Below are 57,283 nucleotides of genomic sequence, written 5' to 3' on the forward strand. Positions count from 1 at the left end.
CCAGGCTCGTGCTGTGGATAACTTCATGGTCCAGATCTTCCGGCAAATCCGGGCATTTTGTGGATAAGGCTGGGGATAAGCCTGTTGAAAACCCTGTGGATACTTTTGTGGATAGTTTTTTCGGCGTGGGCAACTGGGCAACGTAGGTGCCGTCGCCAACGCGGCTCTCGATAAATCCCTCTGCATACAGCTGGTCATAGGCACGTACCACACTGTTGCGAGAAATCGACAACGCCGCCGCCAGGTCACGGGTGGCGGGCAACCGCGTGCCGCTGACCAGCCGCCCGTCCAACACGCGCTGGCGCAGGGCGTCATACAGCTGGCGCGTTAAACCCAGGCGGCGATCCAGCTCAATCCCAGCGGGGTTGAATGACAGCGGCGGCGTGATGCACGACATATTGGACCTATGAAATTGGCGCCAGTTGGCTCTTACAACAGACCAATAGCCTGCCTAGGATGCAGGCATTCGCCAAGGATTATTTCCATGTACACACCCCGCGCCTTTGCCCTCGACGATTTGCCCGAACTGCAGCAACTGATCCAGCACACTCGCCTGGCGCAGTTGGTGACTTTTGGCGAGCAGGGCCTGCAAGCCAGTCACCTGCCGCTGCTGCTCAACCCCGATCAAGGCCCGAACGGTACGCTTTACGGGCACATGGCCAAGGCCAACCCCCAATGGCGCGACCTGCAAAATGGCAGCGAAGCCCTGGTGATCTTTGCCGGCGCCGACGCCTACATCAGCCCGGCGTTTTACCCGGCCAAGGCCGAGCACGGCAAAGTGGTGCCCACCTGGAATTACATCGCCGTGCATGCGTACGGCAAGGCCGAGGTATTTGCCGATGCCGAGCGCTTGCTGGCGGTGGTCACGGCGCTGACCGACCGCCACGAAGGCAACCGCGCCCAGCCCTGGAGCGTCAGCGATGCCCCCGCCGACTACATTGACGGCATGCTCAAGGCCATCGTCGGCTTCGCCCTGCCCATCGAGCGCCTGATCGGCAAACGCAAACTCAGCCAGAACCGCAGCCAGGCCGATATCAACGGCGTACGCGAGGGCTTGGCCGCCAGCATTGATGTGCGCGATCAGACGCTCGCGCGCTTTATCCCTCAAGGAGGCACAGAATGAGCCAGATCGATATCCGCCCCGTCACCGCCGCCGACCATGCCGCCTGGCTACCGCTGTGGCAGGCGTACTTGAGGTTCTACGAAACCCAATTGCCCGACGCCGTCAGCCAAAGCACCTGGCAGCGCCTGATCGATGCCAGTGAGCCGACCCATTCCGCCCTGGCCTGGCAGGACGGCAAGGCGGTGGGTATGGTCAACTTCATCTACCACCGCTCCAACTGGAGCATTGAAAATTCCTGCTACCTGCAGGACCTGCTGGTGGAGCCGGCCCAACGCGGCAGCGGCGTGGGTCGCAAGCTGATCGAGTTTGTCTACGCCACCGCCAAGGCTGACGGTTGCTGCAAGGTCCACTGGTTGACCCACGAGACCAACGCCACCGCGATTCAACTCTACGAACGCATTGCCGAACGTCCTGGCTTTATCCAATTTCGCAAAGGTCTTTAAGGAGCCCCGCATGCCTATCTCACCCGCCGACTGGAAAGGCGTTCCCGCGCCCACCGTCCAAGTGCTCGAAGGGCGTTTCATCCGCCTGGAAAAACTCGACCCCGCGCGCCATGGCGATGGCCTGTTCCGGGCCCTTGAAGGCCCGGGCGCCGATCCGAAGCTCTGGGACTACTTGCCTTACGGCCCCTTCCCCGAGCGCGCCGCGTTTGATGCCTGGCTCACCAACCATGCCCAGCACAGCGACCCGTATTTCTTCAGCGTGATCGACCGCCAGAGCGGCGAGGTGCAAGGCATCCTCAGCCTGATGTCCATCGTCCCGGCCCAGGGCCGCATCGAAATCGGCCACGTGACCTTCGGCGCACCGATGCAACGCTCGCCCAAAAGCACCGAGGCGGTGTACCTGCTGGCCAAATACGCTTTCGAGCAGGGCTACCGTCGCCTGGAATGGAAGTGCAACAACGCCAATGCCCGTTCCAAATACGCGGCGCAGCGCTTGGGCTTCAGCTTTGAAGGCGTGTTCCGCCAGCACATGGTGGTCAAGGGACAGAACCGCGATACGGCGTGGTATTCGATCCTGGATTCGGAATGGCCAACCCTTGGAGCGGGGTTTGAAGCGTGGCTGTCCGAGGCGAACCAGCATGGTTCTGGCCAACTGAAAACACTGGCCGAGTGCCGGGCCTGATTCTCAGCCACAACGCAAAACCATTGTGGGAGCGGGCTTGCTCGCTCCCACAGTTGATCTGCAGCGGGCCCACTGCTGTCATCTCAGCGACACATTCCTGCAACCACCCTTCGCTATACAGGTCGACTCGTTTCCATAACAAGGTCGTCCGCCATGCCCCCGTCGCCCCACCGCCTCGCACTCGCCATCACGTTATTGGCCAGCGGCCTTGCTGAAGCGGCGCCTGCGCCGACCAAAACCGTGCAGATCGACACGCCCACCACCACGGGGCAAACCCTGACCGGCAGTGATTCGTTGACCACCACAGCGGCGGGCAGCCTCACCACCTCCGGCGTGGCCGTCACGCTCAAGGACGGCACCAGCGGCGCGGGCGTGGTGATCACCAACGCGGGCAAGCTGGTCTCCAGCGGCGGGCGCGCTATCGACAGTTCGGGCACGCTCACCGGGGCGCGCAACTACAGCGTCTACAACCTCGCGGGCGGTGTGATCCAGGGCGCCAATGACGCGCTGCGCATCAACAGCAATTTTGCCAGCGGCAGTTTGTTGATCGACAACAGCGGCACCATTCGCTCGGCCACCGGCCAAGGGCTGGACCTGGATGCGGTCCGCAGCGCCAACGTGACAACCACGATCATCAACCGCGCCGGTGGGTTGATTCGTGGCGATGCCAGTGACGGCATGAAGACCGGCGCCAACGCGAACATTACCAACTACGGCGAGATCTCGACCGGCGACACGTTCTCGCGCGATGACAAATTCGACGGCGTCGATATCGACTCCGCCACCGGTGTGACGGTGACCAACTACGGCCTGATTTCCGGCGGTCGCCATGGCATCACCACCGACCTGGGTGCGTCGCTGACCAACTACGGCACGGTGATTGGCCGCAACGGCTCGGGCTTTGGCTCCGACGGCGACGGCACGGTGATCAACCACGGCACCATCACCGGCGCGTTCTCCGGTTTGCAGCCGGATGGCGACGGCGATGGCGTGGACATCGACAAAATCGCGCATATCGAAAACTACGGCATCATCCAGGGCATCGGTGCCGGCGGTGTCGACAAAAATGGTTTTGCCAACGGCAGCGAAGGCATCGCCCTGGGCGGCGGCTATGTGTACAACGCCAAAGGTGCGCGGGTCAGCGGCGCCAACAACGCGATCCTGGTGGACGACGGTAGCGACGGCCCGGGCGTTGCCGCGACCACCCTGGAAAACCACGGCGTCATTGAGGGTCTGAATGGCTTTGGCGTGAAGTTTGTCGGCAACTTTGCCGACACCGTGATCAACGGCGGCACCATCAGCGGCAGCAATGGCCTGGCTCTGGATCTGGGCGGCGGCGATGACACGCTGGTGTTGCTCAATGGCAGCCGCTTTGTCGGCCTGGTGGATGGCGGCGCCGGCTACGACCGACTGAGCCTGGATGATGCTGCAGGCGGCAGTTTCGGTGACAGCCGCAACGTCGAATGGCTGGCCGTGAAACAAGGCACCTGGACCCTCACCGGCAGCGGCGATTTCAGCGACGGCGGCGAGATTTACAGCGGTGCCAAACTGATCAACCAGGGCGGCATTGCCGGTAACGTGACAGTCGATGCCGGCGGTATTTACGCCGGGGGTGGCTCGGTGGGCAGCCTGGTGGTCAACGGCACGCTGCAAACCAATACCGCGCTGGGCACCGCCACCATCGCCCGCGACTTGACCATGGGCAGCGGCGCGACCCTGGCCTATGGCGTGAATGCCGATGGCAGCAGCGCGCCGCTCAAGGTCGGCGGCACGGCCAACCTCAATGGCGCGACGCTGGCAATCAACCCTGCCAGCGGCACGTACCCATGGCAGAGCCATTACACCGTGCTGCAAGCCGGCAGCATCACGGGTCAATTCGGTACCGTCACCAGCGACTATGCATTCCTCACGCCGAGCCTGGATTACAGCCCGACTCAAGTCGGCCTCACGTACACCCGTAACGACATTGCTTTCAATCAGTTCGCCAGTACCGGCAACGGCGCCAGCGCGGCCAACAGCCTGGCAGGCCTGGGCACTCACAATCCGCTGTATAACGCCTTGCTCTCCACCACCACCGCCACGGCAGGTGCAGCCATCGAGCAATTGGCCGGCAGCAGCACTGCCAACCTCACGGGCGCCACCCTCGGCGCCAGCGCCCAAGTAGGCAACAGCATGCTTGCGGCGATGCATCAATTGGGCGGCGGCGCGGGCTTGATGGTCGGGCTTGATCAGCGCGACACCCCAGTGCTCGCCGCCAGCGGCGTACCCAGTGAGGCGCGCAACCTCAATGACCCGAACGCGCGCGGTCGCCTGTGGCTGCAGGGCATCGGCAGCTACGGCAAGCTCGATGGCGAGCACGGCAGCAACGGCCTGACCCAACGCACCAAAGGCACGGTGCTGGGGGCCGATTGGGCCCTCGACAGCGACTGGCGCGTGGGTTTGCTGGGCGGTTATTCGAAGACCGACCTGGACACCTCCGGCGTGGACGGCAACGTCGACAGCTGGCACGCCGGCGTCTATGCCATGCGCCAGAGTGGGCCTCTGGCCTTGCGCCTGGGCGCGGCTTACAGCGGGCACCAGGGCGATAGCAAGCGCACGGTGGCCTTCAACGGTTTCAACGACCGCCCCAAAGGCGACTATGACGCCAACAGCCAGCAGGCCTTTGCCGAACTCGGTTATGCCATGGGCAGCGGCCACCTGAGTGCCGAGCCATTCGCCAACCTCGGCTACCAGCGCTACCAGCGTGACAGCTACAACGAAAAAGGCGGCGCCGCCGCGCTGCATGTCGACGGTCAGATCCAGGACAATTTCAGCAGCACATTCGGTTTGCGCCTGGCGCACCTCAGCCAACTGGACAACGGCATCAGCCTCACGCCCCGTGTCAGCGCCGGCTGGAAGCACACCTACGGCGATGTCGACAGCAGCACGCGTCAGGCTTTCCTGGCCGGCGGCACGGCGTTCAATGTCGAAGGCAGCGCCCTGGACCGCAACAGCCTGCTACTCGAAGCCGGGCTGGACGTCGGCTTGTCGGCGCGCCACAGCCTGGGCCTGGGCTACACCGGCGAGATGGGCAGCAACAGCCGCAATCACGCGTTGGTCGGCCAATGGCAGATGAGTTTTTAATCGCTCAGCACTAAAGACAACTCCCGCGAATCAGGGGTCGGTAGCCTGACAGTTATCGCCCCGTCATCTCGCTAAATTCCCGGCCTCTTATTCCATGAGGCTGGATTTACATGTCACTTGCACAAAAACAGTTCGCTATAGCCCTTACCCTCATGCTGGTGGTCACTGCTGCTCCGTTTGCACAAGCGCAGAGGAACCTGGAGCACGACAGCGGCTGGCTTAACGAGATCCCTCTGGGCGATCAGCCCGCCGTGCACGACCGCGCGCCTCCCGCGCCTGGCGATGAGTTCTACTTCGTCGAGCATGCCACCACCCATAACGGTAAACAGGCGGCGATCATGCTCGATTACGCCATTGATCAACTGTTGGAGTCTGGCGCGCTGGGCAAGCGGGAACAGGATGCACTTGAGCACCTGGGCAGTTACCTGGGCAGCCTGGCGCCAGGCAACGTCGGCGCGGTGCTTGAGCAATTGGCGGGCAGCCAGCATGCCAACCTGGGCACCGCCACCCAAGACAGGCTGAAACAGCTGAACGCCAACCTGCTGTCGGCGATCCGCGAGCTGAGCGGCCAGACACGCGAAGGCGCTCGGGTGTGGCTCAACGGCCTGGGCAACAGCGGCGAGCTCGACGACCAGCGCGGCAGCGCCGGTTTGCAGCAACGCACACAAGGCCTGATGGTCGGCGCCGACTGGTCGGCGAACCCCGCCTGGCGCGTCGGCGTCATGGGTGCCAAGTCAGGCAGCAACCTGAACGCCAAACGTTTCAAGGCCGAACTGCAAAGCTGGCACCTGGGCGCCTATGCCCTGCGCCAGGACGGCCCGCTGGCACTGCGCCTGGGGGCGATTTACAGCCACCACGACGGGCGAAATAAACGCAGCGTCGACGTCGATTTCCTCAACTTGCGCAACCAACTCAAGGGCAAGTACAGCGCTCAGAGCCAGAACGCATTCGTCGAGTTGGGCTATCAGCTGGGCGGTGCCGCAATCAGCATCGAACCCTTTGCCGGTCTCGGTTGGCAGCGCTATCACCGCGACAGCTTCACGGAAAAAGGTGGCGTGACGGCCCTGAACGTCGGCGAACAAACCCAACAGAACCTGGGCAGCACCTTCGGCCTGCGCCTGTCGAGCCTGTATGCCCTGGGCAATCAGATGAGCCTCACGCCCCACTTGAGTACACGCTGGCAGCACCTCTATGGCGACGTCAGCAGCACGGTTCGCCAATCTTCGGCATGGGATAAACGCGATGATTTCGACAGCGGCTTCACCCTAAAAGGCACCGCCCTGGATCGCAACAGCCTGGGCCTGCGCGCCGGTCTCGACCTTGCACTGTCGGCCCAACACACGCTGGGCCTGACCTACACCGCTGACGTTGGCAGCAACAGCCGCAATCAGGGGTTGATGGGCCAATGGGCCATGGGCTTTTGACCCACACTTTATTTCAGACGAAAAAAAAGGGGGGCACCTGCCCCCCCGAGGATTAAGCGGTCGTCTTGAAGGCTGTTATTCAGCCTTCGATTTCAATCAGGATTTCGCCAGGGTTGACCCGGTCGCCCTTGGCCACATGAACGGCGCAAACTTTGCCGGCAATCGCGGCCTGCACTTCGGTTTCCATCTTCATGGCTTCGGTAATCAGCACGGCCTGGCCAGCCTTGACCACGTCGCCTTCCTTGACCAGCACGTCGACGATATTGCCCGGCATTGCCGTGCTGACATGGCCCGGCTCGGTCGCGTGCTTGCGCTTGCTGCCGCCGCTGCTGACGAACTCGTTGAGCGGTTCGAACACCACTTCTTCGGGCATGCCGTCGATGGACAGGTAGAAGTGGCGCTTGCCTTCGGCCTTGACGCCAACCCCGGTGATGTCGACGCGGTAGCTTTCACCGTGCACGTCGATCACGAACTCGGTCGGCACGCCTTCGCCACCGGCGCGCGCTACGCCGCCGGCCTCAGGAATCGGCAACAGCACTTCCGGGCTCAAGGTGCCGGCGTCACGCTCCTCAAGGAACTTGCGCCCGATGTCCGGGAACATCGCATAGGTCAGCACGTCTTCTTCGGACTTGGCCAACGTGCCGATTTCGCCGCGCAGCTTGGTCATTTCCGGCTTGAGCAGGTCAGCCGGGCGGTGGTCGATCACCTCTTCGCTGCCGATGGCCTGGCGGCGCAGTTTTTCATTCACGGTGCCTGGCGCCTTGCCGTAGCCGCCTTGCAGGTAGAGCTTCACTTCATTGGTGATGGTTTTGTAGCGCTCGCCAGCCAGCACGTTGAAGAACGCCTGGGTGCCAACGATCTGCGAGGTCGGGGTAACCAGCGGCGGGAAACCGAGGTCTTCACGCACGCGCGGGATTTCGGCCAGCACTTCACTCATGCGGTTGAGCGCGCCCTGCTCTTTCAACTGGTTGGCCAGGTTGGAAATCATCCCGCCCGGCACCTGGTTGACTTGCACGCGGGTGTCGACCGCCGTGAATTCGCTTTCGAACTGGTGGTATTTCTTACGCACGGCGTAGAAATACAGACCGATTTCCTGCAGCAGCTCCAGGTCGAGGCCGGTGTCGAACTCGCTGCCTTTGAGGGCGGCAACCATCGACTCGGTACCTGGGTGGCTGGTGCCCCAGGCGAAGCTGGAGATGGCGGTGTCGATGTGGTCGGCACCGTTTTCGATGGCCTTGAGTTGGCACATCGCGGCCAAACCCGCCGTGTCGTGAGAGTGGATAAAGATCGGCAGGCTCTGCTCGGCTTTGAGCGCCTTGACCAGCTCGCCCGTGGCGTACGGCGTCAGCAGGCCGGCCATGTCTTTGATGGCGACCGAGTCGCAGCCCATGGCTTCCATCTGCTTGGCCTGGGCCACAAACGCGTCAATGGTGTGCACCGGGCTGGTGGTGTAGGCGATGGTGCCTTGGGCATGTTTGCCGGCGGCTTTCACCGCTTCGATGGCCACGCGCAGGTTACGCACGTCGTTCATGGCGTCGAAGATGCGGAACACGTCGATGCCATTCACGGCCGCCTTGGCGACGAAGGCTTTGACCACGTCGTCGCTGTAGTGGCGGTAGCCCAGCAGGTTCTGGCCGCGCAACAGCATTTGCAGGCGCGTGTTGGGCAATGCGGCGCGCAGTTTGCGCAGGCGCTCCCACGGGTCTTCTTTGAGGAAACGTACACAGGCGTCGAAGGTCGCGCCGCCCCAGACTTCCAGCGACCAGTAGCCGACTTTGTCGAGCTTGTCGCAGATCGGCAGCATGTCGTCGGTGCGCATGCGGGTCGCCAGCAACGATTGGTGGGCGTCGCGCAGGATGGTGTCGGTTACGAAGATCTTTTTAGTCATTGGAATATTCCTCACAGGCCTGCGTGGGCGGCGATGGCGGCGGCGATGGCCAGGGCCAGCTCTTCGGGTTTGCGCTTGATCGAGTAGTTGGTCAGCTCAGGATGGCTTTCCACAAAACTGGTGTTGAACTGGCCGCTGCGGAATTCCGGGTTACGCAGGATTTCCTGGTAATAAGCGGCGGTGGTCTTCACGCCTTGCAGGCGCATGTCGTCCAGGGCACGCAGGCCGCGGTCCATGGCTTCTTCCCAGGTCAACGCCCACACCACCAGCTTCAGGCACATGGAGTCGTAGAACGGCGGGATGGTGTAGCCGGTGTAGATCGCCGTGTCGGTACGCACGCCGGGGCCGCCGGGCGCGTAGTAACGGGTGATCTTGCCGAAGCTGGGCAAGAAGTTGTTTTTCGGGTCTTCGGCGTTGATGCGGAACTGCAACGCGAAACCACGGTGCTGGATGTCTTCCTGTTTTACCGACAGCGGCAGGCCCGAGGCGATGCGGATCTGCTCACGCACGATGTCGATGCCGGTGATTTCCTCGGTGATGGTGTGTTCCACCTGCACGCGGGTGTTCATCTCCATGAAGTACACCTCGCCCTCGGCGAGCAGGAACTCCACGGTGCCGGCGTTCTCGTAACCCACGGCCTTGGCTGCGCGCACCGACAGGTCGCCGATGTAGGCGCGCTGTTCCGGGGTCAGCTGCGGACTTGGAGCGATTTCGATGAGCTTCTGGTTGCGGCGCTGGATTGAGCAATCACGCTCGAACAGGTGCACCACGTTGCCAAAGCTGTCACCGAGGATCTGCGCTTCGATGTGCTTGGGATTGACGATGCATTTTTCCAGGAACACTTCCGCCGAACCGAAGGCCTTGGTGGCTTCGGAAATTACGCGAGGGAAGGCTTGTTCGAGTTCTTCGCGGCTGTTGCAGCGACGGATACCACGCCCGCCGCCACCGGAGGTGGCCTTGAGCATCACCGGGTAACCAATGCGGTCACCTTCGGTGAGGGCTTCGGCGATGTCGGCAACGTTGCCTTCGGTGCCGGGCGTCACGGGTACGCCGGCCTTGATCATGCTGCGGCGCGCTTCGGTCTTGTCGCCCATGCGGCGAATCACTTCGGCCGATGGGCCGATGAATTTGATCCCGCGTTCGGCGCAGATGTCTGCCAGTTCGGCGTTTTCCGACAGGAAACCGTAGCCGGGGTGCAGCGCATCACAGCCGGTTTCCACGGCCAGGTTCACCAGCTTGCGCGGGTTCAGGTAGCCGGCCAGAGGCTCGGCACCAATGCTGTGGGCTTCGTCGGCACGTTTGACGTGCAACGCATGGCGGTCGGCGTCCGAGTAAACCGCGACCGAGCGAATGCCCATCTCGGCGCAGGCACGCACGATTCGTACGGCAATCTCACCACGGTTGGCGATCAGGATCTTTTTTATCACTTGGAAATTCCCTTGAGCCGATTGCTGCGTCTTCAACCCGCTGAGTCCGGGTCGGCGCGTGACCAAATGTTTCATGACAGTCGCGAGACACACACTAGGCGCAACGGAGGATTAACAAAAATCAATAATTATTGGGTTGTGTATAAGTAAACACTTATAGTTGGCCGAACGGCCTGGGGCGAGAGGATTCAAATAATGCGTAAGTCATTGATGCGTATGACATTACGCCAGTTGCAGATTTTCAACGAAGTCTGTGATTTGCGCTCCTACAGCCGTGCCGCCGAGGAAATGTCCCTCACACAACCGGCCGTAAGCCTACAAATTCGTCAGCTGGAAGAGCTGATCGGCCAGCCGCTGTTCGATTACGTCGGCAAAAAGCTCTACATGACCGAGGCCGCCGAAGCCTTGCAACGCGCCAGCCGGGATATTTTCGGGCGCCTGGAAAACCTCGATATGCAGCTGTCGGACATGCAGGGCTCGCTGCAGGGCCAGCTGAAGCTGGCGATCGAATCCAGTGCCAAATACTTCGTGCCGCACCTGTTTGCCGCCTTCAAGCGCCAGCACCCCGAGGTGCAGTTGCACCTGACGGTGGTCAATCGCGCTCAAGTGATTCGAAGGCTTTCAGACAACCGTGATGACTTGGTGATCATGTCCATGGTGCCGCAGGACATGGGCCTGGAATTTCTGCCGTTTCTGAACAACCCGATTGTCGCCGTGGCGCCGCTCGACCACCCCTTGAGCCTTCAAGGCCCGCTGCGCCTGCAGGACCTGGAACCGTACACGCTGCTGGTGCGCGAGCCGGGTTCCGGCACGCGACTGGCCTGCGAGGAGTACTTCAAGGAAAAACGCGTGCACTTCACCCAAACAGTGGAAGTGGCCTCGGCCGAGGCGCAGCGTGAATGCGTGAGCGCGGGGTTGGGCGTGGCGCTGCTGACGCGCCACGCGATCAACCTGGAACTGGCCACCGGCGGGCTCAAGGAGCTGCCGGTGGAAGAACTGCCGCTGTACCGCAGTTGGTGCCTGGTGCAGGCCAAGGCCAAGCGCCTGTCACCGGTGGCCCATGCGTTCCTGGGCTTTATCCGCAGCGAGCGGGTGCAGATCAGCGCGTTGGCTGAGCGTTTCGCTGGGCAGCCGCGGGTGCCTGCCAGTGGAGTTCAGGGTAGTCCGTGATGCTCTGGAGCAATTGGCGCTCTTCGCAACGGTCTTCGATTGCGCGACGAAACGCCATGCGGCGCTGGTCTTCTTGCTGACGACGGGTTTTGACGGTGCTGCTGTCTTCGTATTGCCGGGCCATGTTGAGTCTCCCAATGCGAGTACGGGGAGTTCAGGATGGGCGCGGCGGATGACGGTTTGGCGGCGTGGGGGTTACAGGACGATGAATATTCCGGAATTGAAGGAGATTCCCTGTGGGAGCTGGCGTGCCTGCGATGCAGGCACCGCGGTTTTTCAGTTAAACCGAGGTGACGCTATCACGGGCAAGCCAGCTCCCACATTTTGACCGGGTGCGACCTTGAATCAGTCGTCGAGGGCTTTGACCGATTTTGGCGAGAGACGCAGGCTGCGCAAGCTGCGCTTCACGCTCTTGAGGTGGTTGACCAGGCTCGGGCCGCGCGCCATGGCCACGCCCATCGCCAGCACGTCAATCACCACCAGGTGGGCGATGCGCGAGGTCAGCGGGGTGTAGATTTCGGTGTCTTCGTGCACGTCGATCGCCAGGTTGACCGTCGACAGCTCTGCCAATGGCGTCTGGCTTGGGCACAGCGTGATCAGCGTCGCGCCGCTTTCACGCACCAGGTTGGCGGTGATCAGCAAGTCTTTGGAGCGACCGGACTGGGAGATGCAGATCGCCACGTCCGTCGGCTTCAGCGTGACCGCCGACATCGCCTGCATGTGCGGATCGCTGTAAGCCGCTGCAGTGAGCAGCAGGCGGAAGAATTTGTGCTGGGCGTCTGCAGCAACGGCGCCCGACGCACCGAAGCCGTAAAATTCGACGCGCTGGGCCTGGGACATTGCGGTCACGGCCTTCTGCAACTCCACCGGGTCGAGTTTTTCTCGCACTTCCATCAGGGTGTGCAAGGTGGTGTCGAAGATTTTCAGGCTGTAGTCGGCGACGGAATCGTCTTCGTGAATCGCAAATTGCCCAAAGCTCGCACCCGCCGCCAGGCTCTGGGCCAGCTTGAGTTTCAAGTCCTGAAACCCGGAGCAACCGATGGCGCGGCAAAAACGCACGATGGTCGGCTCACTGATACCCACGCTGTGGGCCAGGTCGGCCATGGAACTGTGCATCACGGCCGCAGGGTCAAGCAGCACGTGATCGGCAACCTTGAGTTCCGATTTGCGTAACAGGTGGCGCGACTGGGCGATATGTTGCAACAGGTTCAAAGGGCAGGACTCTTGTTATTGGCAGGCGCCAGGGATGTAGCAAGCTTGTAGTTATACTACAAGAATTGCCGTTTTGCCCGTCCGATGCATCACTAAATCGCCCTGATGCCCTTTGAATCAGCGGGCAGCCGCCGTGTAGCCACACAGGCGGGCTGGCCGTCTTTAAGGAAAGTCTGCATTTTTGCGTAACAAATCTGCCAGCCCCTCGGCCTCCACCGGCCGACTGATCAGATAGCCCTGCACCTCGTCACAGCGCTCCCCTCTCAGGAAATCCAGCTGCTGCTGATCTTCCACGCCTTCGGCCACCACCTTGAGCGCCAGCCCATGGGCCATGGCGATGATTGCGCGCGTAATCGCAGCGTCCTCACGGCCCTGGCCCAGGCCGCGAATAAACGTCTGATCGATCTTCACGTAATCCACGGGAATACGCTTGAGGTAGCTGAGGGACGAGTAGCCGGTGCCAAAGTCGTCAATGGCCAACTTCACGCCCAGGTCGCGCAGTTGCTGGAAGGTGGCAATGATGTGCTCGACGCTGTCGAGCAACTGGCTCTCGGTCAGCTCCAATTCGAGGTATTGCGGGTCAAGGCCGGTTTCTTCGAGCACCTGGCGCACCAGGCTGACCAACTTGCCCTGGCGCAACTGGTGCACGGAAAGGTTCACCGACACCCGAATCGGCGCCAACCCCTGGCGCTGCCATTCACACGCCTGCCAACAGGCTTGGCGCAAGACAAATTCGCCCAGCGGCACGATCAGGCCTGTTTCTTCGGCCAGACCAATAAAGTCCCCCGGCGGCACCATGCCCCACTGCGGATGCTCCCAGCGAATCAGCGCCTCGGCGGCGTTCAGCTTGCCGGTGGCCAGGCACAGTTTCGGTTGATAGAACACCGTGAGCTGGCGTTCGTCGATGGCCTTGCGCAAGTGGTTCTCCAGCTGCAAACGCTCAAGCGTGCTGGCTTGCAGGCTGTCGGTGTAGAACTGGAAGTTATTGCCGCCCAGGTGCTTGGCATGTTGCATGGCCATGTTCGACTGACTGACCAACGCGGAAATTTCCCGCGCATTGTCCGGCAGCAGGCTGACACCCATTGAAGCGCTGACCACCAGCTCATGCCCGTCTACCGTCACTGGCACCCGCAGCTTTGCCAGCAGCCGCGTGGCCACTCGCGCCAGGCTCGACAGGTTGCCGTAGGCGTCGAACAGCACGGCGAACTCATCGCCGGACAGACGCGCAATGGTGTCAGCCTCGGGCAACGCGTTGATCAGACGACGCGCCATTTTCTGTAACAGCTGGTCGGCGACTTCATGGCCCAGGCTGTCGTTCAGCAACTTGAAGCGGTCCAGGTTGATATGCAGCAACGCCAGGCTACGCCCGCCCTGACGCACACGCGCATGGGCTTCGCGCAGTCGCTCGCGGAACAGCGAACGGTTGGCCAGGCCCGTCAACTCGTCATAGTGCGTGAGGTAGCGCATGCGCTCCTCAGACTCACGCCGCGCCGACAGATCAGCGAAGAAGCCCACAATATGGCTGACATTTCCGCGAACATCGCGCACCACGTTCAGTTGCAGCCATTGGGGGTACAGTTCGCCATTCTTGCGTGTTTCGACCAGCTCGCCCTGCCAGGTACCGTGGCTGAGCAGGGCCTGGCGAATCACCGGAAAGTGACGACGGGCGTCGCGGCTGCTGGGCAGTTCCACGACGTTGCGGCCGAGCATGTCGTCGATTTCAAAGCCGGTGACACGGCTGAAAGCCTGGTTGACGGCGATCAGCGCATAGTTCGGGTCAAGAATCACAATGCCTTCGCTGGCCGCCTCGAACACGGTCGAGGCCAGCCGCTGCTGTTCTTCCAGGGCCTTGCCGGCGCTGATGTCGCGGCGGGTGCCAAGCATGCGCGTTACCCGCCCACTGGGCGAGCGCTCCACGGCGCGGCCGCGGTCTTCGATCCAGACCCAGTGACCGTCGCCGTGGCGCACGCGGTATTCAACCTGATAGTCCTCGGTACGGCCTTTGAGATGCTCCACCAGTGCGCGCTTGAGCAGCGGCAAGTCGTCGGGGTGTAGCCGCGGCTTGAGGTGGCTGAGCATTGCCGTGACGTATTCAGGTTCAAGGCCGAACAACTCTTTGAGCTGAGTGTGATGGACTTCGTCGGTTTGCAGGTTCCAGTCCCACAGCCCCAGTTCGCTGGCCTGCAGCGCCATGGCCAGGCGCGCTTCACTTTTGTTCAGGGCCAGGCTGGCGGCGTCCAGTTCCTGGTTGCGTTGCGCCACGCGGTCTTGCAGACCGATCTGGGCCTCGCGCAGGTCCTGTTCGACCTGGCGGCGCTGCTCTACTTCGCGCACCAGCTCCTGATTCAACTGCTCGCTGCGCTGCTGCGCCTGCTGTAAATGCTCGATCAGCGCCTGGTTCTGAAAGCGTCGCAGCAGGCCACGCTGGATCAGGCGGTTGACCTGCCACGCCACCAGGCTCAAAGAACCCAGCAGGATCAGGCCAAGCACGCCCCAACCTTGCTGCTGCGCCGTGCCGTTCCAAAACAGATAGAGGATGGCCGGCACCAGACACGGCACGGCAAAGGACAGGAATGCGGGCAGGCTCACCGCGTAGGCGACGCTGGCCGACAGCGTTGCCGCACCGATCAGGCCGAACACCCAGGCCTGCTGCATGAAGCTGTCCGCCGGCACCAGCGCGATGGCAGCGGTGGCTAACGTCAGGCCACTGACCGCCGAGCCGAGCATGAACATGCGCCGCCAGATCGGTTGGGCCTGGCGGCTGGGCATGGCCGAGTCAAACGCGGCGACTTGGATCACGCGCAAGGCCACCAGGGCGAGCAGCCAGACCAGCCACACGCTGTCCAACAGATATTGCTTGGGGTTCCACAGCAACCAGGCGCAGACCAGGCCATTCACCAACATCAATAAAGTCGGCAGCAATGAGCCCTGGTACAGCAGGCGAGTGCGTTCGACCGCCATCTCGGTTGCGTAACGTTTACGAATGATCTGCGCAGGCGCCGCCGAGGGGCCGAACAGGTCAGGACTGAGAGTCATAGGCAGTGTTCTTATAATGGTGAGCCCGAAACGTGCACGGAGCATACACAAGCAAACGCTTGGGCCAAACTGCTCCAAGTCATAAAAACCGCACGATAATCCGCCGCAAAACTCGGAGCCAGACAGCTTGAGCGAGGTGCTGCGCGGGCTGTGGCCTATGACCGACCGGTCATCAGCCCCGCCAGAATGTTTGTCCGGCTCCAAACACGCCCGACGTTTTCGAGTGACCACCCGGCATTGGGATTTGCCCCACTCCCCCGGGCACCCTAGAATGCGCCGATGCGCGATGATCTCTCCCTTTTGCTGAACTCCCTCAACGATGCCCAACGCCAGGCCGTAGCAGCCCCCGTTGGCCGTCAGTTGGTCCTGGCCGGTGCTGGCTCCGGTAAAACCCGAGTGCTGGTGCACCGTATCGCCTGGTTGATCCAGGTTGAAAACGCGTCCCCGCATTCCATCCTGTCGGTGACCTTCACCAACAAGGCGGCTGCCGAGATGCGCCACCGCATCGAGCAGTTGATGGGTATCAGCCCGGCCGGCATGTGGGTGGGCACCTTCCACGGCCTGGCGCACCGCTTGTTGCGGGCGCATTGGCAGGAAGCGGGGCTGAGCCAGACCTTCCAGATCCTCGACAGCGATGACCAGCAGCGCCTGGTCAAGCGCGTGATCCGCGAGCTGGGCCTGGACGAACAGCGCTGGCCCGCGCGTCAGGCGCAATGGTTTATCAACGGCCAGAAAGACGAAGGCCTGCGCCCGCAACATATCCAGGCCAGTGGCGATTTGTTCCTGGCCACCATGCGCAGCATTTATGAAGCCTACGAGGCCGCCTGCGTGCGTGCCGGCGTGATCGACTTCTCCGAGCTGCTGCTGCGCGCCCTCGACCTGTGGCGCGACAACCCAGGCTTGCTGGCGCATTACCAGAAGCGCTTCCGCCATATCCTGGTGGACGAGTTCCAGGACACCAACGCCGTGCAGTACGCCTGGTTGCGCTTGCTGGCCAAAGGTGGCGACAGCCTGATGGTGGTGGGCGATGACGACCAGTCGATCTACGGCTGGCGTGGCGCGAAAATCGAGAACATCTACCAGTACTCCGACGACTTCCCGGACGCGATCACTATCCGTCTGGAGCAGAATTACCGCTCCACCGCCGGCATCCTCAAGGCTGCCAACGCACTGATCGCCAATAACACCGGGCGCATGGGCAAAGAGCTGTGGACCGACGGCGGCGAAGGCGAAGCGATCAACCTGTACGCCGCGTTCAACGAGCACGATGAAGCGCGTTATGTGGTGGAAACCATCGAAAGCGCGCTGAAAACCGGGCTGGCGCGTAACGATATCGCCATCTTGTACCGCTCCAACGCCCAATCGCGGGTATTGGAAGAAGCCCTGCTGCGCGAACGTATTCCGTACCGCATCTATGGCGGCCAACGCTTCTTCGAGCGTGCGGAAATCAAGAACGCCATGGCGTACCTGCGCTTGCTGGAAGGCCGTGGCAACGATGCGGCGCTGGAGCGGGTGATCAATGTTCCGGCACGTGGCATCGGCGAGAAAACCGTCGAGGCCATCCGCGACCACGCACGCCACGCCGATGTGTCGATGTGGGAAGCCATGCGCTTGCTGATCGCCAATAAAGGCCTGACCGGCCGCGCTGCCGGTGCCTTGGGTGTGTTCGTTGAGCTGATCGAGAACCTGGCCGCCAAATGCGCGGAAATGCCGCTGCATTTGATGACCCAGACCGTGATTGAGCAATCGGGCCTGATCGCCTATCACGAAGCGGAAAAAGGCGAGAAGGGCCAGGCGCGGGTAGAAAACCTTGAAGAACTGGTCAGCGCCGCCCGCGCGTTCGAAAACACCGATGACGATGAAGAGCTGACGCCGCTTGCCGCCTTCCTCGGGCATGCGTCGCTGGAAGCCGGTGATACCCAGGCCGATGAGCATGAAGACAGCATCCAGCTGATGACCTTGCACAGCGCCAAGGGCCTGGAGTTCCCGTATGTGTTCCTGGTGGGCATGGAAGAAGGCCTGTTCCCGCACAAGATGAGCCTGGAAGAGCCCGGCCGCCTTGAGGAAGAGCGCCGCCTGGCTTACGTGGGCATCACCCGTGCCATGCAGAATCTGGTGATGACCTACGCCGAAACCCGACGCCTGTACGGCAGCGAGACCTACAACAAGGTGTCGCGCTTCGTACGTGAGGTGCCGAAGGGACTGATCCAGGAAGTGCGCCTGTCCAACAGCGTCAGCCGCCCGTTCGGCGGCGGCCAGCAGCAAAACTCCTGCACCCTGTTTGCCGGCTCCGAGATTCCGGAAACCCAGTTCAGCCTTGGCCAGCAGGTCAGGCATTCGGTGTTCGGCGAAGGTGTGATCCTCAACTTTGAAGGCGCGGGTGCCCAGGCGCGGGTGCAGGTGAATTTCGCCGAAGGCAGCAAGTGGCTGATGATGGGCTACGCCAAGCTCGAAGCGATCTGAAACACTGCATGCTCACTGTCAGGCGCCCGGCTAGCCGGGCGCCTGCAATGTGAAGAATCGTGCCCCTCCCTTGTTTTTCGCCCGCTCGGGCCAATATCTGTAACTAGTCCTACAGACCCTTCGGAATTGGTCTTACGTAAAAGCCCGAAACATTATGCCGCTAGCCACTGTCACGACACCTGTGCAACATGGCGCGCGTGCAATCCACAAATGGGAATTCCCTTTATGAAACGTTTTCTTAGCATCGCCATGGCGTTGTGCATCGGCCTGACGATGAGCCTCGACGCCAACGCCAAGCGCTTCGGTGGCGGCAAAAGCATGGGCTCGGCACCGACTCACCAGACCAGCCAAATGGCTCCTTCCGCCGGTGCCGGCGGTGCTGCGGCAACTGCAGGTGCAGCCGGTGCTGCTGGCGCGGCTGCCAAGGCCGGCGGTGCTTCGCGCTGGTTAGGCCCTCTGGCCGGTATCGCCGCCGGTGGCCTGCTTGCGTCCATGTTCATGGGCGGCGGCTTCCAGGGCATGCAGATCTTCGACATCCTGATCATGGCGGTCATCGCCTTCCTGATCTTCCGCTTCATCGCCGCCCGTCGCCGCAAGCAGCAGGAGCACATGGCTCCAGCCGGCGCGCCGATGCAGCGTGAAGTATTCGAGCAAAAACCAGCCATGGGTTCGATCTTCGGTGGTTCGGGTGCACCTGCTGCCGCCCGTCCGGTAATCAATGCACCGGCCTGGTTCAACGAAGAGCGTTTCGTCGAAGCGGCCCGCAGCCACTTCCAGTCCCTGCAACAGCACTGGGACGCCAACGAAATGGACAAGATCTCCGAGTTCGTGACCCCACAACTGCTTGAGTTCCTCAAGCGCGAACGTGCCGACCTGGGCGACGGTTTCCAGTCGACCTACATCGACGACCTGCGCGTACAACTGGAAGGTGTGGATGATCGCGCCGACAAGACCATCGCCACCTTGACCTTCAGCGGCGTGTCGAAGACTTCGCGTTTCGACCAGGGCGAAGTGTTCAGCGAAAGCTGGAACATGGAACGCGCCCAGGGCGACAACCAGCCTTGGCTGGTCGCCGGTATCCGCCAGAACGGCTGATAACCGCACGCTTGAGCACCTGGTAATAAAAACCCCGGACATGTTCCGGGGTTTTCTATTTCGCGGTTGCACTTATAGCGAGCTACTGTATAAAACGCCCTATTAACCGCGCCAACTAGCAAGAGGATCCCGGCCGTGGAAGAAATCATCGAACAATTGCGTGAAGCCAACGAACCGGTCCCGGTTCCTCTGGAACTGCCTGACGAAGACCAAATTGTGGAAATCGAAGAACAACTGTTCATCGACATCCCGTTTGTCTTCCGCGAATTCCTGCTCACCGTCAGCGACGTGGTGTATGGCAGCCTGGAGCCGGTGACGGTTACCGACCCGCAGTCCCACACCTACCTGCCGGACGTGGCCGCCAACGCCTGGGATGCCGGTGTTGACCGCAGCATGATCCCGATCTGCCAGGACGGTGACGACTACTACTGCGTCGAAGAAGACGGCACCGTGGTGCTGTGGTCCGGCGAAGAAGAACTGGTTACCGAAGAAACCTGGGAATCGGTGTGGCACTGGGCGCGGGACGTCTGGCTGGAAAGCTGATTCCGCAAAGCTTCTGTGGCAAGGGCGCTTGCTCGCGCTGGGCTGCGAAGCGGCCCCAACCAGGGCGACGCGTTCTTTCAGATGTTGCAATGTGGCGGTTTTAGGGCTGCTGCGCAGCCCAACGCGAGCAAGCTCGCTCGCCACAAGAATGCGCCACTCGGCTTAGTGCTCCGGCGTGTCCTTGTGGTTATCCAGGGTCTCCAGCAAGGCAACCTGCATCCGCGTATGCACGCGGATGAACCACCGCCAGAGCACCGCCGCCACCGCTGCCGCCACCACGGCGATCAGCACCAGCAACTTGTTGGTTGGCAAGATACTGGCCGACAAGGCTGCCAGCAGCAGGAAAATCACCAGCAGCGACAGGATGGGGATCAGTTCGGCGATCACTCGTCGTACGCGCTGGGTATGCCTTCCGGCCATTTCCGGCTTGACGCTCATCTCTGCCAGCAACATCGACAGCGCCTTGAGCTTGCGATACGCCGCAATCAAAAACGGCAGCGACAACAGCAACGCCCCGCCCCAGATCAACGCCTTCTGCCAGCTTGGTTCGCTGATCCAGCCCTCCAGATACCCACCGATGCGCGCCGCAAAAAAGCTGCCGGCAAAAAAGATCGCCACCACCAACGCCAGGTTTACCCCCACTTGCAGGATGATCTTGCGAATCATCGACGCCAGCATTGCGCCCTCGCCCTGAGGCTGGATGCTGCGCAACCATTCGCCATACATACCGAACACCCGGCTCATGCGCTTGGGCATCACCGCCGCAATCTTCAACGATAACGGGTCGGCGCCGCGAATCAGGTACGGCGTGAGCAGCGTGGTGATCGCCGACACCGCCACGGCCACCGGGTAGAGGAAGTCGCTGGTCACCTGCAAGGTCATCCCCAATGCGGCGATGATGAAGGAAAACTCCCCAATCTGTGACAGCCCCATGCCTACGCGCAGCGAGGTGCGGCCGTCGTTGCCGGCGATAAACGCCCCCAGGCCACAAGACAACATTTTGCCCAGCACCACCGCCACGGTGATGACCGCGATAGGCCAGGCGTATTGCAGCAGGATCTGTGGGTCGATCATCAAGCCAATCGCGACAAAGAAGATCGCGCTGAACATGTCGCGAACCGGCTCTATAAGGCGTTCGATCTTAATCAACTGACGGGACTCGGCCATGATCGCGCCGATCAGGAATGCCCCCAGCACCATGCTGTATTCGAGCTTCACCACCAGCAGGCAGAAGCCGAAACACAGGCCGAGCACAGTGATCAGCAGCATCTCGTTACTGTCGAACTTGGCCACATAGGCCAGCAGGCGCGGCACCAGCAGAATGCCGATGACCAGCGCGACGATCATGAACAGCGAGAGTTTGCCGACGGTGGAAAACACCTCGCCGGAACTGACCGTGCCGCTGACGGCGATGCTCGACAGCAAGGCGATGATGCCGATACCGAGGATGTCTTCTACGATCAGCACGCCGAAAATCAGCTGGGCAAAGCGCTGGTTTTTCATCTTCAGGTCGTTGAGCGCCTTGACGATGATGGTGGTTGAGGAGATCGCCAGGATGGCGCCGAGGAACAGCGAGTCCATGGTGTTCCAATCGAACCAGCGGCCGATTTCGTAGCCGATCCAGATCATCAGGATGATCTCGAGGAATGCGGCGATAAACGCCGTGGCCCCGACCTTGAACAGTTTGCGCAGGCTGAACTCCAGGCCCAGGCAAAACATCAGGAAGATCACCCCCAGTTCGGCGAGGGTCTTGATGGTGTCTTCGTCGTGGATCAGGCCGAACGGTGGCGTGTGAGGGCCGATGATGAACCCGGCGACGATATACCCCAACACCACCGGTTGCTTGAGGCGGTGAAACAGGATGGTGACAACCCCTGCCACCAGCATGATCACGGCCAAGTCCTGGATAAAGCTGATGGCGTGCATGGCGAGGGGCTCCTTGAGGGTACTGGCGCTTTTCCCACTTCCACCGGCGCCTATGAACGGTCGCAATAAGCGGAAGGAAAAGTCGGCCTTAATCGTAAGAAATGCCCTGAGACGGGCTTTTGAAGGTTAACACCGCGACTTCCGGCAGAAAGCCGGTGCAATATATGGAAACAGATCGGTGCAGGCGTGACGGCAAGCCGCCCACCGGCGTCCCGTTAGGGATGGCGCTGCAAAGATTTCAGCACCCGCAGAGGTGCCACCCCAACCGATGCCTACAACCCGTGAGTGTGCTATGGAACCCGGAAACGCCCAGCTGTCGATGACGGTACTGATGACCCCTGACATGGCCAACTTCTCAGGCAATGTTCACGGCGGCACCCTGCTCAAGTACCTCGACGAAGTGGCCTACGCCTGTGCGAGCCGTTATGCCGGTCGCTATGTAGTGACCTTGTCGGTGGACCAAGTGATTTTTCGCGAACCGATCCATGTCGGTGAGCTGGTGACCTTCCTCGCCTCGGTCAACTACACCGGCAACACGTCGATGGAAGTGGGCATCAAGGTGGTGACCGAGAACATCCGCGAGCGCTCGGTGCGCCATACCAATAGCTGCTTCTTCACCATGGTGGCCGTGGACGACCAGCGCAAACCCGCCGCCGTGCCGCCACTGCAGCCGCACAACAGCGAAGACAAGCGCCGGTTCGTGCAGGCGCAGCAGCGCCGGCAGATTCGCCAGGAGCTGGAAAAGCGCTATCAGGAAATCAAGGCAGACGGGCCGTAAGACCCGAGCTGTAAACCAGATCAAAATGTGGGAGCGGGCTTGCCCGCTCCCACATTGGGTTTTGTGGGTTTACAGACCGATCGGTGTGGCTTCGAAGCGCACGCGAGGATGGGCGATGCGGTCCTGGGCGCGGACCAGTTCTAGCTCGTAGCTGGCGCAGGCCTGGGTTTCCAGCAGCACTTCATGCACCGCGGCGGCGGTGAATTCGAAGGCTGCCAGCAGGCTGTCACCCAGCAGCACCCGCGCCAGGAACAGCCCCGACGTCAGGTCGCCCACGCCCACCGGCTGACGCGGGAACGCCAGCAGTGGCCGACGCAAGTGCCAGCTGCCATCGGCAGTCACCAACAGCATCTCAAAACCGTCCGGCAGCTTGCCCGGATAATCCAGGTGCTTGACCAGCACGGCCTTGGGCCCGCGCGCCAGCAGCGCCTTGGCCATGCCCAGGCAATCGAACAGCGATTGCGGCTTGCGCCCGGCAAAGCTGTCCAGCTCCAACTGGTTGGGGCAAAGGAAATCCGCCATCGCTGCCGCTTCGTCCAACAGGAAATCGCTGACTTCCTGGGGCACGATGCAACCCTTTTCCGGGTGGCCCATCACCGGGTCGCACAAGTACAAGGCCTTTGGGTTGATGGCCTTGATGCGCGCCACGCCGGTCAAAATCGCACGGCCTTGGGCTGCGCTGCCGAGGTAGCCGGACAGCACTGCATCGCAGTTACCCAGCTCGCCAATTGCGGCAATCCCTTCCACCAGCGCCGGAATCTGCTGCGGCGCCAACACTTCGCCCGCCCACTGACCATACTGAGTGTGATTGGAGAACTGCACCGTGTTGAGCGGCCAGACATTCACCCCGACCCGCTGCATGGGGAACACGGCGGCGCTGTTTCCGGCGTGGCCAAAAACCACATGAGACTGGATCGCAAGCAGATGAGGTGTGCGTTTCATGCGGGAGATTTCCGTAAAGCCATTGAAATTCTGGCCGCGCAGTATGCGACTAAACACGGCCTGTACGACAGACCAGAGACACAGTTAAGCTGCTCTCACTTTGTTGGAGTTCATCGCATGCTGACCCTGGGAAACATCTTTGTGTTGATGCTGCTGGCGACCGGCGCCGCCTGGGTCTGGCACAACCACGGCCTGCGCGAGCGGGCGCTGGAGCGGGTCAAGCAGCATTGCGCCAAGCTCGATATCGAGCTGCTCGATGGCGCGGTGGCGTTGAAACGCATCGGTTTTGTGAGGGATGCCAAGGGTCGGCGCCGTCTGGCGCGCGTCTACAATTTTGAGTTCACCGTGACCGGCGAAGCACGCCATCCCGGGACGATCACTCAGTTTGGTGCTCACAGCGCGCAGATCGAACTGGCGCCCTACCCGTTCGAGATCAAAACGCCGTTGCCCAGCGCTGAAGTGATCGAGCTGAGCCAATGGCGCCAGGACCACGCCAGCAAGAACCGTCACTGACGGCAGGCGGTCAAGGCGTCCTGCAATGCAGCCACGTCCTGTGGCTGACTGAAGATCAATTCAATACGTGAGTCACGGCGCCATTCGCTCAGTTGCCAGAGGAGTGCGCCGTTATCCACAGCGTTGGCGCTGAGCCAACCTTCAGGGCTGTGGATAACCAGTTTGGCGCGGCGCCACACCAGACTTGTCAGCCAGCTGTTCAGGCGCACGGTGTCGAATTGCTGACTAGGGTGCCAACGCCAGCCGATGCTCCAGCCGCCCTCTTGAGCCTGGCTGAGGCAGATTGGCAGCGTCGGATCGGTCCAGATGGCCGGCATCTGCGCTAAGCCTTTGGGCACTTCGACTTTATCCACAGCAGTGCGGCCTTGCGCGTCCAAGCCGGGCAACAGGTCGAGCGGCACGTGCGCCTGGCGCGTCCAGTAAAGCGGGCAGTCGGGTAATTGCTGTTCAATGGCCTGGCGCTGCGCGGCATCCAGCGCCTCATCCTTGTTCAACACCAACAGCCCGGCACTGGCCAGCGTCTCGCGTTGCGCATCAGGCAAGGGTTTACCCGCCGCCAGCGCCTGGGCATCCAGCACCAGTACGCACGGCTGAACCGCCAGCACGTCCTGCCACGGCGCCTGCCGCAGTTGCTTGAGCAACTGCGCCGGGTGGCCCAGGCCCGAGGGTTCGATAAACAGCCGATCAGGCTTGGCCTTACGCAGCAGGCGGCCCAGGCCTACCTGGAACGGTGCACCATTCACACAACACAGGCAGCCGCCGGCCACCTCGCCCAAAGCAATGCCGTCATCATCCTGAGTGAGCAAGGCAGCGTCCAGACCGATCTGCCCGAACTCGTTGATCAACACGGCCCAGCGCTCGTTGGCCGGGCGTTGGGCCAGCAGGTGTTTGATCAGGCTGGTCTTGCCGGCGCCCAACGGCCCGGCAATCACGTGGGTGGGAATGTTCTGCAGCATCAGTGGCATCATTCAGACCGTGTAGAGAGCTTGATCCTACCCGGTTATGCGAGCCAATCCAGCGTCAGGATCAACCGTCGCTCATCAGCCTTGAGTGCAGGCGAGCGATGAATCAAGCCGTGAGCTTCGTTGCCATGCCATTGGGTGCCCTTGAGCATGGCGACTTCGCCACAGAGGATCTGCTCGATGCGCTCGGTGGGTTGCGCGTCCGACTGGGCCAGTTTGCGGCGGTCCATAACGCCTTCGCGCAGCCACTGGCTGCCAATGCCGGCGTAGGTGGTGATCAGTCGCACCGGCACGTGGTCAACGTGAAAACGCGGGCACATGGCCTTGTCCAGCAGCCGCAAGCGCACGCCAATGCGCTTGGCGCCAAGCAAACAGGCAAACGCGCTGACCAACCAGGACACATCGGCAATAAAGCCTTCGTAGCCTTCAAGATCGCGGCAACTGGATGCCAAACCCTGCAAATTCGGTACAGCGTCTTCGTTGTTGAGCTCAATTACCCTGGAATCGGCCAGCGGCTCATTGAGCGCCACCAGCAGGGCACCGAATTCGGCGATATGCAGCGGCAGTTGACGCTGCCAAACCGCCAGGTTCACCCCGTCTTCCAGAATGTCAGCCAGCGCCAGCGGGGTTTCACCGCACATTTGGCGGATCACGGGGCGCAATGGGATAACCGGGGCCAGCATCAGGCTACCTGCTCGAGCCAGGGGCCAAAGGGGTCAGCCAGCAGGCGCCAACCTTCAACGCCAACGGCCATTTCTTCATCGGTGAGCAAGCAGGCGTCCAGTTCGGTACGCATGTGGTTGAAGTCGATGTTTTGCCCGATGAACACCAATTCCTGGCGGCAATCACCGGTACTCAGCTGCCAGTTGGCCATGATCGCCGCCACGCTTTCTTGATCCTGCGGCCATTGGCTTTTCGGCACAAAACGCCACCAACGCCCGGCAAAACCATGGCGCATCAGCCCGCCAGCCTGGGACCAACTGCCGGCATCCTGATGCTTGCTGGCCAGCCAGAAAAAGCCCTTGGAGCGCAGCAGTTTGCCGTTCACCCACGGGCGGTCGATAAAGTCGAAAAAACGCTGAGGATGAAACGGCCGGCGCGCGCGATAAGCCGTGGAGGCAATGCCGTATTCTTCGGTTTCCGGCACATGTTCACCGCGCAGTTCCTGTAACCAGCCCGGCGCCTGGGCGGCGCGCTCGAAGTCGAAGCGACCGGTGTTGAGGATTTTGTTCAGCGGCACTTCGCCCATGACCATCGGGATAATTTCGGCCTGAGCGTTGAGGCGTTCGAGAATCGCCATCAGTTCCTCGCGCTCACGGCTGCTGATCAGGTCGATCTTGCTGATCAGGATTACGTCAGCAAATTCGATCTGCTCAATCAGCAGGTCAGTGATTGAGCGTTCGTCCTCCTCTCCCAGGGTCTCACCGCGTGAGGCCAGGCTTTCGGCGGCCTGGTAGTCGAGCAGGAAGTTCATGCCGTCGACCACGGTGACCATGGTGTCCAGGCGCGCGATATCGGCCAGGCTTTGCTCGTTTTCGTCGCGGAAGGTGAAGGTCTCGGCCACGGGTAACGGCTCGGAAATGCCGGTGGATTCGATCAACAGGTAATCGAACCGACCTTCTTTGGCGAGTTTTCCGACTTCTTCCAGCAAGTCTTCACGCAAGGTGCAGCAGATGCAGCCGTTGCTCATCTCCACCAGTTTTTCTTCGGAGCGGTTGAGGGTGACGTCGCGCTGCACCTCGCTGCCGTCGATGTTGATTTCGCTCATGTCGTTGACGATCACCGCCACCCGCAAATTGTCGCGATTGCGCAGGACGTAGTTGAGCAGCGTGCTTTTGCCGGCGCCGAGAAAGCCGGACAACACGGTAACGGGGAGACGATTGGGCATCAGGTGTTCCTCATCAGGGTTGGCCGGTCAAATCGCCCGTTGATGGCGTTCGCGCAGCTCTTCACGTTCTTTGGCTTCGATACTCAGGGTCGCTGTGGGCCGCAGCAGCAGGCGTTTCAGGCCAATGGGGTCGCCGGTTTCACGGCACCAGCCGTATTCGCCACGGGCCAGCAGTTCAAGCGCGTCGTCGATCTTGTCCAGCAGCTTTTTTTCGCGCTCCAGCAGGCGCAGTTGCCATTGGCGCTGTTCTTCGGCGCTGCCCACATCGGCGGGGTCGCTGTTGGTTTCCTGCTCGCGCAGCACCAGGAACTCGGCTTCGATGCGCGCTTGCAGTTCAAAACGCTGGCCCAGCAGCAGCTCGCGGAAGAAGCCTTGCTGGGCTTCATTCATGTAATCGTTGGGCGATTGGGCAAGGAGGTCTTGTTCAGTCATGGAGAACAGTTCACGGGTCAGGCTGTGTCTTTATGTTATAGTATAACAACACAAATAAGCCAATCCCCTTGCTCGTCACGACGGAGGGCGCAATGCTTGAGCCCGTTCCAGCCCCCGAGAAACCTTATGAAATATCTGCTGTGCGCCCTGTTATTGGCAGTGGCAGGACCTGCCTGCGCACAAACGCCGAGCCTGGCGGCTACCTGCGTGCGCAGCGCCAACCTGCTGGCTTGCGTGGATCCGCTGGGGAATGCCTACAGCGTGGCGACTGCCGGCAGCACCACGTATTTGCGCGGTTTCGAGGTGATCGGCAAACGCTACTGGGCACAGACCAACAGCCGCTATGGGCAGCTGACGTTCTTTACCGGGTTGGCGTCCGATGGTGAGGCGTGGGTCGGCTACACGCGCCGAGTGGGCTGGACCACCATCAACCGGTTTTCCAGCTCAGGTGGCACCCGTGCGAAGTTCACGTGCAGCCGTATTACCGGCTGCTAGACCTGGCCGTTCTTCTGCTCCTGAACCCACGCCATGTAGCTGTTCATCGGTGGGTTCTTCTCGAAGTACTTTTTCAGGCCTTCGAAAAGCCCATCCGCCACCGCCTGTTGATGGCGCGCAGTGACCAACCGCTGAGCGTCCTGGGTGTTGGAAATGAACCCGGTCTCGACCAGGATCGACGGCACATCCGGTGACTTGAGCACCGCAAACCCTGCCTGTTCCACGCGCTTCTGGTGCAGCGTGGTGATGTTTTGCAGGCTGCCCAACACCGAGCTGCCAAGCTGCAGGCTGGAGGCGATGGTGGCGTTCATCGACATGTCGAGAATCACCCCGGCCAGCATCGGGTCCTTGTCCTTGAGATTGAGCAAGGTGGTGGCACCCAGCAAGTCCGCACCATTTTCACGCTGCGCCATGAAGCGCGCCGTGGCGGAGGTGGCGCCGCCTTCAGACAACGCATACACCGACGCCCCGGAGGCCGTGAGCCGTGGCGCGGCGTCGGCGTGCACCGAGATAAACATATCCGCCTTGTGCTGACGGGCGATGTCCACGCGCTTGCGCAGCGGTACGAAGAAGTCATCGTTGCGCACCAGTTTCACGTCAAAGCCTTTTTCACGCTTCAAGCGTTTGGCCAGCAATTGGGCGATGGACAACACCACGTCCTTTTCGCGCTGGCCCTTGGAACCGATTGCGCCTGGGTCTTTGCCACCGTGGCCGGGATCGACCACTACGATGATGTCTCGCTTGGGATGCGCCTTGTCCACCGGCGCCACCAGAGGCTGCGGCTGCGCGGCGATCTGGCGCGGCGCTTGGGTGGCGCTGCTCAGGTCGAGTACCAGGCGATGACCTTGGCCATCCTGCGGCGGCAACAAGAAGCTGTTGACCTGCATCGGTGCGGCCAGGTCCAGCACGATGCGCGTATCACCTTTGCCAAAATGCCCGGAGCGGATCGAAGTAATTCCGCTGTTCTTCAACGCCAGTTGCGAGAAATCGCCGCTGAGTCCGGCGCCGCTCAGGTCGATGATCAAACGCTCCGGTGAGGCCAGGGAAAAGGTCTTGTATTGCACCGGGCCGCTGAGGTCGAACACCAGCCGCAGTTTGTCGTCGGAGCGCCACAGGCGCGCATTGCGAATCTGCGTGGCAAAAGCCCCCAATGGAAAGGTGAACAGAGGGCTGACCAGCAGCAGGTTGAGGAGCTGACGTCTGTGCATGACATATACCGCGAATAGAGGAGCGTCCCTGCTCGACATGACTGAAGAAAGGCTGGAGCAGAAAAATCATCGTCGACTCAATAGTTATAATATAACATGTCTTTTTATTTCCAACGATGGACCTGCTCATGAATGCGCTGACTCTGCCGGATATCGCCGCGCAGGCTTCACGCCAAGCCTTGCCGCTCGACTGGGTAGGCATGTGCGGCATCGCCTTGCCCATTCTTATCGACGGCCAACGCCTGACTGCCACCGCCGATGCTGGCGTCAGCCTGGACGACGGCGAGGCCCGCGGCATTCATATGTCGCGCCTGTACCTGGCCCTGGAAATGCTCGACCAGCAGCTTCTTACGCCTGCACTTCTGCGTAATGTACTGCAGCGCTTTCTTGAGAGTCATGAAGGATTATCTAAGAACGCCTACCTACGAATTCACACGGATTTGCTGCTCAAACGCCCGGCATTGGTCAGCCCATTGGCTGGCTGGAAAGGCTACCCGGTGTGCATCGAGGCACGTCTGGAAAACCAGATGTTCCACGTGGAACTAAAAATTGACGTTACTTATTCCTCAACCTGCCCCTGCTCCGCTGCGCTCGCCAGGCAATTGATTCAGCAGCAATTTCTTGAAGATTTCGCCAACACGCCGCTGCAGCACGAAGACGTACTGACCTGGCTCGGCAGCGCCAACGGCATCGTCGCCACGCCCCACAGCCAACGCAGCAGCGCACAACTCTCCATTGAGCTGGACGCCAATCAGTCCACCTTGCCGCTCACCGACCTGATCGATGACGTCGAAGCCGCGCTCGGCACCGCCGTGCAAACCGCGGTGAAACGTGCGGACGAACAAGCCTTCGCCCTGGCCAACGGGCAGAACCTGATGTTCTGTGAAGACGCCGCACGCCGCCTCAACCTCGCCTTGAAACGCTCGGATGCCGTCAAAGCCTTCCACCTGAAAGTGATCCACGCCGAAAGCCTGCACGCGCACGATGCCGTGGCTGAAAGCCGCTGGACGAGAGACTCTGCATGATCACCTGTAACGCTTTGCGCTGGGGTGCACCTGGGCAACCGCTCACCCCGGCACTGGATTTGACCCTAAAAAAAGGTAGCCTCACCGGCATCATCGGCGCCAACGGCACCGGCAAAAGCAGCCTGCTCAAAGTGATCGCCGGTTTGCAAAAACCGCTGGCGGGCAAGGTCAGCGTGGAGGTTCCGCGCCGGGGTGGCCTGTCGTTCCTGCCGCAGCAGCAGCACTTGGATCGCCAGTTCCCCATCAGCCTGCAAGAGCTGGTCGCCGCTGGCTTCTGGGGCACCCAGCTCACGCCAGCCCAACGCAACGAACGTCTGCAGGCGGTGCTGGAGGACTGGTGCCTCAGTGGGCTGGAACATCGCCCGCTGATGGCCTTGTCCGGCGGCGAACTGCAACGCGCCCTGCTCGCCCGCATGAGCCTGGCCGAAACGCCCGTGTTGTTACTCGACGAACCCCACGCCGCCCTCGATGAAGACGGACAGGCGCTGTGCTGGAAACACATTCACGCCTGGCACGACCAGGGCCGCACGATCATCGTCGTCTGTCACGACCTGGCCTCGGTGCGCCACCACACCCAGCACGTGGTGCAGATCAAAAGCACCGGGTGCGTGTTCGGCCCCAGCAAAGAGCTGATCCGCCCCCAACCCCAAATGCAGGTGGCCTGATGCACTTTGCCGCCCACCTGTGGATGCCCTTTTTCGACTTCGTGTTCATGCGCCGCGCACTCATCGGCGGGCTTGTACTCGCCTGCAGCACCGCGCCGCTGGGTGTGTTTCTGATCCTGCGGCGCATGAGCCTGATCGGCGACGCGGTGGCTCACGGCATCCTGCCCGGCGCCGCGCTGGGCTTCTGGTTTGCCGGGCTCAGCCTGCCCGCGCTGACCATCGGCGGCCTCGGTGCCGGCCTAAGCATGGCCGGTTTATCCGCGTGGATCACTCGCCGCACCGGCCTGCGTGAAGACGCCAGCCTTGCCGCCATCTACCCGATCTCCCTCGCCGCCGGCGTGCTGATTCTCGGCATCGCGGGCAAGCGTCTGGACTTGCTGCACCTGCTGTTCGGCTCCGCGTTGGCCGTGGATGAAACCACCCTCACCGGCATGCTTTGGGTCTCCGGTTTCAGCCTGATCGCCATGGCGCTGATCTACAAACCGTTGCTGCTCGACACCCTCGACCCACTGTTCCTGCAAACCGTCAGCCGCCTCGGCCCACTCGCACACGGGTTATTTCTGACCTTGGTGGTGCTGAACCTGGTGATCGGTTTCCAGGCCATCGGCGCGTTGATGGTGGTGGGTTTGATGATGTTGCCGGCGATTGCTTCACGCTTCTGGAGCCGGCGCCTGCCGGTGTTGATTGCAGTATCGGCGGTGCTGGGATGCCTGTCGGTGTGGTTCGGTTTGTTGCTGTCGTTCTACTACTCACTACCCAGCGGCCCGGCCATCGTGCTGGTGGCGGGCGGCGGGTATTTGCTGTCCGTGGTCTTCGGTCCGGTGCACGGCTTGCTGCGCCGCCCGCCCTTGCTTACATCCCAATGAGGTGTTTCCCGATGCGCGCTCTACTCGTGATGTTCAGCCTTCTGCTGCCCTTGTCGATGGCTCAGGCCGCCGACAAACTTCAAGTGGTGACCAGCTTCAGTATTCTGGATGACATCACCCACCAGATCGGTGGCGATCACATCCAGATCAGCAACATGGTCGGCCCGGACGCCGACGCCCATACCTACGAACCCACGCCAGACGACGCCAAGGCGCTGCTCAAGGCCCGGGTCATCATCAAGAACGGCCTTGGCTTCGAGCCCTGGCTGGACCGCCTGGTGACCAGCACCGAAACCAAAGCCACGGTCGTGACCGCCAGCAAAGGCGTGATCTCTCACACCATGGAAGAAGACGGCGAAACCATCCCCGACCCGCACGCCTGGCATAACCTGGCCAACGTCGAAATCTATGTGAACAACATCACCAAGGCGTTGATTGCCGCCGACCCGGCCAACAAAGCCGATTACCAGCGCAACAGCCAAACCTACCTGAAAGAAATCTACCGCCTGCTGGCCGAGGCCAAGACCCGGTTCGGCGCGCTGCCACCGGGCAACCGTCGCATCGTCACCTCGCATGACGCCTTCGGTTACCTGGGCCAGGCCTATGGCATTCAGTTCCTCGCGCCCCAGGGTCTGTCGACTGAACGCGAACCGTCTGCCGCCGAAGTCGCGGCGCTGATCACCCAGATCCGCAAAGACAAGGTCAAAGCCGTGTTCATGGAAAACATCAAGGATTCGCGCCTGCTCAAGCAGATTGCTGACGAAAGCGGCGCGCAGATTGGCGGCACGTTGTACTCCGACGCCCTCGCCGCCCAAGGCCCGGCCAGCACCTTTACCGGGCTGTTCGAATACAACCTCAACACCCTGTGCGCGGCCCTGAGCAAGCCATGACCCTGAGCATGCTCGACCTGGAAGAGGCTGCCATGGGCAGCCGCTTTCCACTCCACACCGTGCTCGACGCCGTGGCGTGGAACAGCGACGGCCTGATTGCCGCCGTCGCCCAGCAACACGGCAGCGGTGAGGTGTTGATGCTGGCCTGGATGAACCGCCAGGCCCTCACCGAAACCCTGGCCACCGGGCAAGTCTGCTATTGGTCGCGCTCGCGCAGGCAGCTGTGGCGCAAAGGTGAAAGCTCCGGCCACTGGCAACAGCTGGTCGAGGCCCGGCTGGATTGCGACGGCGACGCCGTGCTGCTGATCGTCGACCAACAAGGCCCGGCCTGCCACACCGGCCGGCCCACCTGCTTCTACAACGCCATCGACGGCGCCTACGTTCACATCATCACCTCGCCCCTAAAAAAGGAGCCCGCTGCATGATCCGCAAGAACCCTTCCGGCGATCTGCCGGTGATTGCCGAATCGGCCTACGTGGATAAAACCGCAATCATCTGCGGCAAGGTCATCATCGGCGAGAACGTCTTCGTCGGCCCTTACGCCGTGATCCGTGCTGACGAAGTCGACGCCACCGGCGACATGGACCCGATCACCATTGGCGCCAATTCAAACATTCAGGACGGCGTGGTCATCCACTCCAAATCCGGCGCGGCGGTGACCATTGGAGAATTTACCTCCATCGCGCATCGCTCCATCGTCCACGGCCCCTGCACCGTCGGCGACCGCGTGTTTATCGGCTTCAACAGCGTGCTGTTCAACTGCGCCGTCGGCGATGGCTGCGTGGTGCGCCACAACTCGGTGGTCGACGGCCGCGACTTGCCCGCCGCCTTCTACGTGCCCTCCACCACCCGCATCGGCCCGAACACCGACCTGTCGCAATTTCCGCCGGTGAGTGTCAGCGCCTCAGAGTTTTCTGAAGACGTGGCACATACCAACGTCGACCTGGTGCGTGGTTACAAAGCCCTGCAAAACGAGTTCTGAACCATGAGCCGCCTGCTGATTCGCAATGCCCGCCTGGTGAATGAAGGCCGGGAGTTCGATGCCGATGTACTGGTCGCCAATGGCCGCATCGAGAAGATTGCCGCCAGCCTCGAAGGCTACAACGAGCCGGTGGAAATTGACGCACAGGGTCAATGGCTGCTGCCAGGCATGATCGACGACCAGGTGCACTTTCGCGAACCTGGCGCGCCCGACAAAGGCAGTTTTTACAGTGAATCCCGCGCGGCGGTGGCCGGTGGCATCACCAGTTTCATGGACATGCCCAACACCCACCCTGCCACCCTGAACCTGGAAGCCCTGGCCGATAAGAAGCGCCGCGCCGCATTGCACTCGGTGGCCAACTACGGCTTTCACTTTGGCGTGAGCAACGACAACCTGGACATCGTCGCCGCCCTCGATCCGCGTGAAGTGGCCGGGGTGAAAGTGTTCATGGGCGCCTCCACCGGCAACATGCTGGTGGACGACCCGCGAATTCTCGAGCGGCTGTTTGCCGAAGTACCGACCATCCTTCTCGCCCACTGCGAACACACGCCGAGCATCCTGGCGAATGAGCAGCGCCTGCGTGAGCGCTTCGGCGAGCACATTCCCGCCGTCGCCCACCCGCTGATCCGGGATGCCGAAGCCTGTTTTCGCTCATCGTCTTTTGCGGTGGAACTGGCCCAGCAACACGGCACGCGCCTACACGTGCTGCACCTGACCAGCGCTCGCGAGTTGGCCCTGTTCGAAGACAAGCCTTTGGCCGAGAAGCGCATCACTGCCGAGGTTTGCCTGCACCATCTGCTGTTCGATGACCGCGACTATCACCGCCTTGGCCACCAGATCAAATGCAACCCGGCGATCAAGACCCGCGCCGACCGCGACGCGCTGCGCCTGGCCTTGCTGAGTAATCGTCTGGATGTGATCGGCAGTGATCATGCGCCGCATACCTGGGCGCAAAAACAGTTGGGCTATCGCGAAGCGCCGTCAGGCCTGCCATTGGTGCAGCACGCACTGCCGGCGTTGTTGGAGCTGGTGATTGACGGGCATTTGCCGCTGACCACACTGGTGGCAAAGACCAGTCACCGTGTGGCCGACCTGTTCGCGATCCCGGATCGAGGCTATCTACGTGAGGGTTATTGGGCCGATCTGGTGCTGATCAAACCTGAGCCCGAAGGCAAACCCGTCAGCAGCCAGCCGATTCTCGCACGCTGCGGCTGGACGCCCTTCGCCGAGCGCAGCTTTCGCCACAGCGTCAGCACCACCCTGGTGTCCGGCCACCTGGCGTGGCACAACGGCCAGGTGATCGACAGTTGCCAGGGGCTGCCCCTGCACTTTCTGCGTTAAGCGCGGGGTTTGACCGTACCGCAATCGTTGCCCAGCCATTGGGCGTGAGTGTCCAGGCTGCCCTTCTGCTGAACGCCGGTGGCATTGAAGGTACCGTTGACGGTGGTGGTGAATTCCTGCTGGCTCTGGAAGGTCGCAACGCCAGTGCCCTGGGCTTTCGGGCAGCTGAAACGGAATTTCCACTGGTTGCCGGTTTTGTCGGTCACTTGCTGTTTGCAGCCCGATTGCGGGTCGGTCAGGGGAATGGAGTCAGACGCGACCTGGGCAGGCGTCAGGCAAACCTGCACGCCTTTGCCGGCCATGGTGATGCCCTGTTTTTCGAGCATGGCGCGCTGTTCGGGCGTCATCTGTTGCTTGAGCTGACCGAGGATCAGCGACAGGTCGGGCAAGTCCTGGTTATCGACTTTCATATTGCTGGTGGTCAATTCCCACAAGCCCGGCGCCAGCATCTGCGCCTGAGCCGCCACGGGCAGCGTCAATCCAACAACCATGGCCAAACCAAGCAGACGAGCATTCATCGGGTAACTCCTGGGTAATTGTGGGCGTTAGACGCTGCAAAGGCGCCAGTGTTGCACGGCAAATAAAATAGCGACATTCGTCGTCGAACATGGTCTGTTAGGGCACTGGATTGCCTGGAGTGATGTCGTTCATGGATTTTTTTGGCCCGCACCTGCTCGCCTACTTCATTGCCACGCTGCATTTTCTCGGGACGCTCGCCGCGATCCACGCGGTGCTGACCGTCAGGACCGCCCAAGGCTCGATCGCCTGGGCCTTGTCGCTGATGTTCATGCCTTACCTGACGCTGATTCCCTACCTCATCTTCGGCCGCAGCACCTTTGACGCGTACATCCAGGCGCGTCGCCAGGCCAACCAGGAAATGCACACCGCCATCACCGCGCTGAACTGGCGCCCGTGGGTCGAAGAAGCCCTGACAGCGCGCAACTCCCACGCCTATGCGTCCTTGCGCGCGATGCCCAAATTGGGTCGCATGCCGTGCCTGGCCAACAATGACGTGCGCTTGCTGATTAATGGCGATGCCACGTTCAGCGCGATTTTCGCGGCGATTCGCCAGGCTAAGACGGCGGTGCTGTTCCAGTTTTTTATCATTCATGACGACGATCTTGGCAGGCAGTTGCACACCCTGCTGAAGGAAAAAGCTGCCGAAGGTGTAGATATTCACGTGCTCTACGACCGCATCGGTAGCCACGCCCTGCCCCACAGCTATGTGCAGTCGCTGCGCGACGCCGGGGTCAAAGTCAAAGCGTTCGCCACCCGCAGCGGCTGGCTCAATCGGTTCCAGGTCAACTTTCGTAACCACCGAAAGATCGTGGTGGTCGACGGCCTCACCGGCTTTGTCGGCGGGCATAACGTCGGCGATGAATACTTGGGCAAAAAACCGCCACTGGCGCCGTGGCGTGACACCCACGTGCAGGTTACCGGCCCGGTGGTGGCGTGCCTGCAGGAGTCGTTTGCCGAAGACTGGTTCTGGGCCGCGCGCGAGCTGCCGCCGCTGATCCTGCCTGACGCCTACCCCGAAGACGGCGTGCTCTGCCAATTGCTCGCCAGCGGCCCGGCCGATCCGTATGAAACCTGCTCGCTGTTTTTCGTCGAGGCTATCCATGCCGCGACCGAGCGCGTGTGGATCACCAGCCCGTATTTCGTGCCCGATGAAGCGGTGTTCGCCGCCCTGCGCCTGGCGGTTTTGCGCGGGGTCGATGTGCGCCTGCTGCTGCCGTCGCGGCCTGATCACCGTATCGTCTACGCCGCCTCCAGCCTCTACGCCATCGAAGCCGTACGCGCTGGCGTGCGCGTGTTCCGCTACAAGCCGGGCTTCCTGCATCAGAAAGTGGTGCTGGTGGACAGCGAAATCAGCGCAATCGGCAGTGCGAACATGGACAACCGTTCGTTCCGGCTGAATTTTGAAGTGATGTTGCTGACGGTCGATGAAGCGTTTGCCAGCCAGGTGGAGCAGATGCTGCTGGACGACTTCGCACAAGCCCATGAAGTCAGCCACGAAGAAAGCCGCGAGACCCGCCGCCTGCAACAGCTGGGCATGCGGGTGGCGCGTTTGATCTCACCGATTCTCTAACAAACAACACAGAAACAAATGTGGGAGCGGGCTTGCCTGCGATGGCGGTGTATCAGTCGACCCATCTGGTCCTGATACACCGCTTTCGCAGGCAAGCCAGCTCCCACAGTTTTTTGATCTGCAGTGTGCTGAAGATCAGCGGTAAATATCTTCCCGCGTCCACGGCAGTTCATGGCTGCCATCAGCGTGAGGCTTCACTGCCAATATCTGGTGCAAGTTGATCCAGCCCCGCGCAAACGCATACGCGCACCCGGCCAGGTACAGCCGCCAGATCCGCAACGCTTGCTCCGGCACCATCTTGGCGGCCGCCTCGAGGTTGTCTTCCAGGCGTTCACTCCAATGGTCCAGCGTGCGCGCGTAATGCAGGCGCAGGCTTTCGACGTCGACCACTTCCAACCCGACTTCGCTGATTTCCGCCGTCATCATCGCCAGGTGCGGCAGCTCGCCGTTGGGGAACACATATCGCTCGATAAAATCGCCGGCGCCACGGCCTACGGGGCGACCGTCGGTGTGCTTGGCGGTGATGCCGTGGTTCATCACCAGGCCGCCTTCGCGCACGGCGCCAAACAGCACCTTGCAGTACTCCGCCAGGTTGGCGTGGCCGACGTGCTCAAACATGCCCACGCTCACCACCTTGTCGAAACGACCGTCCTGCGGCAGATCGCGGTAGTCGAGCAGTTGCAGGTCTACCTGGTCTTCCAGCCCCTCGGCCTTGACCCGTTCACGGGCCAACGCCAACTGTTCTTTGCTCAGCGTGATCCCAAACACTTTGACGCCGAACTCGCGCGCCGCAAAACGCGCCAACCCACCCCACCCACAGCCGACGTCGAGCAAATACTCGCCTGGCTGCAGCCGCAACTTGCGGCACAGGTGGCGAAATTTGTCTTGTTGGGCCTGATCGATGGATTCGCTGCCGGTTTCGAAATAACCGCAGGAGTACGCCATGTCCTGATCCAGCCACAGCTGGTAGAACTCGTTGGACAGGTCGTAATGGTAGGAAATGGCCGCGGCATCAGTGGCCTTGTCGTGGATCGAGCGTACCGGACGACTCTCCTCGTCGTCTTCAATCAGGGCGTGACTCAGCTCGTCGCATACTCGGATTACTTCGCTGATGGAGCCTTCCAGCTCCAGTCTGCCCTCGACGAAGGCTTCGCCCAATGAGTCCAGCGTTGGATGAGTCAGGCTGGAAACGACCGTGGGGTCCTTTACCACGATCGTCACACTGGGCTCGGGGCCCAGGTTAAATTCATGGCCGTCCCAGAGTCGAAGACGCAGCGGTAGCTTGAGATTCTGTAAGGCCGGTGGAAGTTGCGCGAGCATGAGTAGTCCCCCCTTGTTTCAGACGTCTGGAATGAGGGTAGACCATCCGAAGACAAAGTAGGAGGCTATCGATTTAATAGCACTTAACTATGAGGCTCGATGCTCGAGCAAACCGTCCTGGATCCACTGTTTCAGCCAGGTCACCGCTTGCAGTGGCGCCCCCTCTCCATAAGTGACTGCCAACCCTGTGCACAGTTCTGAAAAATTCCAGCCGGTGGTCACCATTCCCGCCAGCGCACAGGCTTCAGCCGGCTCAAGGCTGCGGTAATGGCACACATTCTGGTGACGCCACACCAGGCACATCTGCGCCCGTTCCAGCGCCTGGCTGTCAGGGAAATCCGACTCATCCTTGCTGGCCCGCCAGATCGCCACGCTATTGAACTGACACAGCACCTGTTGCACCGAAGGCGCCAGGCCTACCTGCAAACCCGGCCAGTTTTCGGGGGCCAGCTGCGCCATGTCATTCACACCCAGCGGCTCACCCTGCGGCGCATCGAACGCCAAGGTAAACGCCCACTCCAACCGCGCCAACTCGGCCAGCGGCGCGCTGTGCTCTTGCACCAGATACTCGACGAGAAACGCCGGGAACCGCTCGCCCAGCCAACGCAGGCTGTAATGGGCCGACGGATAGCGGCGCACATAGGCGTCCGTCAGTAATGCAAACTCGTCGTCACCCAGCCAATAGCGGATGGCGCCGAAGTCATGCCGCAACACTTCCTGAAGCCGCGACACATAGGCGTTGTGGTAAATCGCCAGGCCCGTGTCCACATTCAGGGTCGGCCCACCCAGCAAGGTCGCGGCAAAACCACTGTTGGCCACCGAGCTTTCTGACAATAGATGCTGCTCAAACGCCAGCTGCCAGTCGATCAGGCGCATAACGCCCTCCTGGCCAGCGCACTGGCGCCCAGTTCACGGGCCTTGCTCAACTCGGCGAGCAGCTCTTCGAACGGCGGGAAATGGTCATCGCGCTCCAGCAATGTCGAGACCGGCCCCAACAGCTCCAGCGTCTGTTGATACAGCGCCCACACCGGATCGCACACCGGGTGATCATGGGTATCGACCACGTAGTCGCCGTAATCCCTATGCCCGGCCAAGTGCAGTTGGCGGATGCTTTCAGGCGGCAGGCTGCGGATAAACGTCCAGGCGTCGAAGCCGTGGTTACGCGAGCTGACATACACATTGTTCACGTCCAACAACAGCTGGCAGCCGGTCAGGTGGGCCAGGGCCTTGAGGAATTCCCACTCGGTGAATTCGTCGGCCTTGGAACGCACATAGCTGGAAACGTTTTCCAGCACCAGCGGACGCTGCAAGACGTCTTGCACTTGGCGTACGCGGCCGGCCACGTGGTAGAGGCTTTCTTCGGTGTAGGGCAGCGGCAGCAGGTCATGCAGTTGATGGGCGTTGCCGCGGCTCCAGCACAGGTGATCGGAAACCCACGCCGGCTGAATGCGCTCGGCGAGCTGCTTGATGTGTTTCAGGTAATCGATATCGAGGGCATGCGGCCCGCCGATGGACAGGGACACACCGTGCATCACCAAGGGATAGCGCTCGGCTATCGCATCCAGGTAGTACAAGGCTTTACCGCCCTGGACCAGATAATTCTCGGAGATCACTTCAAACCAATCCACGGCCGGCGATTGTTCAAGGATCTGCTGGTAGTACTCACTGCGTAAACCCAGGCCGTAACCCAGACTTGGAAGGGACGCGGACATGACTCACTCCAGGGCAAAGTGTCCGCAGCGGTGGGGGGCGTCCGCTGCGGGTGCACTCGGTGCCGGTTACTCGTCGACGGTGCCGCCAGCCTTCATGCAGGCAGCAGCGGAGGGCTTGGCGAGGAAGCCCTGGCCTTTGCAAGAACCCTGACCTTTGCAAGCATGGTCCTTGGTTTTACAGTCGTTCTGGCCTTTGCACGCGTTGATTCCGTAGCAGTGCACAGCCGTGTCAGCGGCTTGAGCCTGGGTCACAACACCAGCAAACAGGGTAGCGGCGGCCATCGCAAGGGCGGCACCAGCAGCAGCGGATTTGAAGTTCATTTTTAGAGTCCTCATGATCGGTAGGGGTGCCGGTCTGAATGGAGTGTTCAGTCTCGACATACCACTAGAGTGAGGACCCTTATCGGCGTTACAGCTGTATGCAGATATTTCTGAAATTATTCTTCAAGCTTCAAAAGTGGCTCCTGAAAGCGCAGCAAACGCCCGGCATTGCCCAGTACCAGCAAGGTGCTCAAGTTATGCAACACCGCCGCAATCATGGCGCCGGCCGCGCCCAGCCAGCCAAACGCGGCAAACACCACGATAGCCAGCGTCCAGCCCAACCCGATGATCACGTTGACCTGCAACGTGTGGCGGCACTGGCGACTCAAGCGCACACACGTGCCCAGGCGCCGCAGGTCGCTGCCGATCAACACCACATCCGCCGACGCCAGCGCGATGTCCGCACCGCCCGCGCCCATTGCTACACCGACCACGCCCGCCTTGAGCGCCAGCGAGTCATTGATGCCATCGCCGACGACCATTGGCCGAAAGCCACTGCCGATTTCCCCAAGCACGCGGTTGAGCTTGTCTTCCGGCAGTGCCTGGGCTTCGACGTCGCTGATACCGACATCCAGCGCCAGGCTGTCGGCCACGCTTTGACGGTCACCGGTCAGCAGCAGTTGGCGGCCCAGGCCCAAGTCGCGTAGCTCCTGCAGGGCCTGGCGCGCTTCCGGCTTGACGCTGTCGGCGAGCAGCAGCCAGGCGAGGAACTGGCCGTTCAGCGCCAGACCGGCAATCGGGCCGTCATGATCAGGGACGCGGGTGGTCACGATGCCCAATTGCTCAAACAACTCCGGGCGCCCCAAAGCCGCTTCGCCCTGCTCGGTCTGCGCCACCACGCCCAGGCCCTGGCGTTCGCGAATGTCCGTCAGCCCCAGCATTTGCTCCTGCGTTGCCAGCCCCGCCAACGCACGGCTGACCGGGTGGTTGCTGGCCGAACCCAGGCTGGCGGCAAGGTTCAACACCACCTGCCGATCCGGCGCCGTGGTGTCGATGGATTGCAAACGCAGCGTGCCAAACGTGAGCGTGCCGGTCTTATCCACAACCAGCGAGGTCAGGTCCGCCAACTCCTCGAGAAATGCAGAGCTGCGAATCAAAATTCCGTGCCGCGCCGCCACTGCAATCCCGGCAATCGCCGTGGCCGGGGCCGACAGCACCAAGGCGCATGGGCACGCCGCTACCAGCACGGCCAACATCGCCTGGGCGTCATTGGTCACAAACCAGGTCACCGCCGCCAGCAGCAACACCAGCACCATATAACTGCCGGCGTAACGCTCCAGCAGCCGCGTGATCGGCGGCTTGGAACGTTCGGCGTTCTGCATCAGCGCAATGACTTTGCCCAGGGTCGATTCGTTACCGGTGCGCGTCACTTCCAGGCGCAGCAAGCCGTCGAGGTTGATCGCGCCACCAAACACCTGCACGCCCACGCTGGCTTCCAGCGGCACCGACTCACCGGTGATCGGCGCCGTGTCCAGGCTCGCCTGGCCCGACAGCACCACGCCATCGGCCGGCACACGGTCACCGGCACGCACTTCGACGACATCGCCGGTGTTCAGCGTGCCGTTATCCACTTCCACAATGCTGCCGTCGGCCTGCACCAACCGGGCATGGCTGCGGGTCAGTTTGCCCAGGGCATGAATCGCTTCCTGGGAGCCAATCACACTGCGCTCTTCCAGCACGTGGCCGAAAATCATGATGATCGGCAGCAACGCGGCGGTGAGCAGATCGCCCGTGGCCCACGCGCCGATCATCGCCAGGGCGATCAATTGGTCGGTGATGCCATGCAGGCTCGGGTAACGCAGGCTGTACCAGGCCGAACGCATCACCGGCACGGCCACCAGCAAGGAAGCGACGCCGAGCAGCAGTTGGCTGACACCGTTCTGGTCCGGCGCCAGCCAGCGCCACACCAACCCCAATACCAATAAGCCCAAGGCCAACATGGCCAGGGTCAATTGCCGGGCAGCACTGCGCTGCTCGGCGGACGTCAACATAGGCGCGCTCATTGTTCGGCTCCCTGGATGATCAAGCGGGAGTCGTCTTTGGGATCGACCGTGGTCACTGAACCGGCCTGGCCGAGAATCTTCGGCAAGCGTTCGCGGTACAGACGCAGCATGAGGCCTGGGTCTTTGACCTGGGCCAGGCTGGCGACGGTGGCCGTTTGCGCTTGGGCATTGGCCAGGCGTTCGCTGGCTTGGGCGTGGGCCACTTGTACGACTCGGTCAGCCTCCTGATTGGCGGCTTGGGTGAGTTTTTCCGCGTCGGTGCGCGCATTGGCCACGGCTTTATCGGCTTGTTGGCTGGCCGTCAGCACTGCGTTGAAGGCATTCACCGCCGGGCCCGGCAGGCTCGATTGCACATCGACACGCGTCACTTCGATGCCCAACCCCAAACCGGTGGAGGCCAAGTCTGCCAAGCGTTTATTGATGCCTTGCACCAGATCGCCGCGCAGCCGCTCACGGCGTTCGGCGGCGCCGTTATCGCTGCCGATCAATTCCGGGCGCGCCACCAGAATGGTGTCCAGGTCGCGCGCCGCCGCCAGCGCCACGGCGCTGCGCGTCACCAGGCGATCCAGCGCCGGCAGCACGTGCTCGCCCTGCAGCACAAACGCGTAGGGTTCGGTGACCTTGTAGAACACCCGCACATCCAGCTGCACCACACCGGCATCGCCGGTCAGCAGGTAGCCGGAGCCTGCCAGCGCGTCGCTCAACGGCGCGGCAAAGGTGGCCACGCGGTCGGCCTGGGTCGCCGCGTCGGAGCGCAGCAGGTTCTCCACCCGACGCTCAATCACACGGTCGGCTGCCGGCAGCAATACCACCTGCTCGAACGGCTGCGGCCACGCCAATAAAAGGCCGGCGTTTTGAATACGGTCCAGCGCGCCGAAGTGCAACACCACGGCGCGGTTCTGCGGGTCGATCTGGCGCACATTGGAAAACGCCCAGGCCAACGCCGCCAACACCGTCACCGCGTACAGCGCCAGGAAGGTCAGGCGCCCAGCCTGGATCCATGGGCTGTCCGGGCTGTCACGCTCACTCATGGCTGAACATCCTTCGGCCCATCCACCAGTGCGCGGAACGGCGCGGCGTCAGTGCGCAGGATGATTTTGGTGCCCGGCGTCACCACCGTGCCCAAGGTGTCCAGCGAGCGCAGCAGGTTGTACAGCTGCGGATTGCCGGCGTAGGCACGGCCATAGATCTGTGCCGCTTCGACCCGCGACTGCGCTTCGATATCGGCGGCTTTCACCGTGGCATCGGCCTGCACGATGCGCGCATCACGTTCGGCGGCGGAGCGAATCTGCGCCGCTTCACGTTTGCCCACGGCGGTGCGTTCGGTGGCGATGGTCTCGCGCTCGGCGCGCATGCGGTCAACGGTGGCGGTGAGGGTGACCGACGGCAGGGTCAGACGCTCGACACCGACTTGCGCCACGCGCACGCCATAAGTGGTGAGCAATTGTTGATCAATCTGCTGGCGCAACTGTGCCTCAAAATCAGCGATGCGCACTTGGCTGGCGTCGGTGTTGACCAGGCTGGACAGGTCAAAGCTGGCCGCAGTGGTCTCCAGCGCCGAGCCGACGAAGGTGCGAATCTGCCGCGCCGCTTCATCCGGCTGGTTCTGCACTGCGCGCATAAAGCGCTGCACATTGTCGGCATCGCCCTGCACCTGCCACGCCACGTAGGCCTGCACGATAATCCGCAAGCCGTCGCGGGTGCCCACGTCCTGCAAACCGCTGGAGGTGGTGCGCAGGCGCAGGTCCACCGGGATCGCCGCTTCGAACGGCGCCGGCCAGCGCCAGCCCAGGCCTGGCTCCAGCAGCACCCGCGACGGGTTGCCGAACCGCGTAATCACCGTGGCTTCGCCGGAACGCACCTGCACCAGGCTGGCGGCCGCCACCGCAAACAGCACCAGCAACACCGCCCAGGCCATGCGCCGCCAAGGAAACGGGCCAGCGGCTTGTTCATCACCGTGGTGGTGATGGTGGTGGCCGTGATGATGACCATGATCGTGAGAATGAGCGCTCAACAGACAGACTCCTTATTGAACGGCTTTACGCGGCGCCCTAGGGTCGGCCGGCAAGGTAAAAGAACGCAGATCGATCGTCGGTGCGCCGTCGGCGCCCAGGCGGTGATCCAGAATAAGCAGCTTGGCGTGGGCCAGGCCTTGGCTGAGTTGGCCGAGGTACTGTTCCAGCACGAATGCCTGGCCAGCGGTGGCGTAGGCCTTTTGTTCGGCGCTGAACCGCAGGTCGGCCGCTTGCGCGCCAGCATTCACTTCGCGCGCGGTGGCCAAGGCCTGATCGCGAGCAGTGCTGGCCTGCAGCAAGGCCTGGTTGGTCTGTTCGCTGGCAGCGCCGCGTTCGCGGGAGATCAGCGCCTGGGCGCCGATCTGCGCAGCCTGCACGGCGTGGTAGGCATTGGCAGCGCCGGCCGGTGGGTGAATCGCTTCGACCACCGTGGCCAGAATCTCCACGCCGCTGTTGAGTTTCTGCAAGTCCGCCTGCACCGAGCGGCCGATTTCGTCGGCCAGTTGGGTGCGTTGCTCACCGAGCAATTCGTCGAGCGTGCGCGAGGCAAAGTCGTGCACCAGGATGCGGCTGGCGGTGCTGCGAATCAGCGTCGGCACATCGGCGCTGTTATAGGTGGCGGCCAGCGCCGCCTGATCGGTCAGGCCAATGCGGTAGACGAACCGCACGTCCATATTGACGATCTGGAAGCTCTGCTTGTCGCCGCTGCTGCTGGCGATCACTTGGGATTTGTCATTCACATGGCTGGCGTCCCACAACCGGTTGGCGATCGTCGGCGCCGGGCCTTCGGCGGCGGCCAGCTCCGGTGTAGCCGCCTCGCTGACGCTGGTAGCGAGTTCATGCACCACGCCATTTTCGATAGCGATGACGCGGCCCAACGGCCACGGCAATCCGGCATGCAGGCCAGGGCCGAACACCGCCACAGGTTTGCCGAAGCGTTCATAAATCCCACGGCCTTGCAGGGGCACTTCGTGCACGCCGGTCAGCGCCCAGCCTACGGCCAATACCACCAGCAGCACCGGCAGGAATGCCCGGCGCATGTAGGTAAACGCCCAGATCTGGCGCAAGTCGATACCGAAGCGGTTGTGCAGCTCGTGCTGCAGCGCCTGCAAGGGTTGTGGCGGCCAACGCAGCAAACCGGCAATAAAGCTTTGCGCCATCAAGCGTGGTTCGAGGCGCGGCTGGCGTGGGCTGAACAGCGACAGTACGGCCCTGAGCAAAAACTCCACGGCAACCAGCCCCGGCAGCAGGCCGATCAACACGGCCAGGCGCAAGGGCCATACAGATTGCGCGCCGGCAAACAGCAGGCAGATCGCGCTGACCACCAGGCACGCAATCGCCACCCGGCTTAACTGCGCCAGTTGTGAGGCTTCCGGCCATTGCGCAGCCGTTTCCTGCGCCAGGCGGCGCTCGAACACCAGCAAGCCAAAGGCCAATGCCAGCCCCAGCGCGGCGCCAACGCTTGCCGATTGCCCCACGGCTGCAGCGGGCAGTGCCAGGTTCCAGAATTCGACAATGCTCAACAGTGCCAGCAACGACCAGCTACTCAACCACAGCACCGGCGCGCCAATCTGCGCCAGCAGGCTGCTGCCGAAACGTCCGGCAAACCGCGCGTACCCGCCCGTGTCTTCAAGCCGCGGCTCGATCAATTCCAGCGTCGGCTCTTCCAGCGCCTGCGCCCGCCAATCGGCGACCCACCACGCCGATTGCAAGCCGGCCACCAACACCAGCAAGGCCGACGCGCAGTTGATCAGCACCACCGGCCAGATCGACAGCGGCGCAAACAGAGCGACAAACAACGCCAGCACCCAAGCGCAAACGGCCAGCGCCGCCAGGCTGATGCCGGCCTGGCGCAATCGACGGGCATGAAACAGCCCCTGCTGAAAACGCGGCAAGCCTTCAACCGAAGCGCCGTCAGCCTCTAGATCCACTTGCATCCACTCACGCCCGTTTGTACACAATTCGTTACGATATAACACGCGACGTGAAATTTTTGTTCGAAAACAACCTGGTTGAACCCTGCAGAGAATCCCTGTGGGAGGGGGCTTGCCCCCGATGACGGTGTGTCAGCAACAGATCAGCTGACGGCCCCACCACTATCGGCAGCAAGCCCCCTGTCACATTCGTACGTCATTACCTTCGAGACCGTGACTAACCCCCCATAAACACGAGCCATCACTGGTGCAGCCGCCGATTAATCGGCACACTCCAACACAGTTTTTTCGCGGGTAAACGGACAAGGAAGCGTCGCCTCCCATGATTTCGATCTATCAGCTCAAGCCGCGCTTTCAAAACTTACTGCGCCCACTCGTGCAGCGCCTCTACGACAACGGCACCACGGCCAACCAGATCACCGTGCTGGCCGGCGTGGTGTCCTTACTGGTCGGCCTGCTCATCGCAGGCTTTGCCCAACACCTCTGGCTGTTTGCCCTGATCCCGTTGTGGATGATCCTGCGCATGGCCCTCAATGCCATCGACGGCATGCTCGCCCGGGAATTCGGCCAGCAGTCGCGGCTGGGCGCCTACCTCAATGAATTGTGCGACGTGATCGCCGACAGCGCGTTGATCCTGCCCTTTGCGCTGATCCCCGGCGTGAGCCTGGCGCCGGTGCTGCTGGTCACGTTGCTGGCGGTGTTCAGCGAATACGCCGGGGTGCTCGGCCCAATGGTCGGGGCGTCGCGGCGCTACGACGGGCCGATGGGCAAGAGTGATCGCGCGTTTGTACTCGGCGTATTGGCCACCGGCGTGGCGCTGGACTGGCTCGGCGCGGGTTGGGTCAACGCGGTGATGTGGCTGGTCGCGGCGCTGCTCGCCTACACCTTGGTCAACCGCGTGCGCCAGGGCCTCAAAGAAACGACGTCCCCTTCTGCATAAGGAATTTGCGATGCGTGAACAGCAAGAGCACAGCTTCAGTACCCACGATGGCGTCGAGCTTTTCTACCGGCACTGGCCGGCCACTGCGCCGCTTGGCGACGAGCCGCGCAAGGCGATCCTGCTGTTCCATCGCGGCCACGAGCATTCGGGGCGCATTGCCCACCTGGTCGATGAACTGGACCTGCCGCACTTCGACTTCTTTGCCTGGGACGCCCGTGGCCACGGCCAGTCGCCCGGCGCGCGCGGCGACAGCCCAAGCTTCGCCACCAGTGCCCGCGACGTGCAAACCTTTCGTGACCACATCGGTGCCACTTACGGCATCGAAGAAGACAATTGCGCGGTGATCGCCCAGAGCGTCGGCGCGGTGATCGCAGCCACGTGGGTGCACGATTACGCGCCGAAAATCCGCGCACTGGTGCTCGCCTCCCCGGCGTTCAAGGTCAAGCTCTACGTGCCGTTCGCGCGGCCAGGCCTGGCGCTGATGCGCACATTTCGCGGCAACTTTTTCGTTAACAGCTACGTCAAGGCCAAGTTCCTCAGCCATGACCCCGAGCGCATCGCGTCCTACGACAGCGACCCGCTGATCACCAAGGCGATCTCGGTGAATGTGCTGCTCGGCCTGTACGAAGCTGCCGACCGCGTTGTCGCCGATGCCCAGGCGATCCAGGTGCCGACCCAGCTGCTGATCTCCGGCTCGGACTTTGTGGTGCACCGCAAACCCCAGCAGCAATTTTTCGACCGCCTGGGCAGCGTGAAAAAAGAACTGCACATCCTGCCCGGCTTCTTCCACGACACCCTCGGTGAACGCGACCGTGCCGTGGCCGTGAGCAGCGCCAGGCGCTTTATCCTGCAGAACTTTGCGCACCCGCTGGACCGCGCCTCATTGCTCGACGCCGACAAGCTGGGCGCCACCTGCGCCGAGTCCGAATCCCTGGCCGCGCCGCTGCCGCGCAACTCTTTGCGCGACCTGTACTGGCGCATGACCCGCGCCAGCATGGGCCTGGGCAAGAACCTCTCGGACGGGGTCAAACTGGGCTTTGACACCGGCTTCGATTCCGGCAGCACACTGGATTATGTGTACCGCAACAAACCCACCGGCAAAGGCGGGCTGGGGCGGATGATCGACACCAACTACCTCAACTCCATCGGCTGGCGTGGCATTCGCCAGCGCAAGCTGAATGTCGAAGAGCTGTTGCGCCTGGCCATGGCCAAGTTGCGTAGCGATGATCGCCAAGTGCGCATTGTCGACATCGCTGCGGGCCATGGCCGCTACATTCTCGAAGCCTTACAGGGCGTATCGCCGCTGCCGGAGTCGATCCTGCTGCGCGACTACAGCGACATCAACGTGCGCGACGGTGGCGCGCTGATTCGCGAAAAAGGCCTGGGGGATATCGCGCAGTTCGTCAAAGGCGATGCGTTTGATCGCGCGGCTCTGGCGGCGCTCGACCCCAAGCCGACCTTGGCGGTGGTGTCCGGGCTGTATGAATTGTTTGCCGATAACGCCATGGTCGGCGGTTCGCTGGCCGGCCTTGCCGAAGCCGTGGAGCCCGGCGGTTACCTGGTGTACACCGGCCAGCCGTGGCACCCGCAGCTGGAACTGATCGCCCGCGCGCTGACCAGCCATCGTCAGGGCCAGGCCTGGGTGATGCGCCGTCGCAGCCAGGCAGAAATGGATCAACTGGTCGAGGCCGCAGGCTTTCGCAAGATCACTCAGCGTGTGGACGAATGGGGCATTTTCACGGTGTCTCTGGCACAGAAGATCTGAGCATGCGCGAACCCGGTTTATTGAAACCTGCGGTCCTGTGGTTGCTGCTGTTGGCGCCGCTGTTTTTCAGCACCTACGGCTTTGCCACCTGGGTCACCAGCCAGCGCAGCGACGTCGGCACACTGGTGTTCGGCTGGGAAACCCATATGCCGTTCTGGGCCTGGACCATCGTGCCCTACTGGTCCATCGACCTGCTCTACGGCTTCTCGCTGCTGCTGCCCACTAGCCGCCATGAACTCAAACAACACGCGCTGCGCCTGCTGACCGCCCAGGTGATTGCCGTGAGCTGCTTCCTGATCTGGCCGCTGCGGTTCACCTTTGAACGGCCGGCGCTGGATGGCGTATTCGGCTGGCTGTTTGCCGTGCTGGCAGGCTTCGACAAACCGTTTAATCAGGCACCGTCGCTGCACATCGCGCTGCTGGTGATTCTGTGGATCATGTACCAGCGCCACAGCCAAGGCTTCTGGCGCTGGATGGTGCACGGGTGGTTCGCGTTGATCGGTATTTCGGTGCTGACCACTTATCAACATCACTTTATCGACTTACCCACAGGCGCCCTCGCCGGCTGGCTATGCGTGTGGCTGTGGCCGCTGGAGCACCCGAGCCCGCTGTTGAATGCGCGGCTTACGCGGGATCGAAAACGCTGGCGGCTGGGCGTGCGCTACGGCCTGGGCGCGCTGGCATTGGTGATTGTCGCGTTAACACTCGGCGGTTGGTGGCTGTGGCTGCTGTGGCCGGCGGTTTCCCTGGGTTTGATCAAGGCCAATTACTTGGTACTCGGCGCGCCGGGCTTTCAAAAACGGCTCGACGGCATGCTGACGCCTGCCGCGCGCTGGCTGTATGCGCCTTACCTCGCGGCCGCGTGGCTCAACTCACGCCTGTGGACACGCAAGCATCCACAGCCTGACCTGATTGTGGATAACGTCTGGCTCGGTCGAATACCCGCCGCACGCGAGCAAGGTTCATTCAAGGCGATCGTCGATCTGTGCGCCGAATTGCCGATTAATCCACAGGGCCGCGCTTATGCATGCGTCCCCGTGCTGGACCTGATTGCGCCGACACCCGCCGAATGCCTGCAAGCCGCCCAAGCCATTGAGCGCCTGCGCGCAAGCGGGCCATTACTGGTGTGCTGCGCCCTCGGTTACTCACGCAGCGCCACCGCCGTTGCAGCCTGGCTGCTGCACAGTGGGCGCGCCACAACGGTGGACGAGGCACTGGCTATTATTCGTACAGCGCGGGCCCATGTGGTCCTGCACCCCGCTCACCGCGAAGCTTTGGAGGGTTTAGCCCATGCCCGCTGATATGGAACTCCAGGTGGTCGCCAGCCTGCTGCGCCGTGGTCGCTCGCTGGATCAGTTATCCACAGGCCTGACGCTGCTCGGCGTGCTTTTCGGCCTAGCCCAACTGCTGATGGCGAGTGTCGCGCCAATCTGCCTGCTGCTCAGCCTGTGGATGATTGTCCTCGGGCTGCTGCAAAAGTACTGGGCGCTGCGCGTCGCCTTTGATGCCGACCTGTTCGCGCTGCTCGCTCGCGACACCGAGCGCACCCCCGACCTCGACCAGGCCCTGCAAACCCTTGGCCTGCAATCGGCCAAGCGGGTCGGTCGGCCCTGGACCGAACGCCGTCGCGGCGCCCTCAAACTGCTGCGCAAGCAGGCCTGGCTGCTGGGCGCACAAATGCTGCTGACCCTGGCCGTGATCCTCGCCAGCCCTTGGCTACCTTTCGCCGGATAAGGAATCCCCATGTTCGAACCTGTGGTTGCCACCCTGATCACCTCAATGGCCCGCACCGTAACCGGCGCCCGCAGCCTGTGGCTGGGGTGCGCGCCGGTGCCGGTGCAGCGCATCTATTTCGCCAACCACAGCAGCCACGGCGACTTCGTGCTGGTGTGGGCATCCTTGCCGCAAAACCTGCGCACGTTCACGCGTCCGGTGGCCGGCAGCGACTACTGGAACAAAAGCGCCCTGCGCCGTTACATCATCAACCGCGTGTTCAACGGCGTGCTGATCGACCGCGAACGCAAAGACCCTGTGGATAACCCACTGCAGCCTATGCTTGCCGCCCTGGAAGGTGGCGACTCGCTGATTATCTTCCCGAAGGCACGCGCAATCTCGAAGACGGCTTGCTGCCCTTCAAGAGCGGCCTGTACCACTTGGCAAAAAGTTACCCACAGGCCGAATTGATCCCGGTGTGGATCGCCAACCTCAACCGGGTCATGCCCAAGGGTCGCGTACTGCCGCTGCCATTGCTGTGCACCACCAGCTTTGGTGCTCCCCTGCAATTGGAAGATAACGAAGACAAAGCCGCCTTCCTCGCCCGCACCCGCGACGCCCTGCTTGCCCTTGCCCGGAGCATGTCTGACATGGATAGCCAAACCCTGATGTTGTTCGGCGGGATCGGCGCCATCCTGGTGCTCGCCTCGCTGATCGGCCTGATCCTCAAGTTGCGCACCCGCGGTACGCCAAATGCGGTCGTCGACAACCTCAACGCCCGTATCAATGCCTGGTGGGTGATGGTCGTGGTGATCGGCATCGCCTTCTGGCTCGGCACCGGTGCGGTGATCCTGCTGTTCTACGCGGTGTCGTTCTACGCCCTGCGCGAATTTCTCACCCTCACGCCGACCCGGCGCAGCGACTACCCGGCGCTGGTGGCCGCGTTCTACCTGGCCTTGCCGCTGCAATACCTGCTGATCTATTCCGATTGGTACGGGCTGTTCTCGATCTTCATCCCGGTGTACGTGTTCCTGCTGCTGCCGATCCTCGCTTCGCTGGGGGGCGACAGCACGCACTTCCTGGAGCGCGCGTCGAAGGTGCAATGGGGCCTGATGATTGCAGTGTTCTGCGTGTCCTTCGTCCCGGCCCTGCTGACCCTCGACATTCCTGGCTACGAAGGTCGCAACCTGTTGCTGATCGCCTACCTGGTGATCGTGGTGCAGCTGTCGGACGTGCTGCAATACGTGTGTGGCAAGCTGTTCGGCAAACACAAGATCGCGCCCAACCTGTCGCCGTCCAAAACCGTCGAAGGCTTTGTTGGCGGGATCCTGCTGTCATCCCTGATCGGCGCAGCGCTGTGGTGGACCACGCCGTTCAACCCGTGGCAGTCGTTCTTGATCGCGCTGCTGATCAACCTGCTGGGCTTTGCCGGCGGCATTGTGATGTCGGCGATCAAGCGCGACCGAGGCGTGAAAGATTGGGGCCATATGATCGAAGGTCACGGCGGGATGCTGGACCGGCTGGATTCGGTGTGTTTTGCCGCGCCGATTTTCTTCCACCTTGTTCGCTACTGGTGGACCTGAGACATACCACCTCAAGCTCAACGCGGATCACCTGTGGGAGCAGGCTTGCCTGCTCCCACAGTGGTTTTGCGGTGTTTTCAAGTGTTCAGCCTGGCAGGTGCCCCAAAGGCAAGGCGCCTGGGGTTTTCACGGTCTGGATCGCAAAGTTGCTGCGGATGTCCCTCACGCCCGGCAGCTTCAACAGGCTGCCGGTGACGAACCGCTCGTACCCACGCAAATCCGGCACCACCACCTGCAACAGAAAATCCGACTCCCCCGACACCAGAAATGCCGAGATCACCTCGGGCAGTGCGGTCACCGCCTCGCGAAAGGCATTGGCCTCGGTGTCGTTGTGCCGCTCCACCTTCACGCCGACGAACACCATCATGCCCAGGCCCACTTCATCGCGATCCAGGGTCGCTTGATAGCCGCGAATCACGCCGGCTTCTTCCAGCAGCCTCACACGGCGCAAACAGGGTGAGGCAGACAGGCCGATCTCATCCGCCAGTTGCACGTTACTCAGGCGCCCATCGCGTTGCAGGGCTTCAAGAATCTTGCGGTCAAAGGCATCAAGTTTCAGATTTGGCATAAATGAATGGCCGCAAGCTTAATCAATGGCAGACAGTGCCAAGAATAGACGCCTTTTAAGCTGAATACGCAAGCACCTGCCCCGGCCTTCCCTCCTAGAATCAGCCGACACATCAAGGGGGTGGAACATGACAGAGCTGTGGCTATTTCTGATGGCGCTTTCGGTGGCGTTTCTGCTGCCGGGGCCGGACATGATCCTGTTGCTGCAAACCGGCGCACGCCAGGGCAAAGCGCTGGCACTGACCACGGCCATCGGCCTGGGCCTCGCCCGGGCCTGCCATGTGGTGTTGGCGGGCATGGGGCTGGCGACCTTGTTCAAGGTGGCGCCCTGGACCTTCGACGTGGTGCGCCTGGGCGGTGCGGCCTACCTGTTATGGCTGGGCGTGCAATGCCTGCGTGCCAACGGGCTGCCATCGCTCGACGCCTCTCACGGCGCACCACCCGCCCATGCCTGGCGCATGGCCTTTCAACGCGGACTGCTGACGAACCTGCTCAACCCAAAGGCCCTGGTGTTCTGCTCGGTGCTGCTGCCGCAATTCATCAACCCGCAAGCCGGCCCGGTGGCGGCGCAGTTTGCATGGCTGGGGGTGATGCTAGTGACGGTGGGCTTCGCGTTTGACTGTTGCTACGCCCTGGCCGGCGCGCGCATCGGCCGCTGGCTGGCCAGCAATCGCTCGGCGCAGCGCCTGCAGCAGTGGTTGTTCGGCAGCCTTTTGATCGGTTTTGCGGTGCGTCTCACTTTTGTGCAACACGCCTGAGCGTTTGCGGCATATTCACGTCATCTTTTGTATCAAAGACGCGTGTAAGATACGCCGCACTTAGCCAGGGATGCTCACCATGTTCGATGCGTTGAAAGCGATCAGCCGCCGTTTTCTCGGCCTGTTAACCACGGTGGTGAGTGCCCTGTTCGGCCAATGGCAGCCGCCTTTCTGGCTGCGCGCCATCGGCCGAGGCCTTGCGAACCTTGGCCGCAACGCTCGCGCCTATCCGCGCCAGGCCGGCGCCGGCGTGTTGGGCCTGGTGTTACTGGCTGGCGCAGGATTCTACGGCTGGCACTGGTATTCAAACCTGCCGCAGCCGCACACCGTTGGTTATTCGTTGCACAAGCCAAACCTGACGGATTACACCCAGCAACCGCCGGTGGTGGATAACTTGCAGGTGCGTTTCGCCGAATCCGTGGCCCCCTTGGCGGCGATTGGCAAACCGGTGACTGAGGGCATCACCCTCAAACCCACCGTGGCAGGCGCCTGGCGCTGGTCCGATGACCGCACTTTACTGTTCGTGCCAGAAAAAGACTGGCCAGTAGACGCCCACTACACGCTCGACCTGGCGAAGAAAAACCTCCTGGCCGACGGCGTGTTGCTCAGCCAGTACAGCAGCCAGTTTTCCACCCAGCCATTCCGCGCCACCCTGGCACAAAACGAGCTGTATCAAGACCCGTCCAACCCGACGCTGAAACAGCTGGTCGCGACCTTCCACTTTTCCCACCCGGTGGATGAAGACAACCTGCGCAAGCGCGTGTCTGTGACCCTCGGCAAAGGCCTGGCCTACCGCGACGCGCAGTTGCCCAACCGCCCGGAAATCACCTTCGACGACAACAAGCTCAACGCCTACGTACGCTCCGCCGCCCTCGCCACGCCACTGGAAAGCACGCCGGTCAGCGCCAAGCTCGACGAAGGCATCAAGGCCCGTGACGGTGGCAACGCCAGCACCGCGCCGCTGGTGTCGGAAGTCACCGTGCCCGGCCGTTATCGCCTGACCTTCACCGGCGCCGACGTCAGCTTTGTCGACAATGAACGCGGTGAACCGGAACCGGTGCTGATGTTCAGCAGCTCCAGCGCCGTGGCCGATGACACCATTGCCGGTAAGGTCCAGGCGTGGCTGCTGCCGGAAAAAGCCCAGGACGACACCCGCCCCTATACCAGCAACGACATCGACGACGCCCTGCTCGCCCGCAGCACCAAGATCACCCTGACCCATGTGCCCAGCGTCGAGCCGCTGAACACCTTGCACGCGTTCAAGTTCAAGGCCCCGGCCGGTCGCGCGCTGTATGTGCGCGTGCCCGCCAACCTGGAAGCCATGGGCGGCTATCTGGCGAAAAACCCTACAGCCTCGTTGATCAGCATGCCGGCGTATCCGCGCACGCTGCAGTTCCTGTCCAACGGCGCGCTGCTGAGCCTCAACGGTGAAAAACGCCTGGGCTTCATGGCCCGTGGCGTGCCCGGTGCCCATGTGGAAATCGCCCGGCTGCTGCCCAACCAGTTGCAACACCTGGTAGACCAGAGCAGCGGCAGTTTTGCCCGGCCCAATTTCGGCAACGAATACTTTGATCGGATGGTCGAGCGCCAGTCGCTGGATATTGCGCTGTCGTCCAATGACCCGGCGAAAACCGTCTACGACAACGTCGACCTGAGCCACTACCTCACCGCCAACGGCGGGCGTCGTGGCATTTTCGTGCTCAAGCTCAGCCCTCAGGATGACCCTGCAGAACGCACGTTCGAATACGACCGCAGCAGTACCAGCGACCTGCGCTTTATCGTGGTGACTGACCTGGGCATCATCGCCAAGCGCTCCAGCGACGGCAGCCATGATGTGTACGTGCAGTCGATCGGCAATGGGTCGCCGGTGGCCGACGCACAGGTCGACATCATTGGTCGCAACGGCCTGCCGGTCAGCAGTGGCCGTACCGACACCGAAGGCCATGCGCATTTCGCCAAGCTGGATGAACTGCGCCGTGAGAAAACGCCGCTGATGTATGTAGTCACTCGCGGCAATGACCAATCCTTCCTGCCAATTGCCCGTCAGTCGCAGCAGCTGGATTTGTCGCGCTTTGATGTAGGCGGTTTGGAAGAAGACGGCGCGATTGATCGCCTCAGCGCCTACCTGTTCACCGACCGCGGCCTGTATCGCCCTGGCGAGACTGCGCACTTGGGCATGATCGTGCGCAGCGGCAACTGGAAAGGCGCCCTGCAAGGCCTGCCGGTGGAGCTGCAAATCACCGACCCGCGTGGCCTGGAAGTGATTCGCCAACCCCTGAAGTTATCCACCAGCGGTTTTGAAACCTTTGATTTCCCCAGCAGCGACGTCGCCCCCGCAGGCGATTACACCGCGACCTTGCAATTGATTGGCGAGAAAAACACCCGCACCGACCTGGGCAGTGTCAGCTTCAAGGTCCGCGATTTCGAGCCGGACCGCATGAAGGTCAGCCTGAGCCTGCACGACACGCCCGTATTGGGCTGGATTCCACCGGACCAGGTGGTGGCCAAAGTCACTGCAATGCACTTGTTCGGCGCCCCGGCCGCCGGCCGCCGGGTGACGGCGAAGATGTCCTTGAGCCCGACGCTTGCGGCCTTCGACCGTTATCCCGATTACCGCTTCCGCCTCAACAACTCATTGGAAGACGCCAGCACCGAAGACCTCGCCGAAACCACCGTCGAAGATAACGGCCAGGCCGTGCTCGACCTTAACCTGCAACGCTTCGCCAACAGCACCTATCGCCTGCAGGTCATGACCCAGGTGTTCGAGGCTGAAGGTGGGCGTAATGTGGCGGCGCAAAGTGCGCTGCTGGTGTCGTCCGCGCCGTATCTGGTGGGTGTGAAAAGTCAGGATTCGCTGTCGTACGTCGCCAAGGACGCCCCGCGTCAGGTGCAGTGGCTGGCCGTCGCGCCGGACCTCACGCCATTGGCGGTGGACGGCCTGACCAGTGAAGTGGTCGAGCACCGTTATGTGTCGGTGCTGGTGAAACAGTCCAATGGCACCTACAAATACGAGTCGCGCATCAAGAACATCAGCCAGCCCGCCTCGCCATTGACGATGACCAAGGACGGCGCCAAGCAGACCCTGAACACCGGTACGCCGGGCGATTTCACCCTGCAACTCAAGGATGCCAACGGCAACCTGCTCAACCAGATCGACTACAGCGTGGCCGGACGTGGCAACACGTCGCGCTCCCTGGAGCGTAATGCCGAGTTGCAGCTGCGCCTGGATAAACGCAGCTACGCCACCGGCGATGAGATTGCGATCAGCATCCGCGCGCCGTACACCGGCGCGGGTTTGATCACCATCGAGCGCGACAAGGTTTACACCCAGCAATGGTTCAAGGCCGACAGCACCAACAGCGTGCAACATATCCGCGTGCCTGCAGGCCTTGAGGGCAATGCCTACGTCAACGTGCAGTTTGTGCGCGACATCGGCTCGTCCGAGGTTTATATGAGCCCGCTGTCCTACGGCGTGGTGCCGTTCAGCATCAACCTCGATGCGCGGCGCATGGCGCTGAAGGTCGAAGGCCCGGCGAAGATCGAGCCGGGGCAAACTCTGGACATCAAGGTCACCGCCGACCGCCCAGGCCGCGCGGTGGTCTACGCGGTGGACGAAGGCATTCTGCAAGTGGCGCGCTACCAGACGCCAGACCCGTTGGGTTTCTTCTTCCAGAAGCGCGCACTGGAGGTCGGCACCAGTCAGATTCTTGACCTGATCCTGCCGGAATTCAGCCGCTTGCTCAGTGGGGCGGCGCCCGGTGGCGATACGGAAGGCGCCCTGGCCAACCACCTCAACCCGTTCAAGTGTAAACATCAGCCGCCCGTGGCGTGGTGGTCCGGGCTGGTGGACCTGCCGGTCGGTGAAACGGTGCTGCATTACCAGGTGCCGGACAGCTTCAACGGCAAGCTGCACCTGTTTGCGGTGGCGGTGGATGCCGACAGCGTGGGTGTCAGCGAGGCCAACACCGAGGTGCGTGGGCCGATCGTGATCACACCGAACGTACCGGCTTTTATCGCGCCG

Annotated in this window: 50 protein-coding genes and 1 pseudogene (2 of these 51 running past the window's edge); 28 read left to right on the top strand and 23 right to left on the bottom strand. The window is 61.9% G+C overall.

Features of this window, described 5'->3' with window-relative positions; all coding sequences use genetic code 11:
- Positions 1-397: the beginning of a PLP-dependent aminotransferase family protein gene (locus tag AB5I78_RS28990; protein WP_369302817.1), read on the bottom strand. The gene continues 1,196 nt to the left of window position 1, outside the view; only the first 397 of its 1,593 coding nucleotides appear in the window; its start codon is at positions 395-397; its stop codon lies beyond the left edge, outside the window.
- 87 nt (positions 398-484) lie between these two features.
- Between AB5I78_RS28990 and AB5I78_RS28995 the strand changes: the two genes are divergently transcribed.
- The 5 genes from AB5I78_RS28995 (at position 485) to AB5I78_RS29015 (ending at position 6,795) form a co-directional block, all read left to right on the top strand.
- The gene (locus AB5I78_RS28995; RefSeq protein ID WP_145158274.1) at positions 485-1,123 is read left to right on the top strand and encodes an FMN-binding negative transcriptional regulator; all 639 of its coding nucleotides are present in this window, start codon (positions 485-487) and stop codon (positions 1,121-1,123) included.
- Entirely contained in the window at positions 1,120-1,566 is a 447-nt protein-coding gene (locus tag AB5I78_RS29000) for a GNAT family N-acetyltransferase (RefSeq protein ID WP_145158276.1), read from the top strand. The genes AB5I78_RS28995 and AB5I78_RS29000 overlap by 4 nt, the downstream gene beginning before the upstream one ends.
- A gap of 10 nt (positions 1,567-1,576) precedes the next feature.
- Positions 1,577-2,248, top strand: coding sequence for a GNAT family N-acetyltransferase (locus AB5I78_RS29005; RefSeq protein WP_369302816.1), 672 nt, complete (start codon positions 1,577-1,579; stop codon positions 2,246-2,248).
- Between the two features lie 153 nt (positions 2,249-2,401).
- The gene (locus AB5I78_RS29010; RefSeq protein WP_369302815.1) at positions 2,402-5,371 is read left to right on the top strand and encodes an autotransporter domain-containing protein; all 2,970 of its coding nucleotides are present in this window, start codon (positions 2,402-2,404) and stop codon (positions 5,369-5,371) included.
- A 110-nt stretch (positions 5,372-5,481) separates the two neighbouring features.
- Positions 5,482-6,795, top strand: a complete 1,314-nt coding sequence (locus AB5I78_RS29015) for an autotransporter domain-containing protein (RefSeq protein WP_369302814.1) — start codon at positions 5,482-5,484, stop codon at positions 6,793-6,795.
- Positions 6,796-6,874: 79 nt separating this feature from the next.
- On the opposite strand, the gene oadA is transcribed toward AB5I78_RS29015, so the two are convergent.
- Both oadA and AB5I78_RS29025 read right to left on the bottom strand, forming a co-directional pair.
- Positions 6,875-8,683, bottom strand: coding sequence for a sodium-extruding oxaloacetate decarboxylase subunit alpha (oadA, locus tag AB5I78_RS29020; RefSeq protein ID WP_369302813.1), 1,809 nt, complete (start codon positions 8,681-8,683; stop codon positions 6,875-6,877).
- Positions 8,684-8,694: 11 nt separating this feature from the next.
- A complete protein-coding gene (locus AB5I78_RS29025) occupies positions 8,695-10,110 on the bottom strand; it encodes an acetyl-CoA carboxylase biotin carboxylase subunit (RefSeq protein WP_003213442.1) in 1,416 nt (471 codons plus the stop codon).
- A gap of 195 nt (positions 10,111-10,305) precedes the next feature.
- On the opposite strand from AB5I78_RS29025, the gene AB5I78_RS29030 reads away from it, so the two are divergent.
- Entirely contained in the window at positions 10,306-11,280 is a 975-nt protein-coding gene (locus tag AB5I78_RS29030) for a LysR family transcriptional regulator (protein WP_145158288.1), read from the top strand.
- On the opposite strand, the gene AB5I78_RS29035 is transcribed toward AB5I78_RS29030, so the two are convergent.
- The 3 genes from AB5I78_RS29035 to AB5I78_RS29045 form a co-directional block, all read right to left on the bottom strand.
- Positions 11,210-11,404, bottom strand: a complete 195-nt coding sequence (locus AB5I78_RS29035) for a PA3496 family putative envelope integrity protein (RefSeq protein ID WP_145158291.1) — start codon at positions 11,402-11,404, stop codon at positions 11,210-11,212. The two genes, AB5I78_RS29030 and AB5I78_RS29035, sit on opposite strands and share 71 nt — an antisense overlap.
- A 221-nt stretch (positions 11,405-11,625) precedes the next feature.
- Complete coding sequence (hexR, locus tag AB5I78_RS29040; RefSeq protein ID WP_010168370.1) at positions 11,626-12,492, bottom strand: transcriptional regulator HexR; 867 nt, start codon at positions 12,490-12,492, stop codon at positions 11,626-11,628.
- A 162-nt stretch (positions 12,493-12,654) separates the two neighbouring features.
- The gene (locus AB5I78_RS29045) at positions 12,655-15,528 is read right to left on the bottom strand and encodes a GGDEF domain-containing phosphodiesterase (protein ID WP_242201224.1); all 2,874 of its coding nucleotides are present in this window, start codon (positions 15,526-15,528) and stop codon (positions 12,655-12,657) included.
- Positions 15,529-15,807: 279 nt separating this feature from the next.
- On the opposite strand from AB5I78_RS29045, the gene uvrD reads away from it, so the two are divergent.
- From uvrD to AB5I78_RS29060, 3 genes are all read left to right on the top strand, one after another.
- On the top strand, positions 15,808-17,991 hold the full coding sequence (gene uvrD, locus AB5I78_RS29050) for a DNA helicase II (RefSeq protein ID WP_369302812.1): 2,184 nt from the start codon (positions 15,808-15,810) through the stop codon (positions 17,989-17,991).
- A gap of 225 nt (positions 17,992-18,216) precedes the next feature.
- Complete coding sequence (locus AB5I78_RS29055) at positions 18,217-19,086, top strand: Tim44 domain-containing protein (RefSeq protein WP_242201229.1); 870 nt, start codon at positions 18,217-18,219, stop codon at positions 19,084-19,086.
- Between the two features lie 135 nt (positions 19,087-19,221).
- Entirely contained in the window at positions 19,222-19,629 is a 408-nt protein-coding gene (locus tag AB5I78_RS29060) for an SMI1/KNR4 family protein (protein WP_017135771.1), read from the top strand.
- A 162-nt stretch (positions 19,630-19,791) separates the two neighbouring features.
- Here the strand turns inward: AB5I78_RS29060 and AB5I78_RS29065 are convergent, their stop codons facing one another.
- Entirely contained in the window at positions 19,792-21,555 is a 1,764-nt protein-coding gene (locus tag AB5I78_RS29065; protein WP_369302811.1) for a cation:proton antiporter, read from the bottom strand.
- Between the two features lie 292 nt (positions 21,556-21,847).
- On the opposite strand from AB5I78_RS29065, the gene AB5I78_RS29070 reads away from it, so the two are divergent.
- Positions 21,848-22,333, top strand: coding sequence for an acyl-CoA thioesterase (locus tag AB5I78_RS29070; RefSeq protein ID WP_076013223.1), 486 nt, complete (start codon positions 21,848-21,850; stop codon positions 22,331-22,333).
- 69 nt (positions 22,334-22,402) lie between these two features.
- On the opposite strand, the gene pdxY is transcribed toward AB5I78_RS29070, so the two are convergent.
- A complete protein-coding gene (pdxY, locus tag AB5I78_RS29075) occupies positions 22,403-23,275 on the bottom strand; it encodes a pyridoxal kinase PdxY (RefSeq protein ID WP_106575928.1) in 873 nt (290 codons plus the stop codon).
- 117 nt (positions 23,276-23,392) lie between these two features.
- Between pdxY and AB5I78_RS29080 the strand changes: the two genes are divergently transcribed.
- Entirely contained in the window at positions 23,393-23,788 is a 396-nt protein-coding gene (locus AB5I78_RS29080) for a DUF3301 domain-containing protein (RefSeq protein WP_369302810.1), read from the top strand.
- Here the strand turns inward: AB5I78_RS29080 and AB5I78_RS29085 are convergent.
- From AB5I78_RS29085 to dksA, 4 genes are read right to left on the bottom strand one after another with little or no spacing between them, the layout of a single operon-like run.
- Positions 23,782-24,744: a GTP-binding protein gene (locus AB5I78_RS29085; protein WP_369302809.1), complete on the bottom strand. Its 963-nt coding sequence runs from the start codon at positions 24,742-24,744 to the stop codon at positions 23,782-23,784. The genes AB5I78_RS29080 and AB5I78_RS29085 overlap by 7 nt on opposite strands.
- A 44-nt stretch (positions 24,745-24,788) precedes the next feature.
- Complete coding sequence (locus AB5I78_RS29090; RefSeq protein WP_369302808.1) at positions 24,789-25,433, bottom strand: DUF1826 domain-containing protein; 645 nt, start codon at positions 25,431-25,433, stop codon at positions 24,789-24,791.
- Entirely contained in the window at positions 25,433-26,638 is a 1,206-nt protein-coding gene (zigA, locus tag AB5I78_RS29095) for a zinc metallochaperone GTPase ZigA (protein ID WP_369302807.1), read from the bottom strand. The genes AB5I78_RS29090 and zigA overlap by 1 nt, the downstream gene beginning before the upstream one ends.
- A 27-nt stretch (positions 26,639-26,665) precedes the next feature.
- A complete protein-coding gene (gene dksA, locus AB5I78_RS29100; RefSeq protein WP_145158317.1) occupies positions 26,666-27,070 on the bottom strand; it encodes an RNA polymerase-binding protein DksA in 405 nt (134 codons plus the stop codon).
- Between the two features lie 126 nt (positions 27,071-27,196).
- Between dksA and AB5I78_RS29105 the strand changes: the two genes are divergently transcribed.
- Positions 27,197-27,565 (top strand): glutamine synthetase, encoded by a 369-nt coding sequence (locus AB5I78_RS29105; RefSeq protein WP_369302806.1) that lies wholly within the window; start codon positions 27,197-27,199, stop codon positions 27,563-27,565.
- On the opposite strand, the gene AB5I78_RS29110 is transcribed toward AB5I78_RS29105, so the two are convergent.
- Positions 27,562-28,773: an N-acetylmuramoyl-L-alanine amidase gene (locus AB5I78_RS29110; protein WP_369302805.1), complete on the bottom strand. Its 1,212-nt coding sequence runs from the start codon at positions 28,771-28,773 to the stop codon at positions 27,562-27,564. The two genes, AB5I78_RS29105 and AB5I78_RS29110, sit on opposite strands and share 4 nt — an antisense overlap.
- Before the next feature lie 128 nt (positions 28,774-28,901).
- Between AB5I78_RS29110 and folE2 the strand changes: the two genes are divergently transcribed.
- Genes folE2 through AB5I78_RS29145 form a run of 7 tightly spaced genes read left to right on the top strand, consistent with a single transcriptional unit; the run spans position 28,902 to position 34,542 of the window.
- The gene (gene folE2 / locus AB5I78_RS29115; protein WP_369302804.1) at positions 28,902-29,798 is read left to right on the top strand and encodes a GTP cyclohydrolase FolE2; all 897 of its coding nucleotides are present in this window, start codon (positions 28,902-28,904) and stop codon (positions 29,796-29,798) included.
- On the top strand, positions 29,795-30,463 hold the full coding sequence (locus AB5I78_RS29120; protein ID WP_369302803.1) for a metal ABC transporter ATP-binding protein: 669 nt from the start codon (positions 29,795-29,797) through the stop codon (positions 30,461-30,463). Before folE2 ends, AB5I78_RS29120 begins: the two co-directional genes overlap by 4 nt.
- Entirely contained in the window at positions 30,463-31,329 is an 867-nt protein-coding gene (locus tag AB5I78_RS29125) for a metal ABC transporter permease (RefSeq protein ID WP_106575938.1), read from the top strand. The genes AB5I78_RS29120 and AB5I78_RS29125 overlap by 1 nt, the downstream gene beginning before the upstream one ends.
- Before the next feature lie 11 nt (positions 31,330-31,340).
- On the top strand, positions 31,341-32,219 hold the full coding sequence (locus tag AB5I78_RS29130) for a metal ABC transporter substrate-binding protein (protein WP_369302802.1): 879 nt from the start codon (positions 31,341-31,343) through the stop codon (positions 32,217-32,219).
- The gene (gene hisI, locus AB5I78_RS29135) at positions 32,216-32,644 is read left to right on the top strand and encodes a phosphoribosyl-AMP cyclohydrolase (protein WP_369302801.1); all 429 of its coding nucleotides are present in this window, start codon (positions 32,216-32,218) and stop codon (positions 32,642-32,644) included. The genes AB5I78_RS29130 and hisI overlap by 4 nt, the downstream gene beginning before the upstream one ends.
- The gene (locus AB5I78_RS29140; protein ID WP_369302800.1) at positions 32,641-33,201 is read left to right on the top strand and encodes a DapH/DapD/GlmU-related protein; all 561 of its coding nucleotides are present in this window, start codon (positions 32,641-32,643) and stop codon (positions 33,199-33,201) included. The genes hisI and AB5I78_RS29140 overlap by 4 nt, the downstream gene beginning before the upstream one ends.
- A 3-nt stretch (positions 33,202-33,204) precedes the next feature.
- The gene (locus tag AB5I78_RS29145; RefSeq protein WP_369302799.1) at positions 33,205-34,542 is read left to right on the top strand and encodes a dihydroorotase; all 1,338 of its coding nucleotides are present in this window, start codon (positions 33,205-33,207) and stop codon (positions 34,540-34,542) included.
- Here the strand turns inward: AB5I78_RS29145 and AB5I78_RS29150 are convergent.
- The gene (locus AB5I78_RS29150; RefSeq protein ID WP_119741192.1) at positions 34,539-35,060 is read right to left on the bottom strand and encodes a DUF3617 domain-containing protein; all 522 of its coding nucleotides are present in this window, start codon (positions 35,058-35,060) and stop codon (positions 34,539-34,541) included. The two genes, AB5I78_RS29145 and AB5I78_RS29150, sit on opposite strands and share 4 nt — an antisense overlap.
- 131 nt (positions 35,061-35,191) lie before the next feature.
- On the opposite strand from AB5I78_RS29150, the gene cls reads away from it, so the two are divergent.
- Positions 35,192-36,631 (top strand): cardiolipin synthase, encoded by a 1,440-nt coding sequence (gene cls / locus AB5I78_RS29155; protein ID WP_242201261.1) that lies wholly within the window; start codon positions 35,192-35,194, stop codon positions 36,629-36,631.
- 135 nt (positions 36,632-36,766) lie between these two features.
- On the opposite strand, the gene cfaB is transcribed toward cls, so the two are convergent.
- From cfaB to hflK (AB5I78_RS29195), 8 genes are all read right to left on the bottom strand, one after another.
- Positions 36,767-37,951, bottom strand: a complete 1,185-nt coding sequence (gene cfaB / locus AB5I78_RS29160) for a C17 cyclopropane fatty acid synthase CfaB (RefSeq protein WP_145158346.1) — start codon at positions 37,949-37,951, stop codon at positions 36,767-36,769.
- A gap of 87 nt (positions 37,952-38,038) precedes the next feature.
- Complete coding sequence (locus AB5I78_RS29165; protein WP_369302798.1) at positions 38,039-38,827, bottom strand: putative DNA-binding domain-containing protein; 789 nt, start codon at positions 38,825-38,827, stop codon at positions 38,039-38,041.
- Positions 38,818-39,663 (bottom strand): DUF692 domain-containing protein, encoded by an 846-nt coding sequence (locus tag AB5I78_RS29170; RefSeq protein WP_145158352.1) that lies wholly within the window; start codon positions 39,661-39,663, stop codon positions 38,818-38,820. Before AB5I78_RS29170 ends, AB5I78_RS29165 begins: the two co-directional genes overlap by 10 nt.
- A 66-nt stretch (positions 39,664-39,729) precedes the next feature.
- Positions 39,730-39,984, bottom strand: a complete 255-nt coding sequence (locus AB5I78_RS29175; protein WP_369302797.1) for a hypothetical protein — start codon at positions 39,982-39,984, stop codon at positions 39,730-39,732.
- Between the two features lie 116 nt (positions 39,985-40,100).
- Positions 40,101-41,987 carry a cation-translocating P-type ATPase gene (locus AB5I78_RS29180; RefSeq protein ID WP_369302796.1) on the bottom strand — a complete coding sequence of 629 codons (1,887 nt, stop codon included), beginning with the start codon at positions 41,985-41,987 and terminating at the stop codon, positions 40,101-40,103.
- Positions 41,984-43,018, bottom strand: coding sequence for a protease modulator HflK (gene hflK, locus AB5I78_RS29185; RefSeq protein ID WP_169367886.1), 1,035 nt, complete (start codon positions 43,016-43,018; stop codon positions 41,984-41,986). Before hflK (AB5I78_RS29185) ends, AB5I78_RS29180 begins: the two co-directional genes overlap by 4 nt.
- Positions 43,015-44,004, bottom strand: coding sequence for a protease modulator HflC (gene hflC, locus AB5I78_RS29190; protein ID WP_164488004.1), 990 nt, complete (start codon positions 44,002-44,004; stop codon positions 43,015-43,017). Before hflC ends, hflK (AB5I78_RS29185) begins: the two co-directional genes overlap by 4 nt.
- Before the next feature lie 9 nt (positions 44,005-44,013).
- A complete protein-coding gene (hflK, locus tag AB5I78_RS29195; protein WP_369302795.1) occupies positions 44,014-45,939 on the bottom strand; it encodes a protease modulator HflK in 1,926 nt (641 codons plus the stop codon).
- Positions 45,940-46,258: 319 nt separating this feature from the next.
- Between hflK (AB5I78_RS29195) and AB5I78_RS29200 the strand changes: the two genes are divergently transcribed.
- The 6 genes and pseudogenes from AB5I78_RS29200 to AB5I78_RS29225 all read left to right on the top strand — a co-directional run bounded on the left by AB5I78_RS29200 (position 46,259) and on the right by AB5I78_RS29225 (position 51,937).
- Positions 46,259-46,876, top strand: coding sequence for a CDP-alcohol phosphatidyltransferase family protein (locus AB5I78_RS29200; RefSeq protein WP_369302794.1), 618 nt, complete (start codon positions 46,259-46,261; stop codon positions 46,874-46,876).
- Positions 46,877-46,886: 10 nt separating this feature from the next.
- Entirely contained in the window at positions 46,887-48,641 is a 1,755-nt protein-coding gene (locus tag AB5I78_RS29205; protein ID WP_369302793.1) for a bifunctional alpha/beta hydrolase/class I SAM-dependent methyltransferase, read from the top strand.
- A gap of 2 nt (positions 48,642-48,643) precedes the next feature.
- Positions 48,644-49,942: a phosphatase PAP2/dual specificity phosphatase family protein gene (locus AB5I78_RS29210; protein ID WP_369302792.1), complete on the top strand. Its 1,299-nt coding sequence runs from the start codon at positions 48,644-48,646 to the stop codon at positions 49,940-49,942.
- The gene (locus AB5I78_RS29215) at positions 49,932-50,375 is read left to right on the top strand and encodes a hypothetical protein (protein WP_119741217.1); all 444 of its coding nucleotides are present in this window, start codon (positions 49,932-49,934) and stop codon (positions 50,373-50,375) included. Before AB5I78_RS29210 ends, AB5I78_RS29215 begins: the two co-directional genes overlap by 11 nt.
- A gap of 9 nt (positions 50,376-50,384) precedes the next feature.
- Positions 50,385-50,989, top strand: a pseudogene (locus AB5I78_RS29220) (lysophospholipid acyltransferase family protein); the annotation flags it as partial.
- Between the two features lie 15 nt (positions 50,990-51,004).
- Positions 51,005-51,937 carry a phosphatidate cytidylyltransferase gene (locus AB5I78_RS29225; protein ID WP_106575956.1) on the top strand — a complete coding sequence of 311 codons (933 nt, stop codon included), beginning with the start codon at positions 51,005-51,007 and terminating at the stop codon, positions 51,935-51,937.
- An 85-nt stretch (positions 51,938-52,022) separates the two neighbouring features.
- On the opposite strand, the gene AB5I78_RS29230 is transcribed toward AB5I78_RS29225, so the two are convergent.
- Entirely contained in the window at positions 52,023-52,496 is a 474-nt protein-coding gene (locus tag AB5I78_RS29230) for an Lrp/AsnC family transcriptional regulator (RefSeq protein ID WP_025854407.1), read from the bottom strand.
- Positions 52,497-52,632: 136 nt separating this feature from the next.
- Between AB5I78_RS29230 and AB5I78_RS29235 the strand changes: the two genes are divergently transcribed.
- The gene (locus AB5I78_RS29235; RefSeq protein ID WP_369302791.1) at positions 52,633-53,262 is read left to right on the top strand and encodes a LysE family translocator; all 630 of its coding nucleotides are present in this window, start codon (positions 52,633-52,635) and stop codon (positions 53,260-53,262) included.
- A gap of 79 nt (positions 53,263-53,341) precedes the next feature.
- Positions 53,342-57,283, top strand: the 5' portion of a protein-coding gene (locus AB5I78_RS29240; RefSeq protein ID WP_369302790.1) for an MG2 domain-containing protein. 1,866 nt of this gene lie beyond the right edge of the window; only the first 3,942 of its 5,808 coding nucleotides appear in the window; the start codon lies at positions 53,342-53,344; its stop codon lies beyond the right edge, outside the window.

Origin of the sequence: Pseudomonas sp. N2-3-1-14, from assembly GCF_041228395.1 — a bacterium.
GTDB lineage: Bacteria > Pseudomonadota > Gammaproteobacteria > Pseudomonadales > Pseudomonadaceae > Aquipseudomonas.

Bases quoted from the DNA above. Each gene is read 5' to 3' on its own strand.
- AB5I78_RS29085 (WP_369302809.1), bottom strand. From the start codon at position 24,744: ATGCTGCAGAACATTCCCACCCACGTGATTGCCGGGCCGTTGGGCGCC.
- pdxY (WP_106575928.1), bottom strand. From the start codon at position 23,275: ATGAAACGCACACCTCATCTGCTTGCGATCCAGTCTCATGTGGTTTTT.
- AB5I78_RS29010 (WP_369302815.1), top strand. From the start codon at position 2,402: ATGCCCCCGTCGCCCCACCGCCTCGCACTCGCCATCACGTTATTGGCC.
- AB5I78_RS29225 (WP_106575956.1), top strand. From the start codon at position 51,005: ATGGATAGCCAAACCCTGATGTTGTTCGGCGGGATCGGCGCCATCCTG.
- AB5I78_RS29210 (WP_369302792.1), top strand. From the start codon at position 48,644: ATGCGCGAACCCGGTTTATTGAAACCTGCGGTCCTGTGGTTGCTGCTG.
- hflK (WP_169367886.1), bottom strand. From the start codon at position 43,018: ATGAGTGAGCGTGACAGCCCGGACAGCCCATGGATCCAGGCTGGGCGC.
- AB5I78_RS28995 (WP_145158274.1), top strand. From the start codon at position 485: ATGTACACACCCCGCGCCTTTGCCCTCGACGATTTGCCCGAACTGCAG.
- AB5I78_RS29130 (WP_369302802.1), top strand. From the start codon at position 31,341: ATGCGCGCTCTACTCGTGATGTTCAGCCTTCTGCTGCCCTTGTCGATG.
- AB5I78_RS29080 (WP_369302810.1), top strand. From the start codon at position 23,393: ATGCTGACCCTGGGAAACATCTTTGTGTTGATGCTGCTGGCGACCGGC.
- AB5I78_RS29200 (WP_369302794.1), top strand. From the start codon at position 46,259: ATGATTTCGATCTATCAGCTCAAGCCGCGCTTTCAAAACTTACTGCGC.
- cls (WP_242201261.1), top strand. From the start codon at position 35,192: ATGGATTTTTTTGGCCCGCACCTGCTCGCCTACTTCATTGCCACGCTG.
- AB5I78_RS29170 (WP_145158352.1), bottom strand. From the start codon at position 39,663: ATGTCCGCGTCCCTTCCAAGTCTGGGTTACGGCCTGGGTTTACGCAGT.
- folE2 (WP_369302804.1), top strand. From the start codon at position 28,902: ATGAATGCGCTGACTCTGCCGGATATCGCCGCGCAGGCTTCACGCCAA.
- AB5I78_RS29215 (WP_119741217.1), top strand. From the start codon at position 49,932: ATGCCCGCTGATATGGAACTCCAGGTGGTCGCCAGCCTGCTGCGCCGT.
- AB5I78_RS29205 (WP_369302793.1), top strand. From the start codon at position 46,887: ATGCGTGAACAGCAAGAGCACAGCTTCAGTACCCACGATGGCGTCGAG.
- AB5I78_RS29000 (WP_145158276.1), top strand. From the start codon at position 1,120: ATGAGCCAGATCGATATCCGCCCCGTCACCGCCGCCGACCATGCCGCC.
- AB5I78_RS29070 (WP_076013223.1), top strand. From the start codon at position 21,848: ATGGAACCCGGAAACGCCCAGCTGTCGATGACGGTACTGATGACCCCT.
- oadA (WP_369302813.1), bottom strand. From the start codon at position 8,683: ATGACTAAAAAGATCTTCGTAACCGACACCATCCTGCGCGACGCCCAC.
- AB5I78_RS29105 (WP_369302806.1), top strand. From the start codon at position 27,197: ATGAAATATCTGCTGTGCGCCCTGTTATTGGCAGTGGCAGGACCTGCC.
- AB5I78_RS29180 (WP_369302796.1), bottom strand. From the start codon at position 41,987: ATGAGCGCGCCTATGTTGACGTCCGCCGAGCAGCGCAGTGCTGCCCGG.
- uvrD (WP_369302812.1), top strand. From the start codon at position 15,808: ATGCGCGATGATCTCTCCCTTTTGCTGAACTCCCTCAACGATGCCCAA.
- AB5I78_RS29150 (WP_119741192.1), bottom strand. From the start codon at position 35,060: ATGAATGCTCGTCTGCTTGGTTTGGCCATGGTTGTTGGATTGACGCTG.
- AB5I78_RS29005 (WP_369302816.1), top strand. From the start codon at position 1,577: ATGCCTATCTCACCCGCCGACTGGAAAGGCGTTCCCGCGCCCACCGTC.
- AB5I78_RS29045 (WP_242201224.1), bottom strand. From the start codon at position 15,528: ATGACTCTCAGTCCTGACCTGTTCGGCCCCTCGGCGGCGCCTGCGCAG.
- cfaB (WP_145158346.1), bottom strand. From the start codon at position 37,951: ATGCTCGCGCAACTTCCACCGGCCTTACAGAATCTCAAGCTACCGCTG.
- AB5I78_RS29235 (WP_369302791.1), top strand. From the start codon at position 52,633: ATGACAGAGCTGTGGCTATTTCTGATGGCGCTTTCGGTGGCGTTTCTG.
- hisI (WP_369302801.1), top strand. From the start codon at position 32,216: ATGACCCTGAGCATGCTCGACCTGGAAGAGGCTGCCATGGGCAGCCGC.
- AB5I78_RS29030 (WP_145158288.1), top strand. From the start codon at position 10,306: ATGCGTAAGTCATTGATGCGTATGACATTACGCCAGTTGCAGATTTTC.
- AB5I78_RS29015 (WP_369302814.1), top strand. From the start codon at position 5,482: ATGTCACTTGCACAAAAACAGTTCGCTATAGCCCTTACCCTCATGCTG.
- AB5I78_RS29035 (WP_145158291.1), bottom strand. From the start codon at position 11,404: ATGGCCCGGCAATACGAAGACAGCAGCACCGTCAAAACCCGTCGTCAG.
- AB5I78_RS29120 (WP_369302803.1), top strand. From the start codon at position 29,795: ATGATCACCTGTAACGCTTTGCGCTGGGGTGCACCTGGGCAACCGCTC.
- zigA (WP_369302807.1), bottom strand. From the start codon at position 26,638: ATGCCCAATCGTCTCCCCGTTACCGTGTTGTCCGGCTTTCTCGGCGCC.
- AB5I78_RS29090 (WP_369302808.1), bottom strand. From the start codon at position 25,433: ATGCTGGCCCCGGTTATCCCATTGCGCCCCGTGATCCGCCAAATGTGC.
- AB5I78_RS29125 (WP_106575938.1), top strand. From the start codon at position 30,463: ATGCACTTTGCCGCCCACCTGTGGATGCCCTTTTTCGACTTCGTGTTC.
- AB5I78_RS29165 (WP_369302798.1), bottom strand. From the start codon at position 38,827: ATGCGCCTGATCGACTGGCAGCTGGCGTTTGAGCAGCATCTATTGTCA.
- AB5I78_RS29175 (WP_369302797.1), bottom strand. From the start codon at position 39,984: ATGAACTTCAAATCCGCTGCTGCTGGTGCCGCCCTTGCGATGGCCGCC.
- hflK (WP_369302795.1), bottom strand. From the start codon at position 45,939: ATGCAAGTGGATCTAGAGGCTGACGGCGCTTCGGTTGAAGGCTTGCCG.
- AB5I78_RS29110 (WP_369302805.1), bottom strand. From the start codon at position 28,773: ATGCACAGACGTCAGCTCCTCAACCTGCTGCTGGTCAGCCCTCTGTTC.
- AB5I78_RS29065 (WP_369302811.1), bottom strand. From the start codon at position 21,555: ATGCACGCCATCAGCTTTATCCAGGACTTGGCCGTGATCATGCTGGTG.
- dksA (WP_145158317.1), bottom strand. From the start codon at position 27,070: ATGACTGAACAAGACCTCCTTGCCCAATCGCCCAACGATTACATGAAT.
- AB5I78_RS29055 (WP_242201229.1), top strand. From the start codon at position 18,217: ATGAAACGTTTTCTTAGCATCGCCATGGCGTTGTGCATCGGCCTGACG.
- AB5I78_RS29145 (WP_369302799.1), top strand. From the start codon at position 33,205: ATGAGCCGCCTGCTGATTCGCAATGCCCGCCTGGTGAATGAAGGCCGG.
- AB5I78_RS29140 (WP_369302800.1), top strand. From the start codon at position 32,641: ATGATCCGCAAGAACCCTTCCGGCGATCTGCCGGTGATTGCCGAATCG.